General features: G+C 64.0%; 45 protein-coding genes, 2 tRNA genes and 1 pseudogene (2 of these 48 cut by a window edge). 20 read left to right on the plus strand and 28 right to left on the minus strand.

The window, feature by feature from the left end; translation table 11 throughout:
• Window positions 1–676: the 3' portion of a phosphoglycerate dehydrogenase gene (locus tag DFR50_RS00310; RefSeq protein WP_113887194.1), read on the plus strand. It extends 269 nt beyond the left edge of the window; the window shows 676 of its 945 coding nt (coding positions 270–945); its start codon lies off the left edge, out of view; it ends in the stop codon at window positions 674–676.
• A gap of 534 nt (window positions 677–1,210) precedes the next feature.
• Here the strand turns inward: DFR50_RS00310 and DFR50_RS00315 are convergent.
• The 6 genes from DFR50_RS00315 to DFR50_RS00340 form a co-directional block, all read right to left on the minus strand.
• Window positions 1,211–1,453, minus strand: a complete 243-nt coding sequence (locus tag DFR50_RS00315) for a hypothetical protein (protein ID WP_113887195.1) — start codon at window positions 1,451–1,453, stop codon at window positions 1,211–1,213.
• 1 nt (window position 1,454) lies between these two features.
• Entirely contained in the window at window positions 1,455–2,591 is a 1,137-nt protein-coding gene (locus tag DFR50_RS00320; protein ID WP_113887196.1) for an ABC transporter ATP-binding protein, read from the minus strand.
• A gap of 21 nt (window positions 2,592–2,612) precedes the next feature.
• Window positions 2,613–3,467 carry a carbohydrate ABC transporter permease gene (locus DFR50_RS00325; protein ID WP_113887197.1) on the minus strand — a complete coding sequence of 285 codons (855 nt, stop codon included), beginning with the start codon at window positions 3,465–3,467 and terminating at the stop codon, window positions 2,613–2,615.
• A 2-nt stretch (window positions 3,468–3,469) separates the two neighbouring features.
• Window positions 3,470–4,381 (minus strand): carbohydrate ABC transporter permease, encoded by a 912-nt coding sequence (locus tag DFR50_RS00330; protein ID WP_113887198.1) that lies wholly within the window; start codon window positions 4,379–4,381, stop codon window positions 3,470–3,472.
• A gap of 136 nt (window positions 4,382–4,517) precedes the next feature.
• The gene (locus DFR50_RS00335; RefSeq protein WP_113887199.1) at window positions 4,518–5,942 is read right to left on the minus strand and encodes an ABC transporter substrate-binding protein; all 1,425 of its coding nucleotides are present in this window, start codon (window positions 5,940–5,942) and stop codon (window positions 4,518–4,520) included.
• 51 nt (window positions 5,943–5,993) lie between these two features.
• On the minus strand, window positions 5,994–7,169 hold the full coding sequence (locus DFR50_RS00340; protein ID WP_113887200.1) for an ABC transporter ATP-binding protein: 1,176 nt from the start codon (window positions 7,167–7,169) through the stop codon (window positions 5,994–5,996).
• Between the two features lie 174 nt (window positions 7,170–7,343).
• Here DFR50_RS00340 and DFR50_RS00345 point away from each other — a divergent pair, with 174 nt between their 5' ends.
• A complete protein-coding gene (locus DFR50_RS00345; protein ID WP_113887201.1) occupies window positions 7,344–8,132 on the plus strand; it encodes an SDR family NAD(P)-dependent oxidoreductase in 789 nt (262 codons plus the stop codon).
• Window positions 8,133–8,162: 30 nt separating this feature from the next.
• On the opposite strand, the gene DFR50_RS00350 is transcribed toward DFR50_RS00345, so the two are convergent.
• On the minus strand, window positions 8,163–9,041 hold the full coding sequence (locus DFR50_RS00350) for a sugar phosphate isomerase/epimerase family protein (protein WP_113887202.1): 879 nt from the start codon (window positions 9,039–9,041) through the stop codon (window positions 8,163–8,165).
• A 26-nt stretch (window positions 9,042–9,067) separates the two neighbouring features.
• Window positions 9,068–9,850: an SDR family NAD(P)-dependent oxidoreductase gene (locus DFR50_RS00355; RefSeq protein WP_113887203.1), complete on the minus strand. Its 783-nt coding sequence runs from the start codon at window positions 9,848–9,850 to the stop codon at window positions 9,068–9,070.
• Between the two features lie 189 nt (window positions 9,851–10,039).
• On the opposite strand from DFR50_RS00355, the gene DFR50_RS00360 reads away from it, so the two are divergent.
• Both DFR50_RS00360 and glpK read left to right on the plus strand, forming a co-directional pair.
• Window positions 10,040–11,026, plus strand: coding sequence for a MurR/RpiR family transcriptional regulator (locus DFR50_RS00360; protein WP_113887204.1), 987 nt, complete (start codon window positions 10,040–10,042; stop codon window positions 11,024–11,026).
• Window positions 11,027–11,336: 310 nt separating this feature from the next.
• Window positions 11,337–12,830 carry a glycerol kinase GlpK gene (glpK, locus tag DFR50_RS00365; RefSeq protein ID WP_113887205.1) on the plus strand — a complete coding sequence of 498 codons (1,494 nt, stop codon included), beginning with the start codon at window positions 11,337–11,339 and terminating at the stop codon, window positions 12,828–12,830.
• Window positions 12,831–12,949: 119 nt separating this feature from the next.
• Here the strand turns inward: glpK and DFR50_RS32725 are convergent.
• Window positions 12,950–13,069 (minus strand): annotated as a pseudogene (locus tag DFR50_RS32725) (integrase); the annotation flags it as partial.
• A gap of 269 nt (window positions 13,070–13,338) precedes the next feature.
• Between DFR50_RS32725 and DFR50_RS00375 the strand changes: the two are divergent.
• The 9 genes from DFR50_RS00375 (at window position 13,339) to DFR50_RS00415 (ending at window position 22,084) form a co-directional block, all read left to right on the plus strand.
• Window positions 13,339–13,926: a flavin reductase family protein gene (locus tag DFR50_RS00375; RefSeq protein ID WP_147262615.1), complete on the plus strand. Its 588-nt coding sequence runs from the start codon at window positions 13,339–13,341 to the stop codon at window positions 13,924–13,926.
• Between the two features lie 65 nt (window positions 13,927–13,991).
• Window positions 13,992–15,098 (plus strand): dimethylsulfone monooxygenase SfnG, encoded by a 1,107-nt coding sequence (sfnG, locus tag DFR50_RS00380; RefSeq protein ID WP_113887208.1) that lies wholly within the window; start codon window positions 13,992–13,994, stop codon window positions 15,096–15,098.
• Between the two features lie 40 nt (window positions 15,099–15,138).
• Window positions 15,139–16,035, plus strand: coding sequence for an ABC transporter ATP-binding protein (locus DFR50_RS00385; protein WP_113887209.1), 897 nt, complete (start codon window positions 15,139–15,141; stop codon window positions 16,033–16,035).
• Between the two features lie 3 nt (window positions 16,036–16,038).
• Window positions 16,039–16,935 (plus strand): branched-chain amino acid ABC transporter permease, encoded by an 897-nt coding sequence (locus DFR50_RS00390; protein ID WP_113887210.1) that lies wholly within the window; start codon window positions 16,039–16,041, stop codon window positions 16,933–16,935.
• Window position 16,936: 1 nt separating this feature from the next.
• Window positions 16,937–17,980, plus strand: a complete 1,044-nt coding sequence (locus DFR50_RS00395) for a branched-chain amino acid ABC transporter permease (RefSeq protein ID WP_113887211.1) — start codon at window positions 16,937–16,939, stop codon at window positions 17,978–17,980.
• Between the two features lie 35 nt (window positions 17,981–18,015).
• On the plus strand, window positions 18,016–19,356 hold the full coding sequence (locus tag DFR50_RS00400; RefSeq protein ID WP_113887212.1) for an ABC transporter substrate-binding protein: 1,341 nt from the start codon (window positions 18,016–18,018) through the stop codon (window positions 19,354–19,356).
• Between the two features lie 56 nt (window positions 19,357–19,412).
• Window positions 19,413–20,180: an ABC transporter ATP-binding protein gene (locus DFR50_RS00405; RefSeq protein WP_113887213.1), complete on the plus strand. Its 768-nt coding sequence runs from the start codon at window positions 19,413–19,415 to the stop codon at window positions 20,178–20,180.
• Window positions 20,181–20,200: 20 nt separating this feature from the next.
• A complete protein-coding gene (locus DFR50_RS00410; protein ID WP_113887214.1) occupies window positions 20,201–21,436 on the plus strand; it encodes an SfnB family sulfur acquisition oxidoreductase in 1,236 nt (411 codons plus the stop codon).
• 141 nt (window positions 21,437–21,577) lie between these two features.
• On the plus strand, window positions 21,578–22,084 hold the full coding sequence (locus DFR50_RS00415) for an Lrp/AsnC family transcriptional regulator (RefSeq protein ID WP_113887215.1): 507 nt from the start codon (window positions 21,578–21,580) through the stop codon (window positions 22,082–22,084).
• Window positions 22,085–22,107: 23 nt separating this feature from the next.
• On the opposite strand, the gene DFR50_RS00420 is transcribed toward DFR50_RS00415, so the two are convergent.
• Entirely contained in the window at window positions 22,108–22,956 is an 849-nt protein-coding gene (locus tag DFR50_RS00420; RefSeq protein ID WP_113887216.1) for an amidohydrolase family protein, read from the minus strand.
• 176 nt (window positions 22,957–23,132) lie between these two features.
• Between DFR50_RS00420 and ssuD the strand changes: the two genes are divergently transcribed.
• From ssuD to DFR50_RS00445, 3 genes are all read left to right on the plus strand, one after another.
• A complete protein-coding gene (ssuD, locus tag DFR50_RS00425; protein WP_113887217.1) occupies window positions 23,133–24,299 on the plus strand; it encodes an FMNH2-dependent alkanesulfonate monooxygenase in 1,167 nt (388 codons plus the stop codon).
• Window positions 24,296–25,732, plus strand: coding sequence for an FAD/NAD(P)-binding protein (locus DFR50_RS00430; RefSeq protein ID WP_113887218.1), 1,437 nt, complete (start codon window positions 24,296–24,298; stop codon window positions 25,730–25,732). Before ssuD ends, DFR50_RS00430 begins: the two co-directional genes overlap by 4 nt.
• A 1,503-nt stretch (window positions 25,733–27,235) precedes the next feature.
• Window positions 27,236–30,364: an SIR2 family NAD-dependent protein deacylase gene (locus DFR50_RS00445; protein WP_113887221.1), complete on the plus strand. Its 3,129-nt coding sequence runs from the start codon at window positions 27,236–27,238 to the stop codon at window positions 30,362–30,364.
• Between the two features lie 173 nt (window positions 30,365–30,537).
• Here the strand turns inward: DFR50_RS00445 and DFR50_RS00450 are convergent.
• A tRNA-Leu gene (locus DFR50_RS00450) sits at window positions 30,538–30,622 on the minus strand.
• Between the two features lie 319 nt (window positions 30,623–30,941).
• On the opposite strand from DFR50_RS00450, the gene ppc reads away from it, so the two are divergent.
• The 3 genes from ppc to DFR50_RS00465 all read left to right on the plus strand — a co-directional run bounded on the left by ppc (window position 30,942) and on the right by DFR50_RS00465 (window position 34,746).
• A complete protein-coding gene (gene ppc, locus DFR50_RS00455; RefSeq protein WP_113887222.1) occupies window positions 30,942–33,713 on the plus strand; it encodes a phosphoenolpyruvate carboxylase in 2,772 nt (923 codons plus the stop codon).
• 54 nt (window positions 33,714–33,767) lie between these two features.
• On the plus strand, window positions 33,768–34,565 hold the full coding sequence (locus tag DFR50_RS31815; protein WP_170152979.1) for a bestrophin-like domain: 798 nt from the start codon (window positions 33,768–33,770) through the stop codon (window positions 34,563–34,565).
• Between the two features lie 104 nt (window positions 34,566–34,669).
• Window positions 34,670–34,746 (plus strand) — tRNA-His (locus DFR50_RS00465).
• 236 nt (window positions 34,747–34,982) lie between these two features.
• On the opposite strand, the gene DFR50_RS00470 is transcribed toward DFR50_RS00465, so the two are convergent.
• The 9 genes from DFR50_RS00470 to DFR50_RS00510 form a co-directional block, all read right to left on the minus strand.
• Complete coding sequence (locus tag DFR50_RS00470; protein ID WP_113887223.1) at window positions 34,983–35,720, minus strand: hypothetical protein; 738 nt, start codon at window positions 35,718–35,720, stop codon at window positions 34,983–34,985.
• An 88-nt stretch (window positions 35,721–35,808) separates the two neighbouring features.
• The gene (locus DFR50_RS31140) at window positions 35,809–36,333 is read right to left on the minus strand and encodes a hypothetical protein (RefSeq protein WP_147262616.1); all 525 of its coding nucleotides are present in this window, start codon (window positions 36,331–36,333) and stop codon (window positions 35,809–35,811) included.
• A gap of 78 nt (window positions 36,334–36,411) precedes the next feature.
• On the minus strand, window positions 36,412–38,448 hold the full coding sequence (brxL, locus tag DFR50_RS00480) for a protease Lon-related BREX system protein BrxL (RefSeq protein WP_113887225.1): 2,037 nt from the start codon (window positions 38,446–38,448) through the stop codon (window positions 36,412–36,414).
• Window positions 38,449–38,461: 13 nt separating this feature from the next.
• Window positions 38,462–41,011 (minus strand): PglZ domain-containing protein, encoded by a 2,550-nt coding sequence (locus DFR50_RS00485; protein ID WP_113887226.1) that lies wholly within the window; start codon window positions 41,009–41,011, stop codon window positions 38,462–38,464.
• A 4-nt stretch (window positions 41,012–41,015) separates the two neighbouring features.
• Complete coding sequence (pglX, locus tag DFR50_RS00490) at window positions 41,016–45,074, minus strand: BREX-1 system adenine-specific DNA-methyltransferase PglX (protein WP_113887227.1); 4,059 nt, start codon at window positions 45,072–45,074, stop codon at window positions 41,016–41,018.
• A 5-nt stretch (window positions 45,075–45,079) separates the two neighbouring features.
• Entirely contained in the window at window positions 45,080–48,613 is a 3,534-nt protein-coding gene (gene brxC, locus DFR50_RS00495; RefSeq protein WP_113887228.1) for a BREX system P-loop protein BrxC, read from the minus strand.
• A gap of 15 nt (window positions 48,614–48,628) precedes the next feature.
• Window positions 48,629–49,204: a BREX protein BrxB domain-containing protein gene (locus DFR50_RS00500; protein WP_113887229.1), complete on the minus strand. Its 576-nt coding sequence runs from the start codon at window positions 49,202–49,204 to the stop codon at window positions 48,629–48,631.
• A complete protein-coding gene (locus DFR50_RS00505; RefSeq protein WP_113887230.1) occupies window positions 49,201–49,968 on the minus strand; it encodes a hypothetical protein in 768 nt (255 codons plus the stop codon). Before DFR50_RS00505 ends, DFR50_RS00500 begins: the two co-directional genes overlap by 4 nt.
• The gene (locus tag DFR50_RS00510; protein ID WP_113887456.1) at window positions 49,965–50,498 is read right to left on the minus strand and encodes a BrxE family protein; all 534 of its coding nucleotides are present in this window, start codon (window positions 50,496–50,498) and stop codon (window positions 49,965–49,967) included. The genes DFR50_RS00505 and DFR50_RS00510 overlap by 4 nt, the downstream gene beginning before the upstream one ends.
• Before the next feature lie 94 nt (window positions 50,499–50,592).
• Between DFR50_RS00510 and DFR50_RS00515 the strand changes: the two genes are divergently transcribed.
• Window positions 50,593–51,426 carry a recombinase family protein gene (locus DFR50_RS00515; RefSeq protein WP_245427220.1) on the plus strand — a complete coding sequence of 278 codons (834 nt, stop codon included), beginning with the start codon at window positions 50,593–50,595 and terminating at the stop codon, window positions 51,424–51,426.
• A gap of 14 nt (window positions 51,427–51,440) precedes the next feature.
• On the opposite strand, the gene DFR50_RS31145 is transcribed toward DFR50_RS00515, so the two are convergent.
• From DFR50_RS31145 to DFR50_RS00545, 8 genes are all read right to left on the minus strand, one after another.
• A complete protein-coding gene (locus DFR50_RS31145; protein WP_147262617.1) occupies window positions 51,441–51,818 on the minus strand; it encodes a DUF5681 domain-containing protein in 378 nt (125 codons plus the stop codon).
• A gap of 232 nt (window positions 51,819–52,050) precedes the next feature.
• Window positions 52,051–53,229, minus strand: coding sequence for an AAA family ATPase (locus DFR50_RS00520; RefSeq protein ID WP_113887232.1), 1,179 nt, complete (start codon window positions 53,227–53,229; stop codon window positions 52,051–52,053).
• Entirely contained in the window at window positions 53,226–54,197 is a 972-nt protein-coding gene (locus DFR50_RS00525) for a CHC2 zinc finger domain-containing protein (protein WP_113887233.1), read from the minus strand. The genes DFR50_RS00520 and DFR50_RS00525 overlap by 4 nt, the downstream gene beginning before the upstream one ends.
• The gene (locus tag DFR50_RS00530) at window positions 54,194–55,675 is read right to left on the minus strand and encodes a hypothetical protein (protein WP_113887234.1); all 1,482 of its coding nucleotides are present in this window, start codon (window positions 55,673–55,675) and stop codon (window positions 54,194–54,196) included. The genes DFR50_RS00525 and DFR50_RS00530 overlap by 4 nt, the downstream gene beginning before the upstream one ends.
• A complete protein-coding gene (locus tag DFR50_RS00535) occupies window positions 55,672–55,983 on the minus strand; it encodes a hypothetical protein (RefSeq protein WP_147262618.1) in 312 nt (103 codons plus the stop codon). The genes DFR50_RS00530 and DFR50_RS00535 overlap by 4 nt, the downstream gene beginning before the upstream one ends.
• Window positions 55,984–56,049: 66 nt before the next feature.
• Window positions 56,050–56,277 carry a helix-turn-helix domain-containing protein gene (locus tag DFR50_RS00540; protein ID WP_113887236.1) on the minus strand — a complete coding sequence of 76 codons (228 nt, stop codon included), beginning with the start codon at window positions 56,275–56,277 and terminating at the stop codon, window positions 56,050–56,052.
• A 96-nt stretch (window positions 56,278–56,373) separates the two neighbouring features.
• Window positions 56,374–57,153 carry a hypothetical protein gene (locus DFR50_RS31150; protein ID WP_147262619.1) on the minus strand — a complete coding sequence of 260 codons (780 nt, stop codon included), beginning with the start codon at window positions 57,151–57,153 and terminating at the stop codon, window positions 56,374–56,376.
• A 181-nt stretch (window positions 57,154–57,334) separates the two neighbouring features.
• Window positions 57,335–57,671: the 3' end of a tyrosine-type recombinase/integrase gene (locus DFR50_RS00545; protein WP_113887237.1), read on the minus strand. It continues 872 nt past the right edge of the window; the window shows 337 of its 1,209 coding nt (coding positions 873–1,209); the start codon falls outside the window, past its right edge; it ends in the stop codon at window positions 57,335–57,337.

Consider the following 57,671-nt stretch of genomic DNA (forward strand, 5'->3'; position numbering starts at 1 on the left):
GCGGGAACGGGGTGTCGCGATCGAGAGGGCGACAGGCGCCAACGCGCGCGGCGTCGCCGAGCTGGCGCTGGCGCTCATGCTCGACGGCCTTCGCCAGGTCACCTGGTCGAGCGAGACGCTGAAGTCAGGTCGCTGGAGCCGGCGCAAGGGCCGCGAATGCCGGGGCCGCACGGTCGGGATCGTCGGCTGCGGCGCGATCGGACGGACGTTTGCGAGCTTGTGTCAGGCGCTCGAGATGACGGTGATCGGGCACGACCCGCACTTCGACGGCAGCGGCGAGACCCTTTCGTTCCCGCTGGCGCCGCTCGACCGCCTGCTGGCGGCGTCGGACGTGGTGAGCCTGCACTGTCCCGCGACGGAGACGCCGGTTCTGGACGCCGGCGCGATCGCTCGACTGCGACGCGGCGCGATGGTGGTGAACACGGCCCGCGCCCAGCTCGTCGACGGCGCCGCGATGCTGTCGGCCCTCGAGAGCGGACAGGTGTTCGCCTTCGCCACCGACGTGTTCGAGCAGGAGCCGCCGGAAATGAGCGAGCTGCTGCGGCACCCGAGCGTCATTCTGACGCCCCACGCCGGCGGCCTCACCGACGAGAGCGTCGAGCGCGCGACGATGATCGCGGTCGACAACCTGCTTCGGCGACTGGAAGACCCCGGCGACGGCGAACGGCGCGGTTAGTCTCGGGGCCGTCGAGCGCACGAGCCTCGCCGAGGATGCCCATCAGCCCCGGGCGCCGGCGATCGACGCCGGCGACGTGGCGGAAATCGCCTCCGGCGCTCCCGTCGCCGCTTTGCCCGCGGCGCAGGAAGAGGGGAAGCGCGACACCGCCGGCCGGGGTGTGTTTCTCGGCTACGCATTCCTCGGCCGCGGGTCGCCGACGGTCTCCCACTCCGGAAATCGCGTGCCGTTCGCCGGTCTGGCGGAGCGACCGCTCCGCCTCGGCGTCGATGGCGCTCTGCTGCCGGTCCGCCGCCCATGGCGCGCCCGGCGATTTCTCGCTCGCCGCGGCTGTGGCGCTCTGCCGCGAGGCCCGGATTGCGCACGGGATCGCGCGCCATGTCGGCTTTCGCCGAGAGCGCCATCGCCCTCGCCGAAGCCGCCGGGAGCCTCGCCCGGCAGCGCGACGGAGCGCAGGTTCGCTTCGTCGCGACAGATCTTCGCGACATCATGCGCAAGACCCGAGCGGCCGCGCGCCGGGAGGCGGTCAGGCGGTCAGGCGGTCAGGTAGAGATAGGCGAGGTTGCAGACGATCATCGTCATCGCCGACCAGAACAGGAACTCCATCGGCCACTTCACGATCCGGACGCGGTCGTTGACGATCTTCGCGACCAGCATGATCGCCACGGCGGTCAGGCTCGCGGGCCAGGTCTGGAGATCGCCGGCCATCGCGGTGCAGCCGCCCAGCATGGCCAGGATGATGCCCAGCAAGACGAACCAAGAGGATTTTCCGCTCATGTCAGCTCCGGCGGCGCTTGGTGAAGGACGCCTGCGCCAGCGTCCGTCCGGTTTCCTTGTCGAACAGGTAGAGATGGTCCGGCGCGAAACGGACATGGATCGGATCGCGGACCGGCGTCGGGAAGGTCGCGGCCCTGTCGGCGGCGATTCGCGCCTGAACGAAGCGCCCCGAGACATCGACGGTGAACAGGTCCTCGGCGCCCAGCGGCTCGATCGCATAGAGTTTGCCGGGGATCGTGTCCGCCGCCGCCGCGATCGCCACATCGACATGTTCGGGCCGCACGCCGAGCGCCAGGTCGCGGCCTATGTTGGCGCGCACGACCGTTTCGTCGATCCAGCCCGGCGGCGCGGCGACGGCGACGCCCCGGCCCGCCAGGGTCACGACGCCATCCCGCAGCTCGAGCGTGACGTCGAGCGTATTGAGGTGGGGTTCGCCGACGAAACTCGCGACAAACAGGTTGACCGGGCGATCGAAGATCTCCTGCGGCGTCGCGAACTGCTGCACGACGCCGCCCTCCATGACCATGATGCGGTCCGCCATCGACATGGCCTCGAGCTGGTCGTGCGACACGAATACGGTCGTCACCCCCAGCTGCTTCTGAAGATGGCGCAACTCCGCCCGCATGTGCGCACGCAGCTTCGCGTCCAGATGCGAGATCGGCTCGTCCATCAGGAAGACGTCGGCGTCCCGGACGAGCATGCGGCCGATGGCCACCCGCTGCGACTGTCCCGCCGACAACTGGCCCGGCATGCGCGTGAGCACGTCGTCGATCTGGAGGGTTCGTGCGACCTCGCGAACCCGCTTGCGAATCTCGGTTCCGGAGACCCTCCTCACTCTGAGCGGGTAGGCGAGGTTCTCGAAGACCGACAGATGGCCGTAGAGGACGTTCTGCTGGAACACCATGCCGACGTTGCGGTGGCGAGGATGCAGATAGGTCACGTCCCGTCCGCCAATCGAGATCTGTCCGCCCGTCGGCATCAGCAGCCCGGACAGCATCCGCAGGGTCGTCGTCTTGCCGCAGCCCGACGGACCCAGGAAGAACACGAATTCCCCGTCGCCGATGGCGAAGTCGATCGCCTTCACCGCGTTCATCGCGCCGAATGTCTTTCCGAGCTTGTCGACTGAGACTGCGCCCATGGTCGGGCCTCCCTTTTCCGCTCAGCGCACCATCCCCATGGACAGTCCGCGCACGAATTGCTTTTGAACAAACACGACGAACAGGAGGATCGGGCCGGCGATGATGACGGCGGCCGCGCCGAGCAGGTCGAAGGAGACTTCGGTCGAGACGGTGAAGGTGACGACGGAAGGCGGCAGCGTCCGGGTGTTCGTCCCGGTCAGGAAGAGCGCGAAGGCGTATTCGTTCCAGGACAGAATGAGGACGAAGATCGAGGCGGCGGTGATCGAGGGGCGCATCAGCGGCAGCACGACCTTGCGAAAGGCGCCGAGCCAGGTGTCGCCGTCGACCAGCGCGACTTCCTCGAATTCTCGTGGAATGTCCTCGAAGTACCCCTTGAGCATCCAGACCACGAAGGGGAGCTGCATGGCGGTGTAGAGAAAGATGATGCCGACGAACGTATCCAGTAGCCCGAACGTCTGAAAGATCATGAAGATCGGCAGGATCACCGCCACCGCCGGCATCATCCGGTTGGTCAGGATCCAGAACGACACGTCCTCTTTGCCCGGGAACGAGAAGCGTGCCAGGGCGTAAGCGCAAAACGTGCCGATCGTGACGGAGAAGAAGGTCGACGCGACGGCAATGATGATGCTGTGCGCCATGAAGGTCAGCATCCCGAACTGGCGGACGATGACGCCGAACGCGTTGAAGCTCGGCTTGAAGAATATCTCCGGCGGCATGACCTGCGTTTGCGTCTTGGTCATGAACGCCGTCATCACCACCCACAGCACGGGAATGACGGCGATCATGAACACCGTGACCAGGATCATGTGGACCCACCAGTTGTTTTCGACCGGCGCGGACTTGGGCGAGACGATCACTCTCTTCGACTCGGTCATTGTCATCGCTCCAGGAGAGGGTCAGTCTTGGTGAAGATCTGAATGAAGACGAAGCTCATCACCAGGATGATCACGAACATGATCAGCGAAAGCGCCGCGGCGCGGGACGCGTCGAACGCGATGAAGCCGAGATTCGTCAACCAGACGTTGAAGGTCTGCGTCGCGTTGCCCGGGCCGCCCTGCGTCAGGATTGCGATCGTGTCATAGGTCCTGAAGGCGTCCATTGTTCGAATGATGAGCGCGATCAGAATGCTTTGCTTGAGAAGAGGCAGGGTGATCGTTCGAAAGACCCGGAAGCGACTGGCCCCGTCGATGTCCGCCGCTTCATAGGGCTCGTTCGGGAGCGAGGAGAGCCCGGCATGGAGGATCAGGAACATGAACGGCGTCCATTGCCAGACGTCGACGAAGATCAGCGTCGCCAGCGCCGTCTGCGGCGAGGACAGAAACGGCACGGGGGGAAGGCCAAAAATCGCGGCCACTTGCGTGGTAAAATAGGTAACCAGGCCCGAATGAGGATAAAGCAGGTATTTCCAGATCAATCCGACCACCACCGGCGGAATGACCATCGGAATCAAGATGCCGAGACGATAGACGGATTTGCCGACGATCGTTCGCTTGAACAGGAGCGCCAGTCCAAGTCCCGCCCAGAATTCTACGAAGACCGCCGAAATCGTGAATGTCGCGGTAATCTTTAGCGAATTGAGAAAGTCCGGATCGGTAACGAGGTCCTGATATTGCTGTAGACCCATGAACACACGCGGCAAATACGGCTTCGAGAGCACGATATTGGTGCTGGCGAGATAGAGCGAATAGCCGAAGGGAAACAGGCCGACCGCCAGCAGGATCGCCAGCGTCGGCCCCATCAGAAGCCACGGAAAGAATGACCGATGCTGGATTCCGACAATTGTTTTCATGGTCGGGCGCAATGCTGTGAGAGGATCCGCGCGAGACGACCCGGCGACGCCGGGGAGGAGACGGCCGCCGTCGAAGTCGCCTCGGCGCGGAACGGGTCCAGGGGCGAGGACCGCCGCGTGGAGTTTCTGATTTTCCTTAGGTCCAGTCGGCCGGCGCTCGGTCGTAGTAGCTCAGATCGCGCCAGTTCTGTTTCGGGTTCTTGGCCCCTTTGGCATAGTATCCACCCTTCTTCAGAAGCTTGGTGAAGCTTTTCTCCATCGCCTCCAACGCCTGTTCCGGCGTCATTTCGTTGAGCCAGGCCTTGTTGCCGTAGAGACCCAGGATTTCATTGGAGAATTCGCCCCACTCGGGAATCCGGATACGTTCGTCCGGGTCGGCGAACTTGAGCATCAAGGGATAGAGGTCCGCGTTCCATTTCATCGCGGCCTGGATGTCCTTGTTCTGATATTGAGAATGACGCACGAGCCCGCCGCCCTTGAGGCCGGATTGCTCCATCGCCTTTCGACCCGTCGCCCATTGGATGAACGTCCAGGCGGCTTCCTTCTGCCTGGAATCGGTCGAGATCGAGAGGCCCCAGGAGCCGAAGAACGGGTCCAGGCGGCCGTAGGGACCGATCGGGTGGTGCAGATAGGCGCTCCTGCCCTTGATCGGCATGCCGTCGGCTTCGAACGCGTCGGCGATGAAGCTCGTGTAATGGATGCCGCCGGCGGCTTTGCTCTGCTGATAGGTCGAAACGACTTCTCCGTAGCCGAAGTTTCCGTCGTTCCTGGGCGTGAATTCGCGCAGCGAGAGATACCACTTGAGCGCAGCGAGATTCTCCGGACTGGCGATCGTCACGTTCCAGTCGCGGTCGACGAATTCATTGCCGATGGTTTCCGGCCGTTGCCAGGCGTACAGCAGTGGCGTCAAGGTCCAGCCCCAGAACCATTTTTGCGGTTGGGTTACATAACCCGCCACGCCTTTGTCCGGATCGTGCAGGGCCTTGATGGCGTCGTACATCGCCGTATGAGTCCATTTGCCGTCGAACCGCTCGGGAACGGCAATGCCCTTGGCTTGCATCCAGTCCTTGCGGAACTCGACCCCGACGCTTCCGGCGTCGAACGGAATGTTGTACAATGTGTCGTTGTAGACGCCGGTCCCGGAATAGATTCTCGGCACAAAGTCGTTGACGTCAAAATCTTCCGTCGTCAGGTCCTTGTTCTTTACGTATTTTGCGACCGGCTCGAGATATCCGGCGGAGGCATATTCGGCGAGCCACATCACGTCCGTCGTGAACAGATCGAAGCGACCGGTCTTCTTGCTCATTTCAAGAAGCGTCTTTTCCCGGGTCTGGTCGAAAGGCGCGAACTCGATATTGACCTTGATGCCGTACTCCTTTGTGAATTCTGGAATCTGGTCCCAGAGGTGGTTGTGGTGGGCGAACTGGACGGCGAGCATGTTCACGGTCGCTCCCTCCAGCTTCGCCTGCGCCGCGGACTTGGCGCGCGCGATATACGGCGCCGCGATCACGGCGGACGACAGAAGCATCGTCGCTTGTCGACGGGTGAATTTGACTGGCATCGCGTTTTCTCCCTCACAGATCGTCTTTGGGTGTTTTTACCGACGCCCCGATCAGGCGCCGAGAACCGCCAGTCGTCCGCTTTCGCGCGACAGACTGGGATGAATCGCGGCGCGTCCGGATTCGCGGTCGAACAGGTGGAGCCGGCGGGTATCGACCCTGATGCGCACGGGGTCGTTGATCCTGAAGGCCCTGTTGGGCAGGGCGTCCTGATTCGCCTGCACGCGGATGACGGTTTGACCGACAGAGACGTCGAACACGGTCGCCGAACCGAGCGTTTCGACGGCGTAGATCGTTCCGCCGATCCCGCTTTCCCTCTCGTCCCCGTCCTCGGCGCCGTTCCCGGCGATGGCGAGATGTTGCGGCCTCAAACCGATCTCGAAGGCTTTCGGCGTCCGGGCCACGGCGGAGAGGGCCGCCGCGTGTTCGGCGCAGAGCGGCAGAGAGAAACCGTCTCCCGCCGCAGCGATCTTGCCGCCGTCCGCACGCACCTCGCACGCGAGGAAATTCATCGCCGGCTCGCCGACGAACCCCGCGACGAAGCGATTGGCGGGCCGCTGGAAGATCTCGCGCGGCGCGCCGATCTGTTGAATCGCCCCGTGATCGACGACGATGATCCGGTCGGCCATGGTCATCGCTTCGAGTTGATCGTGGGACACGTAGAGAATGGTGGCGGCGAATTCGCTTTGGAGTTTCTTGAATTCGAGCCGCATGTGAGAGCGCAGCTTGGCGTCGAGATGCGAAATCGGCTCATCCATCAGGTAGAGGCCGGCGTCGCGCACGAGCATGCGTCCGATCGCCACGCGCTGCTGCTGACCGCCCGAAAGTTGACGAGGCGCGCGATCGAGGAGTTCCCCGATGCGAAGAATCTCCGCCACGCGCTTCACCCGCGCGTCCAACTCGGCGCCCGGCGTCCGTCTCAATCGGAGCGGATAGGCCATGTTCTCGTAGGCGCTCAGATGCGGGTAGAGCGAATTCCGGTCGTAGACCATCGCCACGTTGCGGTCGCGCGGCGCGGCCCAGGTCATGTCGCGGCCGTCGATCAGGACGCGGCCGTCGGAGGGTTGTTCGAGACCCGCGATCATCCTCAAGGTGGTGGTCTTCCCCGCGCCCGAAGGGCCGAGCAGGAAGACGAACTCGCGATCGGCGACGGCGAAGCTGAGGCCGTCGACGGCGCGGACCGACGCGCCGAAGATCTTGGTGACTGCATCGACCTCGAGACGCGCCATGACCCTTGATCCTCCTAAGGCCCGGGATGGCCCGCGGTTCCCGCCCGCCGCTGGTTTTCGAATTTGGTTTCGTCGGCGAAGGGACCGTAGAAACAAATTTTTTTCTTGTCAAGAGAGAGAGAATTGATTTTTATTGGAGCGCTCCGGGCCTGGACCCGTGCGGGAGGATGAGACATGGATCTCGAGTTGAACGGAAAGCGCGCCCTGGTCAGCGCGTCGTCGGGCGGAATCGGCGAGGCGATCGCGGCCTCCCTGGCCCGGGAAGGCGCCGTGGCGATCGTCAACGGCAGAAATGCGCAAGGCGTCGACCAGGCGATCGCGCGAATTCGGACGCGCGTTCCGGCTGCGCGCCTCGAGCCGCTCGTCGCCGATCTTTCAGAAGAGTCCGGCTGCGACGCCGCCATCCGGGCGTTTCCGGCGGTCGACGTTCTGGTCAACAACCTCGGAATCTACGAGCCGAGCGATTTCTTCGCCACGACCGACGCCCAGTGGCGCCGGCTGTTCGAGGTCAACGTGATGAGCGGCGTTCGTCTGTCGCGGCGCCATCTCAAAGGCATGATCGACCGCAACGACGGACGCGTGGTGTTCGTGGCGAGCGAGTCCGGCGTCAACCCGGCGCCGGAAATGGCGCACTATTCGGCGACCAAGACGATGCAGATGAGCGTGTCGCGCAATCTGGCCGAGCTGACCCGGGGCACGAACGTCACCGTCAACGTCGTCCTGCCGGGACCGACCAACACCGAAGGCGTGGGCGCTTTCATCGCCAATCTCTATCCCGACCTGCCGCGCGCCGAGGCGCACCGCAAGTTCATGCGCGAGAACCGTCCGACCTCGCTGATCCAGCGCCTGTCCGAACCCGACGAGATCGCTGATTTCGTCGCCTTTCTGGCGAGCCGCCGCGCCGGCGCAATCAACGGCGCGGCGTTGAGGGTCGACGGCGGGATGATTCGCTCCGTCTTCTGACCCCGGCGGCCGGCGCCTCGGGGCCCGCAGCTACCAGGGGCGAGCGGCATGGGCCGCCGCGGCGAGTTCCGCCCGCATGAAGGCGAGCGCTTCGCGCGCGGTCGCCTCCGCATCGCTCCACTGACAACGCCACAGCGCGATCGCGCCGGCGAGGCCGGGGCCCAGTCGCGCGTTCGAGAAACTCTCCACCGTGACGCCGCCCGTGTAGCCGGCGCGCGCGAGGGCGCCGAAAAAGGCCTTGAAGTCGAACCCACCGGCCCCCAGCGTCCCGCGCGTATTGTCGGCGACGTGCGCATAGCCGAGGAGATCCGCGTTCCGGGCGATCGCGCCCGCGATGTCGGTTTCCTCGATGTTCATATGGAAGGTGTCCATGTGAACAAAGAGGTTCCTGGCGCCGATCGAGCGAATGAGCGCCCCCGCTTCGTCGAGCGTGTTGACGAGATACGATTCGTAGCGGTTGACGGCTTCGAGGCCGAGTTTCAGACCCTTGCCGCCGGCATAGCCGTCGAGTCGGGCGAGGGCGGATCGGACCTGGTTCTTCTGCGCCTCGCTCGGCGGCGCCGAATAGCGATTGAACGCGGCGTAGGCGATTCCGCTGACGCACGGCGCGCCGATCTCCTCGGCGATGTCGAGACACCGCCGGACCGTCGCCTCGCCTCGCCTCGCGACCGCCGGATCCAGGCTCGAAATGTCGGAATCGACCCCGAGCGCCATTCCGAGCGCGATGGCGATCCCCGCGTCCCTTGCGAGCCGCCTGGTCATGGCGACGTCGATCGTCGCCGGATCGAAGATCAGGACTTCGATCGCGTCGAAGCCGACCCGCGCCGCGCAGTCGATCGCCGCCTTGGCCGACGCGGCCGTCCAGGCGTCGGTGAAGAGGAGGCTGTGAACGCCGAGCGTGTTGGTCATGGCGCGAATCCTCTCCCATCAGGGCCCTAGAAGGCGGAGCGAATGACGCCGCCCTCGCAGCGCTGGGCGGCGCCGTTCATCGCCGGATTGGCGGCGAGCGCGACGACGGCGCGGCCGTGGACGGCTGGATCGATGAGACATTGAATCAGCGACGACGGTTCGTTGTCGCGGAAGTAGCCGGCGACGACCTGTTCGGTCGTCCTTCCCGACTGCGCGGCCATCCCGGCCATGTAGTTGAGCACGGACTGCGTCGCGGTCGGACCGGGAAGGAAGGCGTTGACTCGGACCTTCGTCCCTTTCGTGCATTCGGCGAGGGCGCGCGCCAGACCCTGTTGGGCCGACTTGGTCATGGAATAGTGAGCCATCCAGGGAATGCTCTTGATCGCGGCGTCGGAAGAAATGAAGACGATCGATCCCGAGTTGCGCGCGAGCATGGTCTTCAGGACGGCGCGGCTCATGCGGACGCCGGTCATGACGTTGACGTCGAAAAACTCCAGCCAGCGCTCGTCGGTGATCTCGAAGAAATCCATCGATTCGAAGATCCCGATGTTGTTGATGAGGAACTCGATCGGGCCGAAGGTTTCGGCGAACGCCGTCAGACGATCGACGTCCGCCGGGCGGGTCAGGTCGGCCACGATCCCGTGGGCCCTGGGTCCGAGTTCGCGCGTCGCCGCCTCGAGCTTTTCGCGATCCCGGCCGTTGATCACGACCACGGCGCCTTCATCGTGGAAGGCCTGGGCGATCGCCTTGCCGATGCCGGAAGCGCCGCCGGTCACCGCGACGACCTTGCCCTCCAAGCCGTAATCCATTGTGCGATCTCCTGAACTTCGCGCCTGCGGGCGGCGCCGGCGGGCAATCACGGCAAATTATATTTTCTGACATTTCTTTTGCAACGAATTTTTTTCTGCCTATGGTCGATCTTGCGCCGAGCTCCGGGCCGTCGAGCCCCGTCGCTGGGCGCCGGGGTCCGTGAGCCATCCTGTTTCGGGGTATTTCGCATGACCGAGCCGCTCGACCCCAAGGCGTCCGCGTCCCCTGAGCCGGGCGCCTCGGCGCTGGCGAAGAAGAAACGCGCGCCGCGTTCGCACAAGGCCGACGAACAGCCCGAAAGCGTGATTGCACGCATTCGCTGGTCGCGCCCCTACCTCAATCCGGCGTTGCGCCGGATCGCCGAATACATCCTCAAGAACCCCGAGCAGGTGAAGTCGATCTCGATCAAGGACCTCGCGCTGTTGTGCCAGGTTTCGGAATCGACGATCACGCGCTTCGTCCGCGACGTAAACGTTGTCAATTTCCAACAGCTCAAGATCCGCATTGCGGAGGAATTGTCCAAGAGCTCCACGACCCCGGTCGCTGACATGGAGCGGCGCCATGTTTATGAAGACATATCGCCCACGGACGACACGTCGCTCGTCGTCGACAAGATTTCGGGTCGCTATATCAAGACGATATCCGACACGATGAACGGCCTCAACACGAGGGAGGTCGAGCGCGCGGTCGATGCGATCAACGCTTGCGATTTCATCGTCTTTTTCGCGCTGGGCTCATCGAATCTCGCCGCCGAGAACGCCATCATGCGGTTCATGCGGGTGGGAAAGACCTGCCAGTTCTTCCATGATTTCACCTTGCGACAGATCTCCGCGACGACGCTCAACGAGCGTTCGCTCGCGATCGGGATCAGCAACTCGGGGCGAACCATCACCACGACCAATGCGCTCAAGGAAGCCAAGGCGCGCGGCGCGACCACGATCTGCATCACGTCGTTTCCCGAATCGCCGATCGTGTCCTATGCGGACATCAAACTGTTCACGCCGACGGTGAACGCGGCGCTCGGATCGGCGGACTACCACGAGTCCATGGTTTCGAAGATCGCCCAGTTGCACGTGATCGACGTTCTGTATTCATGCTTCGCGGTGCGCAATTACGATAAGTCCATCGACGCGCTCGAGAGGTCCGAGGTCTACGCCACCAGTACGCGCGAATAGCGCACGGCGCGCGAGCGCGGACGAAAGCCTCACGCGGCGCGGAGCGCTCGGAGGCTGGCGTTGCGGTCCCGTGTCGGAACGCGCTTGGCGGGCGAACGGCGAGGCGCCGCTCGCGTTCGTCTTCGGCGCGCAGGCGATGCGGTCGCGGCCCAGCCGGACGGGGCGCCCGGACGAAGGAGCGAACAGCCCGCGAGCGGCGGGGACGGGGAATGAAATTTCATACGATTATGGTTGCCAATGGGAAAACTTTTTGTTCTATTCTCGAGCCGGCGAAAAAAGCCGGAACGCCCGGGGCTTGGGGAGGTCGGCGATGACGAAGCGGTTCGTGATGGCGTTCGACGAGGGAACGACCAGCGCACGCGCGGTCATTTTCGATCGACAGGGTCAGGTCGTTTCCGTCGGCCAGCAGGAGATCCGGCAGATTTACCCGCAGCCGGGGTGGGTCGAACACGACCCGGTCGAGATCTGGACGAAACAGCTCGCCGTCGCCAGGGAAGCGATTCGCAAGGCCGGAATTTCGCCGTCGGATCTGGCCGCCATCGGCATCACCTGCCAAAGGGAGACGACCGTCATCTGGGATCGCGCGACGGGCGAGCCGATCTACAACGCGGTGGTTTGGCAAGACCGCCGCACCGCCGGACTCTGCGATTCGCTCACTGCGCGCGGCTTGGCGCCATACGTGGCCGAGAACACCGGTCTGGTGATCGACGCGTATTTCTCCGGGTCGAAGGTCCAGTGGCTGCTCGGAAACATCCCCGGCGCGCGCGAGCGCGCCGAACGGGGCGAACTGGCGTTCGGCACCATCGACACCTGGTTGATCTGGAACCTGACGGGCGGCCGCGCGCACGTGACCGATTACACCAACGCATCCCGAACGATGCTCTTCAACATCCGGACCCTGACATGGGACGAGCGCATGCTCGAGGCGTTGAGCGTTCCAACCGCTCTGCTTCCCGAGGTCCGCAATTCATCGGAAGTCTACGGCGTCACCGACCGCGCCTTGTTCGACGTCGAGATCCCCGTCGCCGCAGCCGTCGGCGATCAGCAGGGCGCCCTGTTCGGGCAGGCCTGCTTTTCCAAGGGCATGGCGAAGTGCACGTTCGGAACGGCGGCCGCGTTGATGATGAACACAGGCGATCAGCCGATCGTTCCGGACCGAGGCCTGATCTCGACCATCGCCGTCGGGGTCGACAACAAGGTCCAGTATGCGATCGAGGGCGTCTTGTTCATCACCGGCGCAGCCGTGCAATGGCTGCGAGACGAGCTGCAGATCATCAAATCGAGTTCGGAGGCGGCGGTCACCACGCCAGACACGAACGGCGTCTATTTCGTCCCGGCGTTCATTGGTCTGTCGGCTCCGCTCTGGGATCCGTATGCGCGGGGCGCGATCGTCGGACTCACCCGCGGCGCGAACCGGAGCCACATCATCCGAGCGACGCTGGAGGCGACCTCCTACCAGATCCGCGACGTGGTCGAAGCCATGCAGGCTGTCGCGGGAATCGACGTCGAAGGCCTCAAAGTCGACGGCGGCGCTTGCGTGAACGACTTTCTGATGCAGTTCACTTCGGACATTCTCGGCGCGCCCGTGCTGCGCCCGCGGGTGGTCGAGTCGACGGCGCGCGGCGCGGCCTTTCTGGCCGGCATCGCGACGGGCGTGTGGTCCGGACGAGAAGAGCTGGCCGACGCCTTCGAGCTCGAACGCAGGTTCGAGCCGGCGATGGACCGCGGCAAGGCGGATACGCTTTACCGGGGATGGAGCCGTGCGGTCGAAAGGTCGCGGGACTGGGTCGAGCGCTGTTCTTGAAGGCCGATACGCCGCAAGGGCGGGGCCAGGGTGTTTTCGGACATGCGCCGTGCGACGGATCGCACCGAAAGAGGAACCGGCCTTGTCCGGTCAGTTTCCAAAGTTCCTTGAGCGCCGATCCCGCAGGCTTTCGGCGCTACGATGGCTGCGCGCGGCGTGACCGTCGGCGTCGCAAGCGCGCCCCGCAGGGCGACAGTCGGGTCGTTCTCGGCGCGCGCCTTGGCGATGCCGAAGCGGAATCCGCGCGGCGTCGCCGGCGTCGCGCGCGTCTTTCAATCCGGTTTCGGGTCCGCCACCGGCGCGCCGACGTGCAGGCGCTCGACGCAAGACCGAGGACCCGCTTGCGGAGCGCGGTTGGAACGCGCGCGGTGACGCTGACGGAGCAGCGCACGGCAATAGGATAAATCGTCTGCGACGCGCCGCTGAGAGAATATTTTTCTGTCCTTGCCCTCAATCAGAGAAGGAATTCATTTTCTTCTTTCGATGCCCCGAATGGAGACAAAAGAAGTTGCTCGAGCAGCAGGAGAAAATTAGACTACTAAAACGATCGAGTTTATGGATTATCTCAATGGCACACGTTTCCCCTGAACCAGGCAGCCTCGCGCGCCTCACCGAGGCCATGCGCCACCTCGCCGGCGGCGTCGCGGTCATCACCGTCGGAAAGCCTCCGGAGCGCTCCGGTTACACCGGCACGGCAGTCTTCTCGCTGTCGATCAATCCCGAGCGAATCGTCATCAGCATCGGACGCCAGTCGTCCTCCTATTCCGTCATCCGCCAGCATGGCCTGTTCGGGGTCAACATCCTGAGCGCCGGACAACAGCACGTCGCCGACCTTTTCGCAGGACGCGGCGGCGTGAAGGGCGAAGCGCGATACCAAGGGGCCGAATGGATCGTGACCCCGCGCGGCGTGAGCCTGCTCGTCGGCGCTCTCGCCACTGCGGAATTTCGGGTCGAGGAGATCATCGAGCGCCACTCGCACGCTATCGTGATCGGTGAGCCGCTGGCGATCTCGGCGACCTCTGACAGCGATGCGCTGATCTACTGGCGCTCCGCCTATCGAGCCGTCGGGTCGGGCGTGCGCCTGGCCGCGGAATGACGGCCGCCACGGGCCGACGCCATCCTCAAACAACCAGACGCCATCTCTCAAGGGAGCGAACCTTCATGTCGCAGCAGCAGAGTCGTGAACCGATCAAATTCGCTTACTGGGTCCCCAATGTGTCGGGCGGCCTCGTCATTTCCAACATCGAGCAGCGCACCAACTGGACCATCGAGTACAACCAGAAGCTCGCGCAGATCGCCGAAAAGGCGGGCTTCGACTACGCCTTGACGCAGATCCGCTTCACCGCCGGTTATGGCGCGGAATTCCAGCACGAATCCGTCTCCTTCAGCCATGCGCTGCTCCATGCGACCGAGCGGCTCAAGGTCATCGCCGCGGTTTTGCCCGGTCCGTGGACGCCGGCGGTGCTCGCCAAGCAGATCACCACGATCAACCACCTCACGCAGGGGCGCGTTGCGGTCAACATCGTCTCCGGCTGGTTCCGTGGCGAGTTCCAGGCGATCGGCGAACCCTGGCTCGACCACGACGAGCGCTATCGTCGCTCGGAGGAGTTCATCCGCTGCCTGCGCGGCGTCTGGACGGAAGACAAGTTCACCTTCGCCGGCGATTTCTATCGCTTCCGCGATTTCTCGCTGAAGCCGAAACCGATCGAGCCGCTTCCCGAGATTTTCCAGGGCGGCTCGTCGCGGGCGGCTCGCGACATGGCCGCGCGCGTGTCGGATTGGTACTTCACCAACGGCAACACGCCCGACGAGATCGCCAAGCAGGTCAATGACATTCGGCAGAAGGGCGCCGCCAGCGGCCATCAGCCGAAGATCGGCGTCAACGCCTTTGCGGTCGCCCGCTCAACCGAGGCCGAGGCCCGCGCGGTCGTGCAGGAGATCATCGCCAAGGCGCTGCCCGAGGCGGTGAACGCCTTCGGCGCCGAGGTCAAGAACGCCGGCCTCGCCTCTCCGGAACGGGAAGGCAACTGGGCCAAGTCGGGCTTCGAGGACCTCGTCCAGTACAACGACGGCTTCCGCTCCAATCTCATCGGCACGCCCCAACAGATCGCCGAACGCATCCTGAGCCTCAAGGACGCCGGCGCCGACCTGATCCTGCTCGGCTTCCTGCACTTCCAGGAGGAGGTCGCCTTCTTCGGCGACCAGGTCATCCCGCTCGTGCGCGAGCTGGAAGCGCGCCGCGAAGGCGCCAGGGCCGCCGCTGAATAAGCCGCGCTTCGCGGTTCATTCCCAGACCCGAGAGGCCGAAATGTCGACGCTGGCCAGGACGGCCGTCTCCTATCGGGGCGCGGCCGAGGGAGACTCTTTGTCTCCTGCACGACCCGGATCGCGCGCCTCGTCCGGCGCGCAAGGGGATGGCGCGAAGTCGGCGTCGCTCGCCCTCGAAGGCGTGAGCCTCAGTTTCGGCGGCGTCGCCGCGCTCCGCGACGTCGACCTCGCCTTCGCCGACGGCTCGATCACCGCAGTCATCGGGCCGAACGGCGCCGGGAAGACGTCGCTGATCAACGTCATCACCGGCGTATACACACCCGACCGAGGACGCGTCGTCATCAAGGGGCGGTCTTATTCGCGCTCGCCGACCTCGCGGCTCGCCTCGCTCGGCGTCGCGCGAACCTTCCAGAACCTCGGCCTCTTCAAGGGCCTCTCGACCTTCGACAATATCGCCCTGGGCCTGTCGTTCGCGGCGCGTTCGACCATCGTCGAGCAGGCGCTCGGCGTCGGGCGCGCCCGCGCCGAGGTCGCCCGGACGCGGCGGAAAACCGACGAGGCGCTCGAGCATCTGCACCTCGAATCCTACCGCGACCGCCTCGTGGGTTCGCTCCCCTACGGCGTGCAGAAGCGCATCGAACTCGCCCGGGCGTCCGTCGCCGAGCCGCATTTCCTTCTGCTCGACGAGCCGCTCGCCGGCATGACGATGGACGACAAGGTCGAAATGACCGCGTTCATCCGTTCGGTTCGCAGCCGTCTCGGGGCGACGATCGTTCTCATCGAGCACGACATCGGCCTGGTGATGAGTCTCTCCGACCGTGTCGCGGTGTTCGACTACGGGCGCAAGATCGCCGAGGGGACGCCCGCCGAGGTGCAGGCCGACCAGGCCGTCATCGACGCGTATCTCGGCGTTCCTCACGCGGACGAGGAGGCCTGACCCATGGGGGATTTCGACCTCTCCTTCTTCATCGAGGTCCTGGTCGGCGGCCTGCTCTCCGGCGTCATGTACGCGCTCGTCGCGATCGGCTTCGTGCTCATCTACAAGACGTCCGGCGTGCTCAATTTCGCGCAGGGGCCGCTGCTGCTCTTCGCCGCGTTGACCTATGTGTCGCTGATCGAACGCGGGATCGCGGCGCCGCTCGCGCTCGTCCTCGTCTTCGCCGCCATGGCCCTGATCGGCATTGCGATCGAGCGCACCGTTCTGACGCCGCTCGCCAACCGGCCGCCAATCACGCTGTTCATGGCGACGCTCGGGCTCGCTTACGTCGTGGAGGGCTCCGCGCAGCTTCTGTGGGGCGGACAGGTCCACGCGCTCGACCTCGGCGTGAGCGACACCCCGTTCGACGTCTACGGCGTTTTCGTCTCCCGGTTCGATCTCTTCGCCGCCGGCGTCGCCGGGTTGATGGTCGCGGCGCTGATCGCCTTCTTCCAGTTCACCCGCGTCGGCCTCTCGTTCCGCGCGGCCGCCGCCGATCCCTACGCCGCCGGCGCGATCGGTCTCCGCCTGCATGCGATTCTTGCGACCGCCTGGATCGCGGCCGGCTTCGTCGCGCTGGTTGCGGGGCTCCTGTGGGGCGCCCGGCTCGGCGTCCAGTTCTCGTTGTCGCTGGTCGTGCTGAAGGCGCTGCCGGTGCTCGTGCTCGGCGGGTTCGACTCCATTCTGGGCGCGATCGTCGGCGGCCTCATCGTCGGCGCGTCGGAGAAGCTGGCCGAAGTCTACATCGGCCCGTTCTTCGGCGGCGGCATCGAGATCTGGTTCGCCTACGTGGTCGCGCTCGTCTTCCTGCTCGTCCGGCCAGCGGGTCTGTTTGGCCGGGTCCAGGTGGAGAGAGTCTGACATGAGCAGCCCTGCTTCCCTTCCCGCCGCCGCCCGCTGGCTGTTTCCCGTTCTCGCGATCGCAGTGGCCGTCGTCGCGCCGCCGCTCATGAACTCGGACTACCTCTACGAGGCGATCCTGCTGCCGTTTCTCGCCCTCTCCCTCGCCGGCGTCGGACTGAACGTTCTGATGGGCTATACCGGCCAGCTGTCGCTCGGCTCCGCCGCATTTCTCGCAATCGGGGCCTACGCGGCCTTCAATATCAACCTGCGCGTCGGGCTGCCGCTGCCCGTCACGATCGTCGCGGCCGGGATCATCGCGGCGCTGGTGGGCGTCGTGTTCGGGCTGCCGAGCCTGCGGCTGCGTGGCTACTATCTCGCCGTCTCGACGCTCGCGGCGCAGTTCTTCGTGCAGTGGGCGCTGACCAGGTTCCCCTGGTTCTCGAACGATTCGAATTCCGGCGTCATCGACGCGCCGACGCTTTCGGTCGCGGGGATCCATTTCGTCACCCCGCTCGGACGCTACTATTTCACGCTGACGATCGTCGCGCTGCTGACCGCGCTGTCGGCGCGGCTCGTGACCGTCAAGACCGGCCGCGATCTCATGGCCGTGCGCGACCACGAGACGGCGGCGAAGATCATCGGCGTTCCGGTGCTCAAGGCCAAGCTCGTCGCCTTCGCCTATTCTTCGTTTGTGATCGGCGTCGCCGGCGTCCTCTGGGCGTTCGCCTATCTCAGGACCGTCGAGCCGGACGGATTCAATCTCGACCGCTCCTTCCAGATCCTCTTCATCACGATCATCGGCGGCCTGTCGACCATTCGCGGCGCCTTCTTCGGCGCGGCGATCATCGTGGCCCTGCCGCTCCTGCTCGCCCGCGCTTCGAGCGGGCTCGCCGGCGGCGCGCTCGATTCCGGATCGCTCGACATGATCCAGCGCATCGTCATCGGCGTGCTGATCATCGGCTTCCTCATCGCCGAGCCCGATGGACTCGCCGCTCTCATCCAGCGCGCCCCCAACGGTCTCGCCGGTCGCGTGCGTCCGCGATCCTCGCCGGCGACGCGCTAGCGCCCATCCTCTCGCCCATGTTCGGAGCACAACCCATGACATTCGGATTTCGCTGGAAACACCTGGTGGTCGCCTCGACCATCGCGCTCGGGGCGCTGACGGCGGCGCCGGTCGCCTCCCTCGCCGACGAGCAGTTCTTCCCGCTTCAAAGCTATCGCGTCGGCCCCTACGCCGCCGGCGGATCCGGCTTCTTCGGCGGATTCATCGACTATCTCAACCTGATCAACATCCGGGACGGCGGCGTCAACGGCGTCAAGCTCACCTGGGACGAAGGCGAGACGCAATACGAGGTCGAGCGCGGCGTCGAGGTCTACGAGCGCCTGAAGAGCCATCCGGGGGTCGCAGCGTGGAATCCGCTCTCGGTCGGCATCGCCTACGCGATGATCGACCGCATCACGCAGGACAAGACGCCGCTGATCACCATCAATCACGGCCGAACCGACTCCACCGACGGCCGCGTGTTTCCCTATGTGTTCCCGCTTCTCCTGAACCCGTACAGCGAGACGTCCGGCATCGTGAACTACATCGCCGGTCAGGTCGGCGGGCTCGACAAGCTCAAGGGCAAGAAGATCGTCGTGCTCTATCACGGATCGCCCTACGGCAAGGAGACGATCCCGATCTACGAGCTCCTCGCCCAGAAATACGGCTTCGAGGTGCAGCAGATCGAGGTGCCGCATCCGGGCGTCGAGCAGCAGTCGCAGTGGCTGACGATCCGGCGCGCCAAGCCCGACTATGTCGTGCTGCGCGGATGGGGCGTGATGAACCCGGTCGCTCTCAAGACCGCCGCGAAGGTCGGCTTCCCCGTCGATCACATCGTGGGCAACGTCTGGTCGAACTCGGAAGAGGACGTTCTGCCCGCGGGCGATGCGGCGATCGGCTACACCGCGATCACCACCCAGGCCTCCGGCCAGAACTATCCGATCGTGCAGGAGATCGTGAAGACGGTCTACGGCGCCGGCAAGGGCAACCTCGAGGACAAGAACCGCATCGGCTCCGTCTATCACAACCTCGGCATCGTCAACGGCATCCTGAACGTCGAGGCGGTCCGCATCGCGCAGGAGAAGTTCGGCCACCGCACGCTGACGGGCGACGAGGTCCGCTGGGGCTTCGAGCACCTGCAGCTCGATCCCGCCCACGTCGAAAAGCTCGGCGCCAAGGACCTGTTCCACTCGATCAACGTCACCTGGGACAACCATGAGGGCGATGGCTACGTCACCTTCCAGCGCTGGGACGGCAAGAAGTGGAACGTCGTCTCCGACTGGATCGCCCCGGACTGGGCGCTGCTGCGTCCGATCATCGAGAAATCGTCCGAGGCGTACGCCAAGGAGAAGGGCGTCACGATCCGCACGAGCGAAGCGACGCCCGTCGTGAACTGACCGGCGCGGCGGCCGGCGGCCGACGCCGGTCGCCTGTTTTCCCAACGGGACCCCTCATGACCCCGACCAGCCCTCGCCCGCTCCTCGAAGTGCAAAAATTGAGCGTCGTCTACAATGGCGCCGTCGTCGCGCTGACCCATGTCGACCTCGACGTCCGGCCGCGGGAGATCGTCGCGCTGCTCGGCGCGAACGGCGCGGGAAAAACGACCGTCCTGCGCTCGGTCTCCAACCTGCTTCAGGCCGTTCGCGGTCAGGCCCGCGCGGACCGCGCCCGTTTCGACGGCGCGGATTTCCTGCATCTCGGGCCGGGCGACCTCGTGCGTCGCGGCCTCGTGCCGGTGCTGGAAGGCCGGCGCGTGTTCGGGCCGCTGACGGTCGAGGAGAACCTGATCTCCGGCGCGATCGGCGCGGCGAAGTCGCGGGCGCAGACGGCGCGCAACCTCGAGCGCGTCTACACGCTCTTTCCGAAACTCGTCGAGCGCCGGCGCTCGCCCGCGGGCCTCACCTCGGGCGGCGAGCAGCAGATGCTCGCCATCGGTCGCGCGCTCATGGCCGAGCCGCGCCTGCTCACCCTGGACGAGCCGTCGATGGGCCTCGCGCCCCTCGTCATCCAGGACATTTTTCGCACGCTCAAGCGCCTCAACCAGGACGAAGGCCTCGCCATCCTGGTCGCCGAACAGAATTCGGCGGTGGCGCTCGCCTACGCGCATCGCGCCGTGGTGCTCGAGAACGGCGTGTCCGCGCACGAGGAGGATGCGACGACGCTGCGCGCGCGCGACGGCATGAAGGACTTCTACCTCGGCCGCACCAGTCATGCGGCCTAGACCCGGGAAGGGGAAAACCGATGAATGAGCATGTCCAGACGATAAAGCCCGTGCCGCCGATCCCGCGGCCGTCCGGCCCCGCCCATGTCGTCCGCAGCGACCAGGAGGCGATCGAAGTCGCCAAGCGACTCGCCGCGGATTTCGTCAAGAATGCGTCCGTCCGCGACCGCGACCGGGTGTGGCCCGTGCAGGAGCTCGACGCCTTCTCGCAGAGCGGCCTCTGGTCGCTGAACGTGCCCAAGGCGTTCGGCGGACCCGAGCTCTCCTATGCGACGATCTCGCAGGTGGTCGAGATCATCTCGGCCGCAGATTCCTCGATCGGGCAGATTGTGCAGAACCACATCGGCGTCGTGGCCGCGATCCGCACGGTCTCGGACGAAGGGCAACAGAAGCTGTTGTTCGGCGAGGCGCTGAAGGGCGTCCGGTTCGGCAACGCCTTTTCCGAGTTCGGCTCCAAGCGCGCCGCCGATTTCGAGACGCGCTTCGAGGACAAGGGCGACCACGTCGTCGTGACCGGCCGCAAGTTCTATGCGACCGGCGCGCTGCTCGCTCACCTCGTGCCGATCGTGGCGACCGACGGCGAGGGCCGCGCCTGGTACGCCATTGCAGACCGCGGGGCGGAAGGCCTGGCGGTGATCGACGACTGGTCGTCGTTCGGCCAGCGCACGACGCTGTCGGGGACCGTCATCCTCGATCACGTGAAGGTGCCCAAGACCCATCTCGTGCCCGGCTACAAGGGCTACGACAAGCCGACCGCAGACGGCGCCATCTTCCAGATCATCCAGGTCGCGGTGGACACCGGCATCGCCAAGGCGGCGATCGAAGAGACGATCGGCTTCGTGCGCACGAAGAGCCGGGCGTGGGTCGATTCCGGCAAGGAGCACGCATTCGAGGACCCCTACACGATCCAGGCGATCGGCGGGCTGACGCTTCGCCTGCACGCAGCTCAGGCGCTTCTCGAAAAGGCGGGACGGGCCATCGACGAGGCGGTGCGGGCCCCGACCGCGGAGAGCGTCGCCTGGGCGCAGATCGTGACGGCGGAGGCCAAGGTTCTCTCCACCGAGATTGCGATCGACGCCGCCAACCGACTGTTCGAACTCGCCGGCACGCGCTCGACGCTCGCGGAGCACAATCTCGACCGCTATTGGCGCAATGCGCGCACGCACACGCTCCACGATCCGGTCCGCTGGAAATATGCGATTCTGGGCGACTACTTCCTGAACGGCAAGAATCCGCCATTGCACGCCTGGAGCTGAGCAGGGGGTCGGCGCGCGCGGCAGGAGCCGCGGCGCCAATTCCTTGAAGTACAATAATCTATAAAAGAGATAGACAAAAGGGTCTTTTGTCTGGCAAAGAGGTGTGCGCGCTCCGCCGCGCTACCGACCAGGCTTGGGACTTTGGACGCAGTCGACCGCAAGATCCTGAGGATTCTTCAGCAGGACGCCTCGCTGACCGTCGCCGAGATCGGGCGCGCCGTCGGTCTGTCGACGACGCCGTGCTGGAAGCGGATCCAGAAGCTCGAAGCCTCGGGCGTGATCCGAAAGCGCGTGGCGATCCTCGCGCCCGACAAGGTCGGCTTCGGCGTGACTGCGCAAGTCAGCGTCCAGGCCGGCGATCACGGGCGCGAAACCGTCGAGGCGTTCATCGTCGCCGTGCAGGCGATGCCGGAAGTGCTGGAGTTTCAGCGCGTGGCCGGCGACGTCGATTTCTGCCTGCGGGTCGTGACGGTGGACATCCCGCATTTCGAGGACTTCTATCGGCGCCTGACGTCCCTGATGCCGCTCAGGCGCGTCTCGTCCTATTTCGAGCTTCAGCAGTTGAAGTCGGAGACCGCCTTGCCGCTCGCGCTTGCGCCGGGCGCGAGACTGCAAGCGCCGATCGCGGATCCAGCCCCGGGTGGATAGCGCCGGGAGGCCTTCGCGCCATTTCAGGCCAGATTCAGGACTCGTGCGGCGTTCGCCGAAAGGACCTTGTCGATCACGTCGTCCCGGAAGCCGAGCCGCTCATAGTCGTCCGCCGACTGGCGCATCGCGCGGAAGGGATAGGACGACCCGAACGCGATCTGGTCGGCGAGCGCGCCGTTGGCGGCCTCGACGTAGAGCTGGCCGCCCGGCTGGAAGATGTACATGTCCGGAACCAGGATGACGTTCTCGTAGCGGAACGCGACGCCGACCATCTCGGCGACACGCGGCCAGGCGCCGTGATGCACGACGATGGCGAGGCGCGGGAAGCGCCGCGCTACGCGTCCGATCGCCGACGGATCGTTGAGCGCGAGGTTCGGCGTCGTCGGGCCCGACATCAGGAACACCGGGGCTCCGAGGTCCTGAAGCGCCTCGTAGACCGGCCAGTAGATCGCGTCGTCGAAGGCGCGAGCGGGCTCGCAGAATGCGGGCTCGAGGTTGATCGCCTTGAGCCCGAGGTCGCGGATCGCGCGCTCGGCTTCGTCGGGCGCGCCTCGCCCGAGCCGTTCGGGATCGACCGAGCCGACGCCGACGAGCTCGGGATGGCGCGAGACCAGCGCATGAATCGCGTCGTTGTCGTTGCGGATCGCAGGCGTGTCCCGGCCGATCACGACGGCGACGGCGAAGCCCGCCTCGCGAATCTCTCCGATGTACCCCGCCTCGGTCTGCGAGCGCACGAAATGCTCGGGGTCGGTCGAGCCGGTGCGACGGTTCAGCCATTTGGCCGTCTCGAATTCCGGCGCGCCGCGGCGCGCGCCGTAGAAGTCGTGCAGGAAGGCCGGACGATTGCGGATGTCGATGATTGTCTTGCTCAAGTCCGTCTCCGGATCGCCTGCGGCGAAAGGGGTCGCCGGACGAGCCGGCGGTCCCTTCAAACATGCGGCTTGATAATTGACAAGTACTATAGACTTAATGAAGTATGTCGGCGAAGTTTTCCTCCCGGTCGGCGAAGCGGCCGACTTCGCGCCCCTTCCGAAGGATTGTTCCATTCATGACGACTCCGACCACGATCAGCGCGCTCTGGTTCCTGCCCACGTTCGGCGACGGACGCTATCTGGGCTCGCCGGAATCGGCCCGCGCCGGCGACTTTCCCTATCTCAAGCAGATCGCGCTCGCCGCCGATTCGCTCGGTTTCGAGGGCGTGCTGATTCCGACTGGCCGGTCCTGCGAAGACAGTTGGCTCCTGGCCTCGGCGCTCGCCCCGTTCACCGAGCGGCTTCGCTTTCTCGTTGCGGTCCGACCGGGCGTCCTGTCGCCAACGCAGGCGGCCCGAATGACCGCGACCCTCGATCGACTGTCGAACGGGCGCGTCCTCATCAACGTCGTGTCCGGCGGCGATCCGCAGGAGAACCGAGGCGACGGCCTGTTCTGGTCGCACGCCGAACGCTATCGCGCGGCCGAGGAATTCCTGAACGTCTACACGCGCATCCTTGCGGGCGAATCGGTGACGTTCTCCGGAGAATTCATCCGCGTCGAGGACGCGCGGGTGTCGTTTCCGCCCGTCCAGCAGCCGCGGCCGCCGCTCTATTTCGGCGGCTCGTCCGAGGCGGCGCACGACGTCGCCTCGCGCACGATCGACAAGTATCTGAGCTGGGGCGAGCCGCCCAAGGACGTCGCGGCGAAATTCGACGACGTGCGGCGCCGGGCGGAGACGTCGGGACGCGAGGTGACGCTCGGCGTCCGCCTGCATCTCATCGTCCGCGAAACGACCGAGGCCGCCTGGGCCGCCGCCAACCGTTTGATCGAGAAGCTCGACGACGCTACGATCGCCAACGCTCAGAGCGTATTCGCCCGCATGGACTCGGTCGGTCAGCAGCGCATGAGCCAACTTCACGGCGGCCGGCGCGACCGGCTCGAAGTTGCGCCGAACCTGTGGGCTGGCGTTGGCCTGATCCGCGGCGGCGCCGGCACGGCGCTGGTCGGCGATCCCGACACGGTCGCCGAGCGGATCGACGAATATCGGCGGATCGGCGCCGACACCTTCATCTTCTCCGGCTACCCGCATCTCGAGGAGGCGTATCGGGTCGCCGAGCTCTTGCTGCCGCGCCTGCCGCTGAGCAGGCCCGTCGGCGCGAGAGACAGGCTGGTCAACATGGGCCCGTTCGGCGAGATCCTGTCGGGCGGACGAGCCTCGCCGGAGAAGGCGGCGGTCGCGTGAGCGCCGACCGGCCCACGATCGCCATCGTCGGCGGCGGCTTCTCCGGCGCCGCGGTCGCCTATCATCTGGCGCAGGCCGGGGCGCCGGCGAATCTCGTGGTCTTCGAGCCGCGCGCACGCCTCGGCGCCGGCCTCGCCTATGGCGGCGACGACCCCTCCCATCGCATCAACGTGCCGGCGACCCGCATGTCGCTGCTGCCGGACGACAGAACGCATTTCGCCCGCTGGCTCGAAACCTCGGGCACCCTCGCTCACGATCCCGGCGCCCGGAGCGGCGCGGACGCGTTTGCGCGCCGGCAGGACTTCGGACGCTACATGGACGAGGCGCTGCGTCCGCTGGCTTCCGGCGCGCGCGTGCGCCATGTCCGCGCCGCGGTTGTTTCCGTGCGTCGGAGCGCCGGCGCCTGGGCCGTGCGCGACGCCGTCGGCGACGGGATCGACGCCGACCTCGTCATCGTCGCCACAACCCATCCCAGTCCGACCGTTCCGGCCGAACTCGATTCCTTGCGCGGCGATCCGCGCCTGATCCCGGACGCGCTGGCCGGCGGCGCGCTCAGTCGCCTGACAGGCGAGGAGCGCGTGCTTCTCGTCGGCTCCGGGCTGACGGCGGCCGATGTGGTCGCGACGCTCGACGCGTGCGGACATCGCGGCCAGGTCGTCATGGTCTCGCGCCGCGGCCTGCGGTCGCTCGGCCATGCGCCGCGCCCGTTCGCCGCCGAGGGCGACTTCGTCTCGGACCCGGTCCGGACTGCGTCAGCGCTCGTTCGCAACGTGCGCCGCGCCGTTCAGCAGGCCGAAGCGGAAGGGCGGACCTGGCATTCGGTCCTCGACGCCGTCCGGACGCAGGGCCCATCGATCTGGCGGACTCTCACGCCGGAGGCGCGCAAGCGCGTCGCTCGGCGGCTGCGCCCGTACTGGGATGTGCATCGGTTTCGCGCCGCGCCGCAGATCGATACGACGCTCGCCCGCAAGCTCGAGGATCGTTCGCTCGAACTGCGCAGGGCGCGGCTCGGAACGGCCGCGGCCGGCCCCGAGGGATTGACGGTCGAACTCTTCGACTCGAGGCGGGGGTCGGCGACATGCGAGACCTTCGATGCGATCATCGTCGCAACCGGGCCCTCGCATCGCGAGATCCTGCAGGCTCAGCCGTATCTCCGCGCCCTCGCCGAACAGGGCCATGTGGCGCTCGACGAGATCGGCCTTGGCCTCGAAGTCTCGCGCAAGGGCCGCGCCGTCGGCGCGTCGGGTCGCGCTGAGCCGACGCTTCTGGTCGCGGGACCCCTCGCTCGCGGGACGTTCGGCGAGCTCATGGGATTGCCTGAAGTATCGGACTACGCGCGCTTCATCGCTGAGCAAGCCTTCGAAGAACTGTCGCTTTCTCTTCCTCGAGCGGGTCGTCGATCGGTCGTGTCTGTCGGGCAAGACGGACCTTGACGGCTCGCGTCTCGACACGAACGGTTCGGATGTCGGCTCTTGCGCTTCTGTGACCTCCCAGGACCGGCAGGAAACGAATTGGTCGCTGTCGAGTACGGGCTCGACCCTTGGACGCGGCGCCCCACGCGGCAAGTCGCGGCGCTTCGGCGGTCGCGCTGGCGGGACCCGGTCGACCCTTCACGGGACCCGAAGCCGGCGCTCGCTCGCGTCCCGCGCCCAAGCGGCCGGCGAGCGTCGCGTGGACGGTCGACGCCGAGAGAGACCTGCCGGTTCGCGCGTCGGCGGCGGCCATCGGATGACGCTTGAAACGCCGGGTCGCGGAGTTTCTTTTCCGCCAATTCGCCCGCGATGGCGGCGACGGCGTTCGCGCCCTCTTCCGCTTTCGCGATCTTCGCGGCCTTCTTGGCCTCCAAGGAGTCTTCTCCTGGCGCCAACGTCCTTCGGGCGGCTTCCCGCGCATCGCGGGCGGCCTTTCAGTTCGATTTCGGGATAGACGCCGACCGCGAGGGTCTTTTTTCGCGCCGCCGCAAGCCGCTCGCTCGCCACAGCGCCATGGGAGAGCGCGCTTCGCGAGCGGCTTGCTTCCGTCGAGCGACGCCACGGCATGGGACACGATCATTATTGCGCCGGGGAGCGCGCGCCCGATAGCGAGGTCGGTAACGGCCATGTTGCCGCCACCGCACCGCTGGAACGCCGCGTCGCGCGGAACCGCTATCACGTCGGCGGTAAGTACCCTGTTTTGAACAAGGCATGACGGACACGAACATGTTCCCAGCACTCAAACCCCACGGATAGGCCGCGCATCAACTCTGCGCGGAGGTCTCGCTCGTTGTCCATTTTCTATCGCCGTTAGAGTGTTACCATGAGAGAGTTTTATTCAAATTTGCTGCAACAGACCGCATCGATATGCTTTGAAAGAAGGGATGCCACGGTCTTGGCGCGATAAAGTGCATTCGGCCTAAGCTTTCCCAAACAGGGACCACCGTTCCCTTCAAGCCCGCAGCGTGGGAGTGCCTTTGGAGATCTTCAACAACATCTCGTTGTGATTCCGACGATTGCGAGCCAAATGATGAAGACACAGGGACGATCACCATATCCTGCCCCTGCTCGTGCAAGTGTGCGACCTTGAACTGCGGCATTGCGGCGTCCTTTCGGAGTGGAACAGATAAAGTACATGATTCGGATAGCCGAGGAAATGGGCGAGGGCCCGCTCCGACTGGGCACCCTGGTTCGCCCGCGAGGCCTGAACTTCCCGCTGTCGCGCCTCATGTGTTCGGCTTGCGGTAGTCGCAGCGTGACCGTCGTGTTTGAGCTGCCGACTAACCGTGAGACCCGCAGCGGATGAGATAGAAGCTTGAGCCGTTTTGGGCCAGCATCCAAAGTCTAGGTCACGGGCTTATCCCTAAATCTGTGGAGGCCCACAATTTGGGCTGCCCGTCCACAGGGATGCGCGTAAACTCCTGCTGTTCAACCCGAGAATCGCGCTGAAGGGGGCGGCCGGAGATGGCTGGGTCTGAGTTAGTAGTGGACATTCCGGTCGCACTTAAACAGGAGGTTGGCAGCGGCAACGTCGCATTATTCCTTGGTGCCGGTGCAAGCAAAGGAGCGGCATATAGCCCCCCAACACCAGAAATGCCGCTCGGCGGAGAGCTACGGAATCTTATTTGTGACCGCTTTCTAAACGGGGAGAGCAAGGACCGAACGCTTTCGACGGTTGCTTCTTACGTTAATAATGAGTACGGTCCGGGTCAATTAGAAACCTGGCTAGGAGCATTGCTTGCTCAGTATCGACCGTCGACGGGCCATCTCCTTCTGCCAAAATTTCGCTGGCAGGCAATCTATACATTGAACTACGACTTGCTAATTGAGGACGCCTATAAAGACGATAAGTTGTCAATGCAGCAGTTATCAAAGTGGTATAAGAACGATAATTCAATGGACCGCTCAATGCGAGCCATGGAGTCGCCCGTTCCTCTGTATAAATTGCATGGTACCATTGACCAATTTTCCGACCTGACAGCGCCGATTGTCCTGTCGCAGGAGGGATTTCTTCTTTGGAGAGAGGGACGGGAACGTTTATACAATCGTCTTCGGGAGTCAATCGCCGAATATCCTATTGTGTTCGCAGGTACGGCATTGGGCGACCCGCACATACAGGAGTTACTAAATGTGGAGACTGGCCGCAGGCCGATGCAATACATGGTAGATCCGTATCTAAATCGCCACGACGAGCAACTGTTTTCATCGAAGAGAATTACCCCAATCAAAGCAAGCTTCGACGAATTCATGGCGGCCCTTGATGCCGCAATTCCCACAATAAATCGCCGCCTTACAGCTATCCATGCGGGCGCTATTCAGCATTCTATACAAAGATTCTTTCGGTCTAATAACATGCCGACGCCACAAATTATGTCATTTCTTACAAATAATGTTGAGCATGTCTTTGCTGGGATAGCTAGTACTCCATTGAGTCCAGAGTTATTTTATAAAGGAGAGTCACAATCTTGGAGTCCGATCGAGCAACAGCTTGATTTTTCGCGGACTAATTATGAGTCCGTCATGCTTAAGGTATTGGCTATCGGAAGCAAATCCGATGCGTCAGTTGACATATTAGCAATCAAAGGTGTTGCTGGCTCTGGCAAAAGTGTATTTCTCCGTAGAGTAGCGTACGATCTTGCTACTACGCATGGGCTATTGGTGTTATTTTGCCCGCCAAGGGCATTTCTTGAAGCTGATCGTATACGAGAGATATATGAGGTGACTCGATTACGACTGGTGGTCGTAATCGATCACGCCGCGGATCAAATGAAAGTAATAACAGATATCGCAGATCAACTCAATCAAGCAGGGATCCCAATTACTATGATCGTTGCGGACAGCGAAGCCGCCTGGGGATCTTACATCCAGGATTTTGGTGAGAGGCTCGCGTTTACTTTCACCCTTCGGCTTCTTGAGCCGAGAGAAATTGTCGACTTGATAAGTCGATTGGAGCGGCATCACTGCCTAGGCATTCTAACGGATGTCACTCCAGAACAAAGGCTCAGAGCGTTTAAGGAGGTTGCTGATCGTCAATTACTAGTTGCTCTCTATCAGGCTACGCAAGGCAAAGATCTGGAGAAAATCATTCTGGAGGAGTACGAACGGATAGCTCAACCGGATGCACAGGAACTTTATCTCCTAGTTGCAACGCTCAATCAGTTCCGGACGCCAGTGCGAGCTGGGCTTATTCGACGACTCACCGGCGTTCGGTTCCAAGACTTCGAGCGAGATTTCCTTGGGCCTTTGACGGGAATTGTTCATGCGGAGCGCGATCCAATTCTCAAGGACATGGTTTACCGCACTCGTCATCCATACATTGCTGAAATTCTTTTCCGCAATGTCCTAGACACGACTTCGAAGCAGGTTAATCAGTATCTGCGGATTCTTGACGGAATGGACCCCTCATACTCTTCAGATTACGAAGCGCTTAGAAAGATGGTGAGCTACCGAAATGTTCGCTCCCTGACTGCATCTCTAGCCGAGCGCCGTCAGATACTTGACGCAGCTGAGAAGGCCACTCAGGCGGATCCTTTTATTTTGCAGCAAAGAGCTCTCCTCGAAATGAATGACCCGAAGGGCAACCTCTCGTCTGCGGGCCGTTATCTTGAAAGGGCGCTTGCCGTTCGGCCAAGGGATGCCTCGCTGCGACATACCAAAGCGACGCTTTTGCAGCGGGAGGCAGAGGTGCACCCAAACCAGCTGGAGCGAAGGGCAATCCGAAGCGATGCAAGAGCAATTCTTCGATCGCTCAGGGGAGATCATGTGGATGGATATGTTGCTAGCTCCACCGCCGCGCTTGCTATCGATGAAATAGAGGATCTCACAAAAAATCCTCCCTCTGACGCTATAGACGTCCAAATCGTTCGCTTGGTTGAGGATGCCGAGAGAGCGATTAGACAAGGCCTGGCAGCTGCCCCAGATTTCGACACGGTGCATCTGCAGGCTAGTCGTCTACAAAAGCATTTCGGTGACAATGAAGCAGCGGCCGCCGTGCTCAAGCGAGCTATCACCGCGCGTCCGGAGCTGGAATTTGTCGCTGTCGCCTACGCAAGGGCGATCCGAGATACCAATCTCAGCGAGGCATTGAGCGTCGTAAAGGGAAGCTTGGCTCATAAACCAAACAGTCGTGCATTAAACGAGGCCCTCTTTGAGTTACTTCTGATGGAATCCGATGAGGTCCGTCCCGAGTTGTGGGCCCCTCTCCGCAAGTCCTTTACCAATGAAGACGGCAATGTTTTTATGCACGTCCACGCACTTAGGCATCAATTTGTCATTGGCGACGACAATGCGTACCGGAAATTAATTGAAGCCGCGGAGAAGATGAAGGTAGCAAGGAGGGAGCGAGAAAAGCCTCGCGTGCGTTACCGAAATCCATCGTCGGGGGACGGCCGTTTCACAGGCCGCATAGCCTATATCGGCGAGACACACGGCTACGCAACGGTGTTCGGTATCACCAGAAACGTCTATATTCGGCCAGATATTAGCATGGACGTCGATCTGTGGGACTCACTCAAGCGAGACGACCCGATCACGCTGAACGTAGAATTTTCGTTAAAAGGGGCGATAGGGACCGGCGTAACTAAGAACCTTTAAAGCTGGCATTGCTCACAAACAGTTCATTTGCTGCACTCGGGCTCCCTCCCGCTCACGGCGCATCGGGCGGACAACTCGATAGAGCACCGTACCTCACCGTTGTACCCCACTTAGCGCGGCGCAAACGGCTACAATCGCTTATCTTTTTGGCATCACTCATAAAATTTGGGGAATGGTGCCCAGGAAAGGACTCGAACCTTCACGGCTTGCACCGCTGGTACCTGAAACCAGTGCGTCTACCAATTCCGCCACCTGGGCACGGCGCGCTTCATAGTTGCGCGGCCATGCCGATGTCAATGGCGGGAAGGCGAGCAGGGCGCCCTCTTTTGCGGCCCGGCGTCGCAGCGACGATTCGGAGTCTTGCCGACCCGGCCGGGGCCACGGGTCGGGTCCGCGCGCCAACGTTTGCGAATGTCCGCCCCGCGCCGCCGCGCCGGCCCTGCGGTTGATCACGGACCGGCCTTTCGTTATGGCCTCGGATCGCCGGCGACGCTGGCGCCGCGCTTGCTTGGGCTGCGGCGTGGTCAGGGCCGGCGGCGCCAGACCTTCCCCGGCCGCCCGATGGAGTCGCTCAACGATGGCCCTCGATTCGATCCTCGACGACGACGCCGAAAAGGATCGGCCGCTGCGCGACGACATTCGCCTGCTCGGCCGCATCCTCGGCGACACGGTGCGCGAGCAGGAGGGCCATGAGACCTACGCGCTCGTCGAGCAGATCCGGCAGGCCTCGATCCGCTTTCATCGCAACAACGAGGCCGGCGCGCTGCGCGAGCTCGAAGCGACGCTCGACAGCCTCTCCTCCGACCAGACGCTCGCGATCGTGCGCGCCTACAGCTACTTCTCCCATCTCGCCAACATCGCCGAGGATCAGCACCACATCCGGCGCAACCGCGCGCATGTGAAGGCCGGCTCCGCGCCGCGGCCGGGTTCGCTCGCCCACGCCTTCGAGCACACGCGCCATTCGGGCGTCGGACCGAAGGCGCTCAGCGCCGTTTTCGACCGCGCGCTGGTGAGCCCGGTGCTGACCGCTCACCCGACCGAAGTGCGGCGGAAGAGCACCCTGACCCGCGAGCTCGAGATCGCGGACCTCCTCGACGAGCGCGACCACGCCCATGGAGACCCCACCGAGCTCGCCGAGATCGAGGACAGGTTGCGCCGCGCCGTGCTCATTCTCTGGCGGACCAACATGCTGCGCCAGACCCGGCTTCTGGTGATCGACGAGGTCGCCAACGGCCTCGCCTATTACGACTATACGTTCTTCCGCGAAGTGCCGCGGCTCTACGGCGCGATCGAGGACGCGCTGGAAAAGCTCGACCCGGCGCGGCGCGGCGCCCGCCTGCCGTCGTTCCTGCGCGTCGGCTCGTGGATCGGCGGCGATCGCGACGGCAATCCCTTCGTCACCGCCGACGTGCTCGACGAGGCGCTGCGGCTCCAGAGCGCGCGGGCGCTGGGCTTCTATCTCGACGAGCTGCATCAGCTCGGCGGCGAGCTGTCGCTGGCCGCGGGGCTGGTTCCGGTGACGCCGGAGCTCGCCGCCCTCGCCGCCCGCGCCGGCGACGACGCGCCGACCCGCAGCGACGAGCCCTACCGCCGCGCGATCGGCGGCATGTATTCGCGCCTGGCGAAGACCGCGCGCGAACTCGACCACGTCGTCGCGCTGCGCCAGCCGATCGTTTCCGACGCGCCGGCCTATGAAAGCGTCGAGGCGTTCGCCGCCGACCTCGGAGCGATCGCCGATTCGCTCGCCGCCAACGGCGGGGCGCTGATCGCCCGCGGCCGCCTCAGGGGTCTCAGGCGCGCCGTCGACGTGTTCGGCTTCCATCTCGCGCCCGTCGATCTTCGCCAGAATTCCGACGTGCACGAGCGCACGGTGGCGGAGATCCTCGCCGCCGTCTCGCCCGGCCTCGACTATCGCAGCCTCGGCGAGGACGAGCGCGTGGCGCTGCTGCGGCGCGAGCTCGTTTCGCCGCGTCCGCTGGTTTCGCCTTTCCTCGCTTACGGCGAGGAGACGGCGGGCGAACTCGCCGTCTTTCGCGCCGCCGCCGCCATCCGGGCGCGATACGGCGAGGGCGCGATCAGGACCGCGATCATCTCGAAGACCGACAGCGTTTCCGACCTCCTGGAGCTCGCGCTGCTGCTCAAGGAAGTGGGGCTCGTCAGCGCCAGGGGCTCGTCCGCGCTCGCGCTCGTGCCGCTGTTCGAGACCATCGCCGACCTCAGGAATTGCGTCGGCGTGATGGACCGGCTGCTCGCGATCCCCGAATACCGGAAGCTCGTCGAATCGCAGGGCGGCGAGCAGGAGGTGATGCTCGGCTACTCCGATTCCAACAAGGACGGCGGCTTCGTCACTTCCGGCTGGGAGCTGTACAAGGCCGAGATCGGGCTGGTCGAGGTGTTCCGCCGGCACGGCGTGCGCATCCGCCTGTTCCACGGCCGCGGCGGCTCGGTCGGCCGCGGCGGCGGCCCGAGCTACGACGCCATCCTCGCCCAGCCGGGCGGCGCGGTGCAGGGGCAGATCCGCATCACCGAGCAGGGCGAGATCATTTCGAGCAAATACTCGAACCCCGATGTCGGCCGGCGCAACCTGGAGACGCTCGTCTCGGCGACGCTCGAGGCGACGCTGCTGCAGGACGAGAGCCCCGCGCCCGACCCCGCCTTCCTGGAAACGATGGAGGACCTGTCGAAGGCCGCCTACGCCGCCTATCGCGGCCTCGTCTACGAGACCGACGGATTCGTCAGATACTTCTGGTCGTCGACGGTGATCACCGAGATCGCGACGCTGAACATCGGCTCGCGGCCCGCCTCGCGCAAGAAGACGCAGGCGATCGAGGACCTGCGCGCCATTCCCTGGGTGTTCTCCTGGGCGCAGTGCCGGCTGATGCTGCCCGGCTGGTTCGGCTTCGGCTCGGCGGTCAAGAGCTATGTCGACGCCCATCCGGAGACGGGGATGGAGGCGCTCAGGGAGATGTACCGGCGCTGGCCCTTCTTCCGCACCCTGCTCTCCAACATGGACATGGTGCTGTCGAAGTCGAGCCTCGCCATCGCCTCGCGCTACGCCCGCCTGTGCGAGGACGTGGCCCTGCGGGAGAAGATCTTCGGCCGCATCGCGCAGGAGTGGCGTCTCTCGGTCGAGGCCCTCAACGCGATCATGGAGCAGCAAAAACTTCTGGCGAGCAACCCGCTGCTCGACCGCTCGATCCGCAATCGCTTCCCCTATCTCGACCCGCTGAACCACGTGCAGGTCGAGTTGCTCAAGCTGCACCGGGCGCGGGCGTCGAGCGAGAAGGTGCTGACGGGCATTCAGCTGACGATCAACGGGATTTCGGCGGGCCTGCGCAACAGCGGGTAGCGGCTGCGCGGGCCAGGCCTTGCGACGCTCGGCCGAAGCGGCAATCCTGCGCACATGGCGCACGGCATCTGGCTCCTCCTCATCGTCTTCGTCCTCCTGCTCGCAGCGGCCGGGATCGGGACGACGCTTCAGGGCCGGCTGCGGGACCATCACCGGACGAGCCAGACGACCGACCATGTCCGGCTGGTCGTCTCGATCCTCGTCACCCTCACCGCGCTGGTCCTCAGCCTTCTCCTGTCCGAGGTGAAGGGTTCATTCGACACGTTCGACAGCCGGCTGCGCGCCTTCGCCGGCGACCTCGCGAACCTCGACGTCCATCTGCGCGAATATGGCGACGAGGCGCAGCCGATCCGGGCCATGCTGCGCGCCTATGTCGCCGCCGTCGTCGCCGATAGCTGGCGCGAGGAATCCGCGCCCGCCGGCGCCTACCCGAGGTTCGCCGGCGAGGGCCGCGGCGTCGACCGCCAGCAGCTCGGCGCCATGCTGGTGCGCATGGATGTGGCGATCCATCGGCTCGATCCGCCGGACGGAATCCATCAACGGCTCGCCCAGGCGCTCGCGGGGCAGGTCGACGCGGCGCTCGACTCGCGCAGAAGCCTCATCGGAACGGCGCAAGCTACGGTCTCCTGGCCGCTCATGGTCGCCATGTGCGCGTGGCTCATGGTCGTCTTCGCGGTGTTCGGCCTGCTCGCGCCGCGCAACGCGGTCGTTCACCTGACGATCGTCATTTGCGCCGTCTGCGTCGCCTCGGCGATCTTCCTGATCGACGAGTACGATTCTCCGCTGCACGGGTTGATGCACGTATCCAGCGACGCCCTGCGCGACGCGCTGCGCCAGATCGACGAGCCGTGAGATCGGCGGCTGACTTTCTCTCGCGCGGGCGGCGCGACAAGCCCGACGCGGGTCTTGCAAGCGCCGACCTTTGCGACTAGTTTCCGCGCCGCCCGAAGGCCCGTGCCGCCATAGCTCAGTTGGTTAGAGCGCTAGATTGTGGATCTAGAGGTCCCCCGTTCGAGCCGGGGTGGCGGTACCATTTGAAATGATGAGAGAATTTGTAAGAGGGACGGACTGCTTTTCTCTCCTAACTTCTCACCGGGGGTCCACTGGGGGTCCGGCTGAAGTCCGCTGTCGCCTACGACGATTTGCTGCAGACGAACGCGCGTGCTTTTCGACCGTCCGTTGCTCTGCTCCGAGGCCATCAAGTATTCGACAGTCTGACCGGTGTCCGCCTCGGCGAGCTGATTCGCGTCCGTAGTTCGTCCGTGACCCCTACCAACGTGGCTCCGGTTCGTAGGCCAACTTGGCCAGCGCCTTGTTGGCGTCTCCCCGGCGGCCATATACGCCAATCTCCTTGCCGGAGTCGTCGACATCCTGAATCCGGAAAAGCTCCCACCGTTTGTCCTTTGTCGGCACCAGACGGTAAGCGCGGCCGTTCTTGCGGATGTAGAGCGCCTTGGATCCCCCGATGGGCGTCCACTTGCAGTCGGCTCCGGCGAGAAACCGGCGCTCCAATGTCTCCCGCTCCTCCTTCTGCTGCTCGCGATAAGTCGCCTCCGCCTCGCGTCGCCGGCGCGCGCCTTCTTCCTCCACGAACTCCTGTAGCGCGCCGATGATGGCAGGAAGTTCTGTCCCCTCGGAAACCTCCCGTCTGTAGACCCCCAGGCAAGCTTCCTGCAGGCCCTCGTTCGGGTAGTGATTGTAGGGCTCCTCGTGCACCGCGCGCAGGCGCTGCGCGACGTCGGTGGTCGTCAGCTTTGGCCCCGGCAGATTGTTCAGGAACTGGCGCATATCCTCGATCGGAATCCAGCACTCGGCGGCTGCGCGCAGCAGGGCCTCGCGTTCGCCCTCCCACTTGCTCCATACTGACCGCTGACGGTCGATCGCTATGATGATGCTCTGCGCGAGCTTGTCGATCGATCGAGAATCTCGGAGATGCCGAAGCGAAGGACTCTCCACGTACTCGAACAGCAGACGCCGGACCGCCTGAATGCGCTCGTTGTCATACATGGTCGTCTTCCCAGCGGGAACCACCAAGTTCGGCGAGTCATTTTGGCACGGTTTTGCGCTTGTTCACAGCGCCGGCCGAGGGATAGCGTCAACGCCAGATGGCTTTCCTCAACGCCGTTGAACCGGCGTGCGCCTCCCCCTGCGTCGCATTGAAAATGCCCGTAACGTGAATGCTCCTCAAGAATTTCGTCTCCTTGTTGTTAACGAGGTCGGGGTTTTTCTCGATGCACTGCGCGATCAGCCATTTCTCCAAAAACCGCAAGGATCCGAGTTCGCCTGTAGCGAGTTTCCTGTATCTGCCTTGCGGCGTAAGCATCGGAAGAACGAACATCGTGGGCGTTCCTTTAATATTACTAATAACGTTATTGTATTTGATGATATTCGATGGATTTAGGGACTCATTTAGGATCGATCGCTTTTCAGCTCGACCGACGTAATATGGAGTGAAGCCCCGCCCAGCACGAACCGCGAAGACGTAACAACCACACGCTTCCGAAAGTCCAAGGTCGAACTTTTCAAGAGCGGCACGCAAGAAACTTATCGTATCGTTGTTAATCAAACTCTTGAGGCCATACCTCCTGAGCTCAAAAGGTCCCTCGGCACCGAAGTTCATATCAGCCCCCCAAAATTCCTACGTATCTCAGCGCCGATCCGGATCGATTGCACGCCGAGGTATCGACAGGCCCTTTAGTCAGTTCAACCCCAGCGCCTTGAACGCCGCTGTCTTCGGGTCGCTGAAGAAGATCGGGTCGACGTGCTCCATGATGTCGCCCGTCACTTCCAGGAAGCTTCGCTTGTTCTCCAGTGGGATCAGCGCCCGCTTGGCACCGTTGTCCATGGCGACCTGAAGAGGCTCGACCAGGGACCGCAGTCCCTTGATGTTTCCCTGGACACTCAGGTCGCCCATGATCAAGAGACCCGCTATCGGGGGCGCCTTCTTCAGCGCGGAGAATGCCGCCACGAAGAAGCCGAGGCCGATCTCGCCCTCGACGCGATTGTTGAGCAGGTCGATGACCTCGACGTGCAGATCGCTCGCATCCATCTCCCGAGCGATCGCCAGGTCGCTCTTCTTCGCCAACATGTAGCTGAACGCCCGCCCGATGGACTCTTTGGTCGCGCCCGAGATCCCGCCGGCCGTCCGCAGCTTGCCGTTCCCTGCGGCCACGGAAACCTCGATGCGGTACATGCCGACGGTCCCGTCAGCCGCCACGGTTCCCGCGTAGACGCTCCCCGGCGCCAGGGGGTCGGATGAGATCAGGTTCCGGCCGCCCTGCTCGGGAACGCCGACGAAATGCTCCTCGCCGGATTCGATGTCGGAATAGCTGAACGAGGTCTGGTAGTATTCGAACGAGCCCATTTTCTTGAGCTGCTCCTTCACTCTGCGCCGGCCTTCCATCGCAAACTCGAGGAGTTCGGCGATCTCTTCGCGGGTTGCCTGTCCGTCGGGATGGATGATCTTCATCAGTCCGGAGACGGTTTTCTTCACGGCCTTGCGGTCGCGCGTGACGAGGTGGGAGCCCATCGAGAAGTGCCGGTCGGTGATCTCCGTGAAATTGTGGCGTCGGAGTTCACGCAACGCCTCCGCGAGGTAGTCGACCACGAAGCCGTAGTGGTCGGTGAAAAGGTCGTTGCGCATTTTCGGGATTTCCCATCCCGGCAGATAGAAATGCAGGCGGTCGATGAACGCCATGTCGTCGCGGATAACGGTCGGCATCGGCTCGAACAGGTGTCCGGACTGCACCATGATGTCGATCGGCTGGTTCGTGTTGCCGAACATGGCGATGCTGGCTTCGCCGGTCGCTGCCTCCTGGCCGCGCTGGTACTGCCCGGACTCGCAGTAGGTCTTCATCGTCGTGATGACCTCCTTGGGCATCTTCTCCAGGTCCGCGACCTCGTCGAAGCCGACGACGTCCCAGATCTGAACGAGGCCCTTGGAGCGGCCACCCATGTGGCCGAACAGGTTGGCGACGGTCGTGGGTCCAGTCATCAGCGCCGAGTAGGGGGAGACCTCCTGCGTGACGTAGCTCTTGCCGGTTCCGCGGGGCCCGAGTTCGACCAGATTGTAGTTCCGCTCACAAAGCGGGATCATCCGGGACAGGAACAGGAACTTGAGCCGCCGGGTCATCTCGGCCGGCTCATACCCCATGCTCCTCAGAATGAGGTCGATCCATTCGTCCGTCGTGAATTCGGCGCGCTGCCGCTGGAACTCCTCCAGGTCGAAGGCGGCGATCTGGATCGGGGTCAGCTTGTCGATCCAGAACGGGTTTTTGCCCTTGCCCTCCTCGTCGTAGGCGAAGCGCATCTCGATTTGCGCCCAGATGCCGCCGGTCAGCAGGCGCTCGTAGTTGCGGACGTAGTCGGTTGGAATGTGGACGAACTTGTTGCCGAAATTGCTCACCTCGGCCCAATAGTCGGAATCGACGAGGCGCACTTTCACCTTGTCGATGAACGTGTAGCGGCCGTTTTCTTTCACCTTGCTCTGCGCCTTCATGGACTCGTCGGCACGGATGTAATTGTCGGCCAGCGTCTCGTTGACGACCTGCAGGCCCATCTGGATGGCCATCTCGTCGGACGAGGCGCAGTATTTTCCCAGAAGGAACTCGAGAACGAAGACCGGCACGTTGGCGCCGGTCTTGACCTTGCGGACGAGGTCCTTGCGGACGACCTTGCCGGCGAACAGGCGGTTCGCCTTGTCGTCCAGGGCGTCGCGGGCAGGGGCGTTGCTCATCGGTCTCCTCCCCCTACTTGATCACGCGGACCGGAACGTCCTGCGGCGACTCGTACAGCACCGCGTCGGTCTCGGCGTCGAAGACCTGAATGCGTAGCGCGGGAATCGTGTCGTCAGTGAGGATCAACCCGACCGCGACGGGGTCCTTGGGTCCGATCAGGACCTCGCCGTCCTCGACCGGCCCGGCCATCGTCATCTTCGCAACCGCGACCTGCCGGTTTCCGACCGTCGCGACCGGGCGCACCCGCCGCGGCTGGGCGAAAAGGTCCGCTGCGGAGCCGAGCGCGATCTCGATCGAGAAAATCCGGTTCGTGACGGCCTCGCCGGCGAACTTCACGACTAGCCCCTTCTTCTCCTTCGACGCGGCCGTGAGCTTCATCCGGACGGTGATGACGGGAATGACGAGCTCCTGGAGCGAGGCGCCTCCGTGATGGTAGGCGAGATCGCCGCCGGCCTTGAAGACCGCAACGCTCTTCGGGACCACGACGTCCAGATCGGTCACGTATCCGAGCTTCGCCCCCGGAACCCTCACGGTCCCCGGAGGCGTCGCGCCGCCTCGGCCGATCCAGCACCGCCGGTGAAGCTCGATCTGGTCGCCGCCCGGGCTCGAAATCCGCATGGCCTCCTCGCGCTCGGCCGCAAAATAGAGGTGGCCGTGGTCCGCCGTGACGACCGCGTTCTCGATCCCCGCGCCGGCAAGTTTCGAGAGGCAGCGCGCGACATCGCCGACCGTGCCCTCCATGATCCGGCGGGCGTAGCGATTCTCGGTGTTCTCGCCCGCGGCGTCGATTTCGGTCGATCGGACGAACACGATCTGCGCGCCCGCGAGCCTCTTCTGCGTCGCCTTCGTCCATGTCAGGACGTCGTCGAGGGTGAGGTCGACGATGCCAGGAACCTGCGCCTGGAGGTATTTCTGGCGGGAGGCGAGGTCGGGCAGGAAGGCGTCGCCGATCAGGGCGCCGAGCTTGCCGTTCTTGTCGGCGATCGAGAAGCTCGCGGCGGCGCCCGGCAGGATCGCCGCCATGCCGATTGGCGTGATCGACGGCAGCGCGGCGATGGCCGCCCGCAGCCTCACTTCGCCCATGCGGGCGAGCCGGTCGGCGAGCTCCACGCCAATCTCGTAGCGCATGGCGTCGACGGCGACGAGGGCGAACGGCTTCGGCAGCGCCGCGACGATCTCCGCCCAGATTCGATGCTGCGGCAGGGCGCCGGCGATGCTCCATCCGGCGTTCTCGTAGACCTTGGCGAAGCCCTCGGCCTGGCGCCGGGCGACCTCGTCGTATTTTGACCGGCAGCGCGCGACCGCGGCCTCGCTGACCTCCTCGTCCTCGATGGCCGCGAGCAGGGTTTCGAGCCGCCGCTGAGCGTGGTCGAAGCGATGCCACCCCTCCGCGCCGGTGGCAACGTAGCGCTCGACCCATTGCTCGGGTTTGCCGTTGGCCTTTGCGACGGTGGCGAGCACGGCGTCGGCCTGCCGGCCCATGGCGACCATCAGGCGGCAGGCCTCCCAAACCGCTTTGCGCTGCGTCAGGCGGTCGGCCCAGAAACTCTGGCTCCTCACTTCGAGGAGGGCGGCGGCCTCGTCCGTCCGGTCCGCCGCGATCAGGTCGAAGATCTTCGCGGCCGCCGCCCGCTCCTCGAACCGGAAGATGTCGATGGGGCCGAGGGCGCCGCCGGAGACGGAAGATTCGGACAGCCCGAGTTCCGACTGCGCCTGTTCGGCGAGGATTTCGTAGGCCGCGGCGCGCGAGGGTTCCCGCATCTTCGCGGCGATGTGGTGGATAGCGGCCTCCTGCTCCTTCGAGGCCGGGGCCGCCAGCGTTGAGATTGAAGCGGGCGCGGGGCATTTCAGCCCGAGGCGAAAGGCGTTTCCGAGGACGAAGCGGGCCGTCACCGCGCGCATCTTGGCGAGCGGCATCCCTTCGGCGATGTCAAGCCCGAGTCGGGCTTGCAGCGCGCGCCGCAACTCGCCGCCGGCGCCCTTCTGGTCGATGTCGCCGTCGTTGGCCTCGTCGCCGAGCCATCCGGCGATGATGGCGCGGGTGTCGGCGTCGCGGAAAATGCTCTTGAGCAGCGAGGCGCCGTCCGGTCCGCCGGTGTCCTCGGTCATCCGGGCGAGGTCGGCGTAGGTGAGCTTGTCGCTGCCCAGCATCTCGTCGATGGCGACGTCGGTGAAGCGCTTGCGCAGCACGTTGCGCGCGATCTGCCTCAGCGCGGGAGGCAGGTAGCAGTCGCCGGCCTTCTCAATTTCGAGCAGGAGCGACGTCTTCTCGTCTCGCGTCACGCCGGGCATGTAGATGACCACGTCGGCGACCTCCTCGCCGCCCGTCAGCGGCTCGACCGCGGTGCGGACTTCGAGGAACGAGCCCTGGAACGAGCAGACCGCGGCCCTTCGGGCGCCGAACATTCCCGTCCGCATCAGGACGACGCCGCCATCGCCGCCGCACGCCTCGTCGAAGAAGGCCGGCAGCTCCCGGCGCGGGTCGTACATCACGACCATGCGGCGGTCCTTGAGCCGGTCGGAAATCTGGCGCGCGATGGTGTCGTGAAGGGGGTGCATCATGTCCTCAGGCGGCCTTGGACTTCCGACAGCGTTTCGCCGGCCCGGTTTGGTCGGGCGCCTCCATCAGGCTCTTCAGCGCGGCCTTGACCGCCGCCGACGAACGCTCGGCGACGAGTTCGTCGACGGGCCGCGACGGCGTCGAGCGCGACTTCCACTTGCCGCCCTCACCCTCAACCCAGAAGACATCTTCGAGGCCGTGGGCTATGGCGAGGCTGCGGTCGTCCGCGCATTTTGGAACGACCCGCTCGGGCCAGAGATGCATGGCGAGATGGGCCCAGTCGTACTTGCCTTCGCTGAGCGCGTCCCACGTCGCCTTCAGCTCCTTCTGCCAAGGCTTGTGCTGCGGGACAAGGCGCCAGAGGGGGGCGAAGTTGATGATGACGCCGTCGTCGAGGTCAAAATTCCAGAGCGGTGCGACGCGCGCGACCTCCTCAAGGAAGGCGCGAAGCTCGTCGACGAAGGCCTCATGCGCCGCCATGGTCTTGCGCTGCGCGGCCGTGCCGCCGTCGCCGAGTTCGCTCTTCATCGATCCGAGGCGGCGGGCCTCCTGGGCGAGCTTCGGCGCGAGGTAATCGTTTTGGACGCGGAAGAGCGTGTCCCGGGTAAACGCATGAATATAGAGCCAGACCGAGTAGCCCGCCGACCGAGTCGCGAGTTGCCAGTAGATTGGCGCCTTGCGGCGACAAGCCGTGTATTGTCTAATGTGAACGTTGAAAAATTCGTGTGAAAGGTAATTGCGAATTTCTTGGTTCGTCGCTTTTGTGCACGAAAAGCGACCAACCTTGCGGTTAGCAAGTTCTATCCATATTCGCGCCACGGTTTGCACAATATCTTGAATATCTCCGTTATCATCATGCAACATACCTGCGACGGATATTTCAGGCACCAATTCATTTAGTGGAGAATTTATTGCATAGGCTGGAGGTCGTGTCTGAAACACGAATATATCTGCGTCCAGAGATTTTCGTTTGACATCAGCTATTTTATAATCCCAGCGACCGAAAAGCACGCCAAGCGCGTATGAAAGATGCTGGTGAAAGCTCGTCACTGACGATAATTGTATCTCGCCATCATCCCCATCAGATTCTTCAATCAATTTATTCTCGGTTCGATAGTCAATAGCCTCCTTTAACTCATTTATTACATCATTTGCTTCATTCACGCTTAATCCATATGCTTCATGAATTACGCTCTCGACCGACCCAAGCGCACCCAGTGAGAGTGTATTGGGGCGCTCAACTCGCCCCTCTTCCAAGCCGCAAAACAAGCTAGAGGTCTCGTCTCCTTCAAGTCGCTTTCGTACTTCTTTTACGTGCTCTTGGACAATTTCCTCGATTGCAGCTGCGGCGCTCCCTTCTATTTCTGGTACCCACAAATTCTTTAGGAGCCGTGTACCCCAAATAGGCCATACAAATTTCTCTGCGTTCCAACGTAAGACCGCAGATACTATGTCCGATGCCAATAGTCCGAGTAGCATCCCTTCTCGTCCAGAACGAGGATATGCAACATAACGACTTACGGTTGGAATAACTCCGGATGGAACAAGAGTAGGTATACAACGAGTCGATCTCTTCACCCAACTTACGCCTGGCTTAAAATAGTATGACTCATTGGGAACATGGCGAGTAATGCTATTCCCCTTATGCTCCACAAGCGCCTTCAGTTCGCGCCCGCATTGGTGCCACTTCAGCACCGTGCTAATGTCTGAGAACCACGCCGCAGCTTCGTCTGATTTCAGGATGGCCACCCACGCCCGCTCACGCCCAGCCTTGAGCATGATGTCTTGTGACGCAATTTCCCATCGAAGGCGCACAAATCTGTTGTCATCGTTTGTCTGTAGACCTGATCGAACGTCCGCCCAATCGGGCTCCAAAGTCGTCCCGCTCGCCGCCATGGCAAGGATCCGCGGATGAACCCAATAGGCAAAAGGATTCATACGAAGTCTCATAAATTCTTCGCAGTCAACGACAAAGACATTTCTATTATTACACTGCATTGACGCAATTTGAATAATTATTGCCTTATCTCTCTCTGTTACAGCCCGAATAAAGTTCGTTGGGCCGTCTTGAGCGCTGCGACTGGCCGTGTATGCGGCAACTTCAACCATCGCATCATCAAGAACGTTTTCTCCAAGGTCGGCAAAAATACGGAGACGACGTCCTTCAAACGCGAAGCGACGCCACTCAGAAAGAGATTCATTGAAGAAACCCGTTCGGCTGGTTATCGCTCCGAAATAGCCACAACTCGTGAGCATCTCCAACGCGCGCAAGACGAACGCGGCGAGAATGTCAGTTGACGCTGTGGGATACCCGTCACGAGCATGAGAGCGTGATGACGTCGAAAAGGATCCGAATGGCGGATTCATCACCACCGCCTCAAATTTTTTCGAGACCAAATCAACTAATCCAAATCCCTGCGCCGCGTCCTCCGCAAATAGCCTTCGCCTCACATTCCCCGAAGCACCCGCCTCCTCAGCGTAGTCCGCGAGCGCGCAGAACACGAGCCGCTCCGCCTTCGCCCAGAAATCCTCCCCCTCGCCGGGAACCAGCTTCACGAGTTGCTCGCCCGTCGGCGCCCCAGCGCCGAAGTAAGTCACGTTGAACAGCGGCAGCCGCTCTTCCCATTCAGCGCGCCCCTTCGCGACCGCGTCGGCGATTTCGCGCTCAATCCTGAGCAGCGTCCCCATCTCCCCAGCCAACTTCATCCCGTCCCAGACCGTCTCGACAAGTTCGCCGAGGCTCTTGGCCATCTCCTTCGTCGCTTTGACCTTGCGACTTGACGGGATGTCCAGCGCGCGACGCATCAGGTCTTCCAGCCGGTCTTCCTTCAGCCCGGCCAAAAAATCCTGAAGCAGATCCTTCTCCCCCGGCATCGGCTCAGCGATAACGATATTCGCCCGTCGAATGGGCGGCCGGTCGGCGAGATCGACGCCGAAATCTCGGAACGCTCGCTGCGCCCGCATCCAGAGCGCCAATTGCGCAATCTGCGCGCAGCGCGGGTCGATGTCGACGCCATGCAGATTATTGGCGAGGACGAGGCCGGGGACGGCCTTTCGCAGAGTGTTGAGGCTCTCGTAATCTTCGCGGAGCCTGCGCCCGGTCGCCTCGCTCTTCGGGCTCTCCAGGTCGGCATACGCCTCCTCGTAGATCGTGAGCAACAGATCGAACGCGTAGAGAAGGAAGTGGCCGCTGCCGCAGGCGGGATCGAGCACGCGCAGGTCGCGCGGGTCTTTCTTCGCCCGCATTGCGAATGTCTCGCCCGGCTTGCGGACCATGTATTCGCAGCGCTCGGCGAGCGCCGTGTCCGAGTCGCGCATCTCGTACCAGATGCGGCCGAGCGTATTGTCGGTGAGGAACTGGACGACGTAGCGGGGCGTGAAAAACTGGTTGCGCACCGCCAGTTCGCGGCTGTTGCGCGGCGCCTGACTCTCCTCGCGCATTCTGCGCCGCTCGTCCTGGCCATTGAAATACTGGTAGACCCAGCCGATCGTCTCGTCCTCGCCCCACACGCCCTTCAATTCGTCGGCGTTGAGGGCGGCCAGCATCTCGTCGAACGCCGCCCGGCGCGGCCACAAAGCCGAGGCCGGATCGCGCCGGTCGAACAGGACCTTCACTTCGGTCGAAAGCTCGTCGAAGACGCTCTCGATGTAGAGCCGATAGCCGCTGCCGTCCGCAAACTTCAGGCCGGGCGCGAGGCCGCAAAATTCGTTGGCGAAGCCGGAAGACGCCTCGCCCTTGCTGACGCATTCCTGAACCAGCCCGCGCGCCTCCAGCATCTTCAGGGCGACGAAGCGGTTCATGGTAGTGAAGGCGGCGTCGCGAAGAAAGTCGGCGACCGCCTCGTCCGCCTTCATGCCCTGCGCGCGCTTGTGCTCGGTCGCGGCGACAATGCGCGAGCGGAGCGCCCGCTGCGAGCCGGTCAAATGCGCGCCCGGACGCTCGCCGGCGCGGCCGTCCGGCATGACGTCGTAGTCGCCCTGCAATTGCTCGGAAAAGTCCCTCTCCAGGATGCCGCGGACTTTTTGGGTCGCTCGTTCGATCGCGCTGCGCGTCTCCTTCTCCACGGTCGCTACCTCACGATCACGATCTTGCCGGCGCCGAGCAGGCGCGAGAATTCGTCGCGGATGCCCGACAGCGCCTGTTCGAGCTGCTCATCGTTCTCTATGCCGCCGGCGAAGAATTTTCCGACCGAGACGGTGGCGACCCGCTCGCCTTCGAGGATGGTGTGGATCTTCTCGACCGCGGCCGCGAGGCGTCCGTCGCAGGCTTCGGTGACGGAGCGTATGTGGGCGATCGTCTGGTTGTTCCAGTTCCTGTCGGCGCATTGGCGAAGCGCCCGGGCGACCTCTTCCTGCTGCTCGCCGTCGAGGCGCTCCCACCCCGGCGTCTGTTCGAGTGTGGCGACGGCTGCGGCGTAGGCCGCGACGCGGGCGTCGAGCGCCTCGTCGTAGCGGCGCCGGTACTCGCCGGAGACGGCGGTCGCCGCCTGCTCGATCTCGGCGATGTCGCGGAAGAACGTCTCCTTCGATAGCCGGTCGCCGAGGACGACGACCTTTTCCCTGAAGGCCGGATCGAGGTCCGGCTCTTCGAGAAGCGCCGGCGCCTCCCGGGCGAGCGTCGTCTTGGCGCGGTCGAGGTCGAGCAGCGCCGGCTCAGAGAGCACCGAGGACAGGTCCGTCGCCCGCTTGATTGCCTCCCTTATCGAGCGATGAGAAGCGTTGAAGGTGGTGATCGCGTTCTCTTCAAAGCCGCGCCGGATGCCCTTGATCTGGTCGATCGCGTTGTCGAGCACTTCGGCGCCGGGAAAGCGCCCTATCCGAAGCGCCGTGGACGCCTTCTGGAGATCGTCTTCGGGTTCCTCGACCGCTTTGCGAATGGCTTCGGCGATCGCCCCGGTGGTCAGTTCCCGAACATCCTCTCCGAAAGTCTCCTTGAAATTGTCGGCCGCCTCGATCCGGACCTTCATGTCCACGCCCTTCTTCGGGCGGAAGCTGGTCGACCGGAAGAGGTTGTTGTTGGAGAAGGCGTCCTTCGCCTGGGTCGAGGTCACGCTGTCGATCGTCACGCCCTTGGAGACGGCTTCGACGGCGCCGGCGCGCAGGAGCGACAGGGCGAGCAGGCGCACGGCCTCGAAGTCCCAGCCGAACGGCGGCTTCGAAAACTCATCCTCGAGGAACTTGCCGGTCGCCTGCTCGCCGTAGTTCGCTTTGGCCGTGATCTGCGCCATGATCTCGGCGAGCGGCGTCACGTCGATCTTGAACACCGGCTTGCCGTGTTCGTCGCGCAGCAGACCGAGCTGGCCGAAGACCGGCGGCAGTCCGTTCAGGTTCTCGACCGTGAACAGCGCGTCGACGCCCTTCTTGAGGTCGGCGGCCTTCGCCGAGGCTTCGCCGAACCGGTCGTAGACGAGGGGCAGCACGACGCCGACGATGGCGATGGCGGCCTTGCCGACATCCGCGCCGCCGTCCGGGCTGCGGTCGTTGCCACGGAACCAGACCTGACCCGAGAGCGCCGCGGCCTTGAGCCGCCGCCTGAGTTCGTCCATGTGCCGTCGCAACCGGCCCTTCTCGTCCGCAACGAGCGCCGTGCCGTCCTGCGTCGCCGCGTCCCGGCTCCTCCGCTCGATCATCTGCTGCGAACGGTAGGCTTCCCGGACCTCGCTGCGGATGTCCTCGTCGAGGGTCACGACCCAGAAAATGCTCTTCGGGTCGGTCTGGCTGCGGACGCGCAGCTGCTCGGACAGCGCCGCGGCGCCGGCCGGGCCGTCGGCGAACTGCACGTTGAAAGTGATGTCGCCGGACACCTCCTCCTTGCCGTTGAACATCAGGCCGGCCCGGAAGGACTTGGTGTCGCCGAGGCTGAAGGTCGGAGTCGGCGACCAGAAGCCGGACAGGACCTCGGCATAGAGCTTGTTCTCGTCCGCGGGGTGCGCGCTGATCGAGAAACGGTTCTGGCTCCAGTCGTCTTCGGCCGGAGTCGGGATGCGGTAGCCGTCGTCCGCCTCGCGGACGAGCGACGTCTTCGTCAGTTCGGCGAGCGCGGCCTTGACCTCGGCGAGGCAGGAATCCGCGGACACGGTCTCCTGCAGGCAGGCTGCGACGTTCTCGGCCGAGCGCCTGACGCTCTTCACGAACTGGAGCAGGCAGACGGTCTTCGCCACCGCCTGCGCCTTCGGGTGATCGACCTTGGACGGAATTGAAGCGATCTTGGCGCGAATGTCCGACGCGATGTTGCCGTCGACAAGGTCGTAGACGTGGTCGAGCCGGACGAGCGCGCCGACCTCTTTGGCCGCGAGCTGCGTTTGCGGGTTGATCAGGAGCTGCTGCGCGAGCTTGATGATGGTGCGGTTGGCGCCGCCGACGTGCCTGCTGCCGCCGCTCTGGGTCCGCAGGCCCGACACGATCTGAATGATCAGTTCGATCTGGTACGGGAGGAGCGGATAGAGGTCGACGAAGGACTGCCGGTCGATCTCGGGAAGCCGGATGTCGGACTGGATGCGGGTGCTCTGGACGAGCCGGCCGCGGTTCGCCTCGAACAGGGCGCCGAGGGATTGTTCGGCGCCGGCGTTCTTGGAGAGCACGCGGCGGCTCGTCACCTCGGAGATGTCCGAGGGCTCCAGATGCACCTGGAGCGGGAATCGGTCCATGAGGCGGGCAAGCTCGATGTTCCGATCGTCGAGGCCGCTGACGAGTTCGTTGAGCTTCTCCTGCGAGGTGACGACGATCCAGTGCTTGCCGCGCCCCTTGACGCCAAGTTGCTGGACGACCGCCTGGAGGTCGAGCATCTTCTGGACGTCACGCGCGACGAACTGCCCGACCTCGTCGACCACGAACATCAGCGACTTGCCGGGCTTCCGCCGCTGCATCAACTGAACAATCCGGTCGGCAAGCTTGCCGGGGCTGATGTCGGCGCGGTTGACGTTCGCCTTCACCCAGGAATCGGCCAGCGGGAACGTCTCAGGGCGCATCGTGTGGAGCGTGCGGCTCGCCTCATTGAGGGCGAACATCGTCCGGTTCTTGCCGACGTCCCACTCCCGCTGCGTCTCCTTCCGGTAGACCTCCTTGAACGTCTCCAGTTCGCCCTGCTGCTCCAAGTTGATTTCGAGTTCGGAGAGGTCGAGGTCGTCGGAATAGCCGAGGCTCGCCAAAAAGAGCCGGTACATGATCTGGCTGAGCATCTGGTTGCCCGACCGGATGCCGCGGTCGGTCGAGACGTCGAAGATGACCGTGTGGGTCGGAATTTTCTCGTTGATGGTCTTCAGGACGACGGAAAGCTTCGCATCGTGCGTCCGCTTCAGGAACCGGTCGGAGACCGGCTCGCCAAGAACGGTCCGGTTCTCGATCGTGAGGCCGAGCAGCTTCGCGAACGACGACTTGCCGGACCCGAAGAAGCCGGAGACCCAGATCGCGATGCCTTCATGCGGCTTCTGCGGCGTCTCCTGATAGCGCTCGAACACTTCGACGAAATGCCGCTTGATGGCGTCGGTGACGACGTATTCCTCGACCTCGCTCGCGACCACAGCCTCGGCGGTCTGGTCGACCTTGATGACCTCTTCGATTTGCCGGTTGATGTCGTTGGCGAACAGCGTGGCGATCTGCGGCATGAAAGAACCCAACCCTCAAAAAATCTTCGGCCGATAATTGTGCTCGGCTTGAAGGACGCCCATGAAACGAAGGCCCGCGGCGCCGTCGAGATCGCCCGGATAGAAGAGAACCGTGGGCACGACGACGCGCCCCTTGAGCTGCTCCAGCAGCGAGAAAGTGCGGTAGACCGGGAAGAGCGCGCCCGTCCGGACGATGAAGACCACGTCTTTTCGCGGGTCAGGCTCCGAGGGCATCCGGTCCGCAACCAGATCGACGAGCGGGACGCGGTCGGCGAGCAGCTTGTGGATGTCCTCGATCGCCTTTTCCGCACCCAACGCGCGCTCGTTCTCGAACCATTCATCGAGACTCGCCTCCGCCTTGAGTGCCGCGTCGAGGCACTCGGCGAGCGATATGGACGTGATGCGCTTGCCCTTGTTCTCCAGCCTCGTGCGCAACGAGGAGACCTCGCGACGTAGGGCGAGTTCCTGCCTCGGGTCATAGTGGAAGATCGCGTACGGCATATCGTGGTACGCGCTGATCTTCTCGCTCGGGTCCGGCGCGGCCAGGACAGGCTCCAGGACATTCCGCAGGCGGGCGCCGAATTCGCTCATCGGGTGAGGCTTTCTGCGAAGGCGAGCGCCGACGAATACGGAAGCGTCAGCTGAACGAGGCTCCCGGCGACCTGATAGTCGAGACGGCGGAATTGGTGCAGGCGCAGGAGCATGACGTGCACCTCCGACGCCGAAACCATCATCATCCGCCAGAGATCGCTCGCCGGGACCTTGGCGGACGAGCCTTCGAGGTCGGCAATCATCTGCGCATAGAACAGCAGGACCTCGTCGCTGCTCGAAACGGCGGCAAAGGACTTCGCGGGGCCGTCGCCGGCCAGCAGCCCGAGTTGGGCGGCCGTATGGACGAGGTCACGAGCCGCGCGCACGACGCCGTGGTCCGAGAGGGGCCGCTTCGGTGAATGGCGGCGCCAGGCATCGACGGCGAACACGCGGGCGTCTTCGGCGCGGAGTTGGTGGCGGCCGGACTGCATCTGTGCAAAAAGCCAGTTGCGGACGAAACTCCCGAAGGGCTCCTCGGTCGCGCCGATCCAGAGGCGCCAACAGTCGCGCCAGTCGTCCAGCTTCATGCCGTGGCGAGCCAGAATGATCAGCGGCCGTAGGGCGTCGAGATGTCTGAGGCGCGCTGACGTCGTCAGGCGAACCTCCTTCGCCCACGAGATCGTCGAGAACTGGCCCCCCAACCCGCCGTCGAGATTCGCTTCCGCTGAAGCTTCATCGCTCCAACCGGAGAACAGCCGATAAGTCTCCTCGACGAGCGGGCCCTTGCGCAGATACCGCTGGGAGAAGACCGGCGCGGGCTTCACGCGGTCCTCGACGGTGCGTACGGGACGAGGAGGTCGCCTTTCGCAGCTTTGCTGAAGCCGAGCGCCAGCAGGGAAATCGATTTGCGTCCGAGGTCGAAAGTACCGGGGATCAAGACGCCCTTTGCCCCGTCCGCGACCTTGAGCCTGCCAGCCGCCTCGACGTCGGCTTCGTCGACGAGCGAAAGGCTCCTCAGGGCGGCGGCGACGTCGAAGTCCTTGAGCGCCTCAACCGATTCGAAGAACGTTCTCCAGTTCTCCGCTTCGTCCAACCACCCTTCCCACCGGGCGTCGAAAGCCTCCTCGACTTCATGCGGAAGGCGCCAGAGTGTCAGGGCGTCCGGCGAGTCGAAGATCTCGGCGCATCTGTGGGCCGCGACCGCGAACACCGACCGCGCTTGCGCGAAAAAGTGGGTTCGGGGAAAGCCGCGCTTCAGAACTTTCGCGCCGTATGGGCCGAGTTGTCCTTCCGTGTTCCACCACCGTTGAGCATCCATCTCGCCGCATCGGGCGACCACCGTCCGGACGCGCATAAGCCAATCGAGACCAAAGGAAATCACTTGTGAAGGGCTCCCAGCCCACTCGAAATATCTCGTTTGCGACCCTAGCTAACGATGTGAACGCCGAATGGGCAAGCGGATTAAAGCTGCAACATCTCCGAACTGGACATTCACCGACCTATGGGCGCGCAGCTCCCCGATTGAAATCGAACGGGCATCATGTTACCTTTTCTCAAGAAAAAGGAACGAAGTTCAGAGGCAAGTGGATGTTCGGAAATCAGAAATGAGCGGGCAATGCCAGAAGGCAGTCGCCTACTTGAGGACGTCCAGCAAGGCGAACGTCGGCGCCGACAAGGACTCCGACAAGCGCCAGCGCGCCGCGATCGACGCCTACTCCAAGGCCGCTGGCTTCGCGATCGTGGCGGAGTTCTACGACGCGGCGGTCTCTGGCGCGGACCCGGTCGGCGACCGCCCCGGTTTCGCCGACATGCTTGAGCGGCTTCTCTCGAACGGCGCGCGGACAATCATCGTGGAATCGCCGGACAGATTCGCCCGCGATCTCATGGTGCAATTGGCCGGCCACGACCTGCTCAAGGCGCAGGGGATCGCACTGATCGCCGCGAGCGCCCCAACGTTCTTCATCGAGGAGACACCGACTGCCGTGCTCGTCCGTCAGGTCCTCGGCGCCGTCGCAGAATTCGAAAAGACGACAACCGTCGCGAAGCTCGCGGCCGCAAGGAAGCGGAAACGCCTGGCGAACGGCAAGTGCGAGGGCCGCAAGAGCCTGGCCGAGACGCGGCCTGAGGTGGTGGCCCTGGCAAAGAGGCTCGCTCGCAAGAAACCGAAAGGCGGAAGGATGAGCCTGCGAGCCGTCGCCGCCGAAATGGCGGCGCAGGGAGTCATGAATGAGCGCGGAAAACCGTTCAATCCGAAGTCGGTTGCGGTCATGATCTCCGCTTGACCGCACCCATCGCTTCAGTCGGCCGTCTGCCCTTCGAGAAGAAGAGTTGGTGGGGTCGCCCGCGCCAGAATTCGATCGAGCGTCTCCAATTCCGCATCCGACAGTCGTGTCAAATCGTACAGCGCGATCGGGCCTTCAACGGGCGGCGAGGGTCGGCCATGGCCGCGATCAAGTAGCGCCTGCGCTGCGGCTATTCGAGCCTGCTTGGAGGCGTTGGAGTCGTTCATAATCGTCGCGAGTGTGTGGATCGCATTCAGCGTGTGCTCCTGCGCTGAGATCCGCACATCAACGAAGGTCTTTCGCGCCTCGACGGTTGCTGCATTTCTTGGACGGCCGCTCGGATTGCCCGAGGTGCCGGCCTTGAAACTGGTCGAGCGAACACCGCCGCGCATGGTCTGCTTTCGCCTGTTCGGTTGCCTGTTCTTAACGGCCCTTTGTTTCGTTGGAAATAGCGACCGTCGTGGGCAAGAGTTCAAACCGTTGACCGCAATAACAAGAAGTGGCCCCTTTTCTCCAGGCATCTTAAGTGGAAACAGAGCAACATTTGGTAACAAAGCAACATTGTTGCTCTTTGTTGCTGCGGCCCGTCTTGGTGGCAACAGGGCAACATAGGCAACACACCCTTTAAAAGGGTGTTGCCTGTGTTGCCTGTGTTGCCTCTCGGGTGACCTCGGACCGGCTGTTGCCGAGCTTCCAGAAATAAGGCGTCCCCTCGGGCGCGATGTCTCGCGAGACCATGAGCCTGCGCGCGACGGCCTCCTTGGCGCATCTGCCGAACGCCACTCCCTTCGCCTTCGGGCTGTCGGCCGGATAGGTCTTCAAGAACTCGTGCCGGACGAATTCGCGTTTGACACCTCGAACGGCGGGTCCGTTCGGATACGGATAGATGGTCTCGGGGGTGCTGCAGAGGGCGAAATCGAGAGCGCGCTCGAAGATCGCGAGCGACTTCGGCCAGGCTCTCGTCTGCGGTCGCTGCTCGTCGCCGGCGGTCGCTTCCTCGACCGGCTCGACGACGCATGAGGTGATTGGCTCGCCGTCGTCCTCGTCGGTCCCGACCACGACCGGCTTGAGGCGCGAGACGATCACGAGGCCGGTCTCGCCATCCTTGGCGTATTCGACCGTGGCGACGATGTTCCCGGCGGCGTCGCGCTTGACGGAAATCTGGACGTCGGCCGCGCCCATCAGCGACGAGTGGCCGCGGGGCCGGTTCTTGTCGTGGCCGCAGTGGTGGATGACGACGACGAGGCAACCGAAGGCCGCGCGGATCGCGTCGGACGCCCTGATGTAGGCCGCCATGTCCTCGTCGCTGCTCTCCGATCCGGACATGCTGCGGTTCAAGGTGTCGATGATGACGATGGCGGGACGCTGTCCGCCGAGTTGGCGGCGGATGTCGTCGACGAGCGCCTTGGCGTCCTTCACGAGGTCGAGCGGCGTGGTCATCAGCCAAGCGTTCGGCGTCTCGCCGTTCACCTTCTCCTTGCGGAAGGCCGCGACGCGCCGCGCAAACCCCCGCGCCCCTTCGAGGGCGCAATAGATGACCGCCCCTTTCTTGACTCGCAGGCCGCGATAGGGGCGGCCCAGCGCGACGTGCATCACCGCGTCGAAGGTCCAGAACGACTTTCCGCATTTCGGCTCGCCCCAAATGACGGCGAGGCCCTCGGAGGGAAAAAGGCTCTTGATGAGGTATTGCTCCTTGAGGTCGAGCTTCACCTTTTCGAAGGGCGTGAGCTCGAAACGCGGCGCGGTCGCACCCCCGGCCCGAGGCACGAAAGGCAGTATCGTCACCGCGTCTCGCCTCTTCATGCGGCGTCCTCCCGGATCGCGTCGTTGACGTCATTTCCGCGGTTCGGCCAGACGTCGAAGACCTCGCGGCCGGCCGCGAGCCAGCGTGAGCCGCAGACTTCGGCGGCGGCACGGTTCGCCTCGTCGCGCTCGCGGATGATCGAAAGCACCTCGACGCCGGGCAGCACCGGGAGCCTCGCGATTGCGCCGTTCGACCCGAGCGCCCAGGTCGGCTTGAGGGGCGGGTCGAGCACCCTCGCGGTCATGGACGTTTCAATGCCCTCGCCGACGAAGAGGCCGCCGAGCACGTCTGCGTTGGGGTCGAGCTTGATCGCCGCGCCGCCAACCGGGCCGAGAAACCGCCGGTCCTTGGTCTCCTTGCCGGTGTCGGGGTCGATGATGACGAATGGACGGCCCTGCGCGTCGAAGAACAGGCGCATGATCGCCTGCGGCTCGTCTGTCGCGATCGAGCGGAAGAGCGCCATGAGCGCGCGGCGCTCGGGATGCCACCTGAGGACTTCGCCGGCGAGATCAATGCCAAGATTGAGTTCGCGGGAAGCGAGATAGCGTTCGGCCGGCGTCCCACGCGGGTCAGCGCCCTCATCCCACATGGCGAGGGCCTTGGCGGTCGAGCGCGCCTTCTGCTCGCTCTCCTCGGCCTCGCGCCGGGCCTCTTCGGCAATCCGTTCTTCGCTTGTCGGCACGGCGTCGTGGGGACAGAGCCGACCGCCAGTAATGCGCTCGACCGCCTCGACGAAATCGAGGCCGGCGACATGGCGCACGAGCCGGATGGCGTCGCCGCCGACGCCGCAGCCGCGGCAGTTGAAGACGCCCTTTGGGACGTTGACCGAGAAGCGATCCCGGCCGCCGCAAGTTGGGCAAGGCCCGGCGAACTCGCCGGCACCGATCCTCTTGAGCCGCGCACCGAGCGCCTCGGCGACGCGGAGCAGATTGGCCGAGCGCGCCTCGGCGACGAGGTCGGCCGTCATGGCGAGTCCCCGGTGCGCGACCGCCGTCTCCGCGCCGTCGGCCGGCCGAAATGGGCGTTGTAGTGGTCGACCTGCTCGAGGTAGCCGCGGGTCGAGTCGAACAGCGGCTCGCCGTCGTCGGCTGGCTGCGCGGCGGCCCACTCGAAGTCTTCGGCGCTCGGGAGGCGGTCCCGCATCCGGGCCTCCATCCGCATCCAGACGCGATTTGCGCGGTCGTAAAATGCGCCCATTCGGGCGTCGATCTCGGCAACGTGCGCCCGGCTTTGCTCCGCTGCCTGTTCGGCAATCTCGGCCAGCGCCTCCTGCTCGGCCCCGACCGCTGCTCGCGCCGCCTCGAAGTCCTCGCGCAGCGCGGCCATCTCCGACCCGAACTCGGCCAGGACGGCGTCCCGCGCCTCGACGACCGCGGTTCGCGCCGCGAGTTCGGCGGCGGCGTTGGCGCGCGTCGCTTCCCGGGTCGGCTCGCGATAGCGCTCTATCGCCGCCTCGACGATGCGCGCGAGCTCTCCTGGATGCAGCGCCTCGAGCGCGTCGAGTTCGACCGCGCCCTCGCCGTGGCGTTTTTCAAAATCGCGCTTGCGCGCGTCCGTGTCCTTGATCGGAATCCGGGGCAGGCGATACCGATCGACCTGCTCGCGTGTGAGCACGAGCGGAATGAGCCGGATGTCGAGGTCGTGACCGTCGCGCCGCAGGAGAAATTCGATCTTGCGCGCGACGCCGACCGGCATCAGTTCGCCGCCTGGGTCGAAGTCGCTGATGTAGAGAATCCGGGTCGGCTTCCGGTGCGCGAGCACCCGCTTCACGTGCCACAGGCAGTGCGTGAACGAGAGATCGCCCACACCGGTGACGAGGGTGACGTTGTTCTGTCGGGCGAGCGGATAGAGCACGTCGTTCATGGTGCTCTTTTCGGCCCATGTCTCGATGGCGTACCGCTTGGAGAAGGTTGGGCAGATTACGTAAGGCATGGGCGGGTCGGGGAAGGAAAATTCCCGCGGCGCACACTCGAAGACGAACGAGGTCTCGGCCGGCGGGACGGTGAGCCAGGCGCGGAAGCAGCCGATGAAAGCTTCCCTGTCCCGGCCGCTGTCGTCGGCGATGAAGACCGGCTCGCCGGCGCGGCGATCGGTGAAGCGGTTTGGATCGACGAGTTCGAGGATCCGCGCGTCGACCGAGGCATCGCAGAAATCCTTCCAGTCGGCCTCCGTGTTCTCGTAGGGCTTGCCGTCGCGTTTCGGGGGGCGATCGGCCTCCGGCAGGCTGATGTAGCGATAGTGCATCCGCCGGACGTGGAGGTCGTCTTTAGAGGGGTCGAGGACCGGCCACGCCTGCGCGAACCAATGCGCCGCGTCCCGGCGAGCCGGCGTGACGTAGAAGGGATCACGCGCGACGGACTGCGCGATCAGCGTCTTCGCCGGCCGTTTCATCTCGACGGCCATCGCCTTGATGGCGGCGTAGTCCGGGCAGTGCGGGGGACTCACAGCGCCGACTCCGGCTCGACTCGCCGGACCTGTCGGCCAAACACCTCGCCGCCGTCGAGCGCGTTGTCGGCGAACTCCTTCGGGATGACGAGCCGCCAGTCGGACACCGCGTCGCCGGTCTGGTTTACGAACTCCTTCTGGGACGCGAGGTCGGCAAGGCGCGATGTCTGGAAGATGATGCGCGAGCGGGCCGGGGTGCTCCTCCTGTCCCTCCGCCTCTTCACGCGGCCGTCGGTAACCGGACCGGCGCCGTTCGGTTGAAATGGTGCCTCCACGAGGCTGTGTCTCGAATCGGTTTCAGCCGCCAAGCAAAACCGATCCGAAGCCCGGGCCGCCCGCTGCGGCGCCGGATTTCTTTTTGAGGGGCGCATCGATTACCGGGCCCCTTCAGATGCCAGCCGGTCGATTTCCGATTCAGGAACGACGGTCCGGCCGCCGATGCGAACGAGGCGAATCTTCCCCCTCGCGGCGAGCTTGTAGAGCATTGCCTTCGAGATCCCGAGCGCCTTACACGCTTCGGGGACGCGACGAGCCTTCGGCGGATGAGCCGCCGGGGTGTCAATCGGACGCCGTCCAGTGGCGTTTGCTTCGATGGTATCCATGAGGCCACCTCTGATTGAGATGGCCTCCCATCAATCACATCGATCCATTGGCTGCAAAATGTGCAATCGCGCCGATCGTGCAGGCGGAGGGCACGATTAACTGGGAGCCTTCCTTCGGCCTGATTTTCTTATTCCCCCCAGATATTTAACAGTATCACGTATCTTATCGCGCTTATCCTTGAGCCCGCGCGCCCGCACGATTCTGAAAGCCTCTGCGAAAGTCAAGTTGGGGCTATCTGCCAGCGCCTCGCGCAGCACGGATTGCAAGTCGCGGCCCTCAACAATCTCATCCGCGGGGAAGGCCCGCACAAGCTCATCTACGGAGACCAAAACCCTTCGAAACCCTCTTCCCCATTCGTTCGAGCAGAGATCATCGTAAAGGTATACTACCTCGGGAGGATAACCATCGCAGCTCTTGAGATCACACCATTCCTCTTGCCGAATGACGCGCCGAATTCGAGTTTCGTCGTTGATCCCAGTCGACACGATCTTGCCGGTAATATGCGCCGCCCAGAGCTGCTTGCACGCCGATCGAGGATCCAAAGGGAATCTTTCAAACGTCGTGTGATCCGTTGGACGCTTGAGTGGACCCAGTGTCCATCCTTGCGGATGGTTTTCGCGCCAACCTTTGTGCACCTCCCACCATTCCGACCACGCTTCTCGAACGTTGTTGATGTCGCGCGACGCGACCCAGATCAGCGCCATTGAGAGCGTACAATACAATTCCTGCAGCGGATCGAATTTTGCTGGGTCTGGTACTTCAGCGAATGGCGGAAGGCGGCGACTCTGCGCCCATTCTTCGGCCTGCTGGGGCGTCCAGGTGCCGTACATCACCAAGGTCAGGACATCGCCTGGGGTTTGGGGGTCATCGGTCACGCGCGCACCCGCGCGCACCTTTGAGTGAGAGGGCAACGGGGAGGTGCGGCCCCGCTTTCGGCCGGCCAGCCTAAGCCCCCGTGAAGAATTTCGGAGATCAATGCGCCTTTATCGTGGAGCAGTACGTGCCGCGGCCTCGGGCCGGATTGGTCGCAAGACCCACGTAGACCAGCATTGAACCTCAGGGCCTCTTGAACTCAACAACATTGGGCTTGTCGCTCGTCAGCCGGTCGTAATAGTCCGCCAGCCTCTGTAGAGCCTCGCCAACCTCGTCCGCGTAGCGGGCTGCGTTGTACCCCGCGTGCAGGGCGCCGCCGATGGAACGATGGCCCAAAACAGCCTCGACGACGTGCGGAAACTCTCTGAGGTCGCCGAGTCTTGTGGAAGCGGTGCGCCTCAAACAATGGGGCGACGGGACGGTTTCGATGCATGCGCGCTTCGAGATTCGCGCCGCCCATCGGGGCCAGTTCTGTAGCGGCGCCCCATCTGTCGAAAAGACGAGGTCGTCCGCTTTGGCC

This window comes from Roseiarcus fermentans (genome assembly GCF_003315135.1).
GTDB classification, from domain to species: domain Bacteria; phylum Pseudomonadota; class Alphaproteobacteria; order Rhizobiales; family Beijerinckiaceae; genus Roseiarcus; species Roseiarcus fermentans.

Coding starts and splice junctions, on each gene's coding strand:
- DFR50_RS00315 (WP_113887195.1), bottom strand. CDS start 1,453: ATGAGCGGAAAATCCTCTTGGTTCGTCTTGCTGGGCATCATCCTGGCC.
- DFR50_RS00320 (WP_113887196.1), bottom strand. CDS start 2,591: ATGGGCGCAGTCTCAGTCGACAAGCTCGGAAAGACATTCGGCGCGATG.
- DFR50_RS00325 (WP_113887197.1), bottom strand. CDS start 3,467: ATGACCGAGTCGAAGAGAGTGATCGTCTCGCCCAAGTCCGCGCCGGTC.
- DFR50_RS00330 (WP_113887198.1), bottom strand. CDS start 4,381: ATGAAAACAATTGTCGGAATCCAGCATCGGTCATTCTTTCCGTGGCTT.
- DFR50_RS00335 (WP_113887199.1), bottom strand. CDS start 5,942: ATGCCAGTCAAATTCACCCGTCGACAAGCGACGATGCTTCTGTCGTCC.
- DFR50_RS00340 (WP_113887200.1), bottom strand. CDS start 7,169: ATGGCGCGTCTCGAGGTCGATGCAGTCACCAAGATCTTCGGCGCGTCG.
- DFR50_RS00345 (WP_113887201.1), top strand. CDS start 7,344: ATGGATCTCGAGTTGAACGGAAAGCGCGCCCTGGTCAGCGCGTCGTCG.
- DFR50_RS00350 (WP_113887202.1), bottom strand. CDS start 9,041: ATGACCAACACGCTCGGCGTTCACAGCCTCCTCTTCACCGACGCCTGG.
- DFR50_RS00355 (WP_113887203.1), bottom strand. CDS start 9,850: ATGGATTACGGCTTGGAGGGCAAGGTCGTCGCGGTGACCGGCGGCGCT.
- DFR50_RS00360 (WP_113887204.1), top strand. CDS start 10,040: ATGACCGAGCCGCTCGACCCCAAGGCGTCCGCGTCCCCTGAGCCGGGC.
- glpK (WP_113887205.1), top strand. CDS start 11,337: ATGACGAAGCGGTTCGTGATGGCGTTCGACGAGGGAACGACCAGCGCA.
- sfnG (WP_113887208.1), top strand. CDS start 13,992: ATGTCGCAGCAGCAGAGTCGTGAACCGATCAAATTCGCTTACTGGGTC.
- DFR50_RS00385 (WP_113887209.1), top strand. CDS start 15,139: ATGTCGACGCTGGCCAGGACGGCCGTCTCCTATCGGGGCGCGGCCGAG.
- DFR50_RS00390 (WP_113887210.1), top strand. CDS start 16,039: ATGGGGGATTTCGACCTCTCCTTCTTCATCGAGGTCCTGGTCGGCGGC.
- DFR50_RS00395 (WP_113887211.1), top strand. CDS start 16,937: ATGAGCAGCCCTGCTTCCCTTCCCGCCGCCGCCCGCTGGCTGTTTCCC.
- DFR50_RS00400 (WP_113887212.1), top strand. CDS start 18,016: ATGACATTCGGATTTCGCTGGAAACACCTGGTGGTCGCCTCGACCATC.
- DFR50_RS00405 (WP_113887213.1), top strand. CDS start 19,413: ATGACCCCGACCAGCCCTCGCCCGCTCCTCGAAGTGCAAAAATTGAGC.
- DFR50_RS00410 (WP_113887214.1), top strand. CDS start 20,201: ATGAATGAGCATGTCCAGACGATAAAGCCCGTGCCGCCGATCCCGCGG.
- ssuD (WP_113887217.1), top strand. CDS start 23,133: ATGACGACTCCGACCACGATCAGCGCGCTCTGGTTCCTGCCCACGTTC.
- DFR50_RS00445 (WP_113887221.1), top strand. CDS start 27,236: ATGGCTGGGTCTGAGTTAGTAGTGGACATTCCGGTCGCACTTAAACAG.
- ppc (WP_113887222.1), top strand. CDS start 30,942: ATGGCCCTCGATTCGATCCTCGACGACGACGCCGAAAAGGATCGGCCG.
- DFR50_RS31815 (WP_170152979.1), top strand. CDS start 33,768: ATGGCGCACGGCATCTGGCTCCTCCTCATCGTCTTCGTCCTCCTGCTC.
- DFR50_RS00470 (WP_113887223.1), bottom strand. CDS start 35,720: ATGTATGACAACGAGCGCATTCAGGCGGTCCGGCGTCTGCTGTTCGAG.
- DFR50_RS31140 (WP_147262616.1), bottom strand. CDS start 36,333: ATGAACTTCGGTGCCGAGGGACCTTTTGAGCTCAGGAGGTATGGCCTC.
- brxL (WP_113887225.1), bottom strand. CDS start 38,448: ATGAGCAACGCCCCTGCCCGCGACGCCCTGGACGACAAGGCGAACCGC.
- DFR50_RS00485 (WP_113887226.1), bottom strand. CDS start 41,011: ATGATGCACCCCCTTCACGACACCATCGCGCGCCAGATTTCCGACCGG.
- brxC (WP_113887228.1), bottom strand. CDS start 48,613: ATGCCGCAGATCGCCACGCTGTTCGCCAACGACATCAACCGGCAAATC.
- DFR50_RS00500 (WP_113887229.1), bottom strand. CDS start 49,204: ATGAGCGAATTCGGCGCCCGCCTGCGGAATGTCCTGGAGCCTGTCCTG.
- DFR50_RS00510 (WP_113887456.1), bottom strand. CDS start 50,498: ATGCGCGTCCGGACGGTGGTCGCCCGATGCGGCGAGATGGATGCTCAA.
- DFR50_RS00515 (WP_245427220.1), top strand. CDS start 50,593: ATGGGCAAGCGGATTAAAGCTGCAACATCTCCGAACTGGACATTCACC.
- DFR50_RS31145 (WP_147262617.1), bottom strand. CDS start 51,818: ATGCGCGGCGGTGTTCGCTCGACCAGTTTCAAGGCCGGCACCTCGGGC.
- DFR50_RS00520 (WP_113887232.1), bottom strand. CDS start 53,229: ATGAAGAGGCGAGACGCGGTGACGATACTGCCTTTCGTGCCTCGGGCC.
- DFR50_RS00525 (WP_113887233.1), bottom strand. CDS start 54,197: ATGACGGCCGACCTCGTCGCCGAGGCGCGCTCGGCCAATCTGCTCCGC.
- DFR50_RS00540 (WP_113887236.1), bottom strand. CDS start 56,277: ATGGATACCATCGAAGCAAACGCCACTGGACGGCGTCCGATTGACACC.